Below are 52,822 nucleotides of genomic sequence, written 5' to 3' on the forward strand. Positions count from 1 at the left end.
CCTTTACCCAACCATTTTTAACGGGAGGAATAGCATGCAGTTTAATTTCATTCGAGCCAGATGATTCAATGAATTGCGCACGGGTGTCTAGTGCTATGGCAATCCCCCTATGGCTATCAGCATAATGTTCCCAATGGAAAGACGAATCTACAACTTTCGTTGTCGACAGAATAAATAAGTTCTTCAACCCCTCATAGAGCTGCTCCTCAGCCCATGCATAGTCCAGAATCGGATGCGCCATTTGTTGAGAGCGTAGAATCTTATCTCGGGCGATTCTCAGCGCCCTCATACCAGGCTCAATTTCCTCCTGACTATTCAAAGAAATAGCCGAAGACACAAAAAGTCGTTGGGATTTGATAATCCCCTCAAAGCCAGACTCAGATGTAAAGTGCCACAGTTTTCTTGGAATGTCCGAGTTCACTCTGCTATCCGTTCTAACTCCATCACACAACCTAACCAAAACGAGTCCTTAGTCCCACTTGCAATTCTACTGCTCGCGAGCTTAACAACTAATTTCTCACTCGACACGGGGCGGTGGACAAATTTAGTGTTACGTCGATTTTTGAAAATATGGGTCTAACTTTGGGTTCTTTCGATTTCCTGTCCTACCAATAGACCGGTTGGCTTCCGACGCTAATATTTCGACTTCCTACAAGCCTGCTCAGCCTTGCGGTAAGCCAGGCAACCACTGAACTCAGAGTCTCCAAGCGAAGGCACGAGTAGCAAGCGAGTTGTGGAGTCATAAAGGAGATCTCGCTTCTCCTACACCCTCCTTGTTTGACAGGATAGGGACTCTAACTGCAATTCAAAAAGCTGGTTCTTCGCAGGATCACACTGTGGCACTTTAAGACTGCGCGCCTGGTTAATCGTCATCGTGTTAAGTCCAGACTTAGTTTTTACAACACACAGTAACTGAGACCGAACAAAGGTGGACTCCAACAAAGCGCTTAGTACGATTGAGGAAGTATCTGCTGGCCGAATTCGAAACAAGTGATTCTGGAAAACGAACTGACGCTCAAATGTTTCCGCAATTGCTGCCCGAACAACTTCTCGCAATCACGCGATGCGAAGTTGTTTATTACTCAGTTCTGTGCGCGTAAGTAATTACCCAACACGCGACTCCCGCGCCCCGCGCCAGGTAATAATTGCGCCAGCCGCCGCGATCAGCACGATACCCAGCGCCATGGACCAAGTCACTCGGTCACCGGAAAACGCCCAGCCCAGGATTGCACCGATGACCGGGTCCAGCGCGAAGAGCGTGCCGACGACCGCCGCTGAGACAATCCCCGCAGCGATGGTGTCCATCATGTAGGGAATAACAGCACCAATGAACCCAGAAACAACGATGGTGACCCACATCGAACCGTCGACAAGCGGTGCAGCGGAAACAGAAAATGGCGCGAGCACGATTGCTGCGACGACCACTGACAGCGCCAGATCCGGCATGCCGCCGCCCTCGGAACTGCCCATTCGGGCGGAGAAGAGCGTGTAAGCGCCGAAGAAGATCGCGCCGATTGCGGCGTAACCAATGCCGATAGGGTCCAGGTCATTGGAGGGCTGGGCAATCAGTGCAACGCCGATGAAAGCGACGATGGCCCACAGGCGGGAACGCCACATTTTCAGTCCCAGGAAAGACACGACGCAGGGGCCGAGGAAGTCGATGGTGACGGCGACACCCTGTGGGAGGCGGGCGATGGCGGCGTATATCATCATGCTCATCATGCCCATGGCGATGCCGTAGACCACGATGTTGATGGCGCGAACGCGGGTCATTCCGGACAGTTTTGGTCGGAACAGAACCACCATAATGATGGCGGCGGCGGTCATGCGCAGGCCTGATATGCCCGGCGCACCGACCGTGGAAAGCATGCCAGTGACCAGCACGGCTGCAGCCTGGGTACCAAGAGAACCGATAAGAACCAGAATGACAGGCGCCACCGGCAGGGTGAGAAACTTGTTCACACGCTGCAGCAATAACCCCTGGTGGGGAACTTCGGTTTGGCTTTTCTCACGCGACACTCGCGCAATACTAGCGCGGGAGCCGCAAGCGGCAAATTAGTGCCCGCGCTCCTGCTCGATTGCTTCGCCGTCGTTGAAGAACGGCGCAATCTTGTTGTCGAACATCGACAGTGCGGAGCCGATGGCCATGTGCATGTCCAGGTACTGGTAGGTGCCCAGACGACCACCGAAGAGAACCTTGTTCTCCTGCGCTTCTGCGGCGGCGAGCTTGCGGTATGCCTCCAGCATCTCGCGGTCTTCCGGGGTGTTGATCGGGTAGTAGACCTCGTCGCCATCGTCGGCGAAGCGGGAGTATTCCTTAACAATTACCGTCTTGTCCTTGACGTAATCGCGCTCCGGGTGGAAGTGGCGGAACTCGTGGATACGGGTGTACGGCACATCCGCGTCGTTGTAGTTCATCACTGGAGTGCCCTGGAAGTCGCCGGTGTTGACAACCTCCATCTCGAAGTCCAGCGTGCGCCAACCCAGCTTGCCCTCGGCGTAGTCGAAGTAGCGGTCCAGCGGGCCGGTGTAGACGACCGGGGCGTCCGGGGATACAGCGCGCAGTTCGTCGCGCACCTCGAACCAGTCGGCATCGACAACGACGTCAATCTTGTCGGAGGTCACCATGTTTTCCAGCCAGGCGGTGTAGCCGTCGACAGGCAGACCTTCGTAGGTGTCGTTGAAGTAGCGGTTATTAAAGGTGTAGCGAACTGGCAGGCGGGTGATGTTGCCAGCCGGCAGGTTCTTCGGGTCGGTCTGCCACTGCTTGGCGGTGTAGTGCTTGACAAATGCCTCGTACAGCGGGCGACCAATCAGGGAGATTGCCTTTTCCTCAAGGTTCTTCGCGTCACGCGGATCCAGACCATCGGTCTGGTCCTTAATCAGCTGGCGCGCCTCGTCCGGGCTGTAGTACTTGCCGAAGAACTGGTTGATCAGCCCCAGCCCCATCGGGAATTGGTATGCGGTGCCCTTGTACATAGCGAACACGCGGTGCTGGTAGTCGGTGAAGTCCGTGAACTGGTTGACGTAGTCCCACACCCTCTTATTAGAGGTATGGAACAGGTGCGCACCGTACTTGTGCACCTCGATGCCAGTCTCCGGCTCTGCCTCCGAGTAGGCGTTGCCGCCGATGTGGTTGCGGCGTTCGACAACGAGCACGCGCTTACCCAGCTCAGTGGCGGTCCGCTCAGCAACGGTCAAACCGAAGAAACCCGAACCGACCACGATGAGGTCGTAGGTGTTGTCCTTGATGTCCTGTAGGGACTTCGGAGCAAATTCATTGGCAGTGGTGTTCTTTTCGCTACTCACGCCTTAAAACCTATTGCATTTCCATCCGGTTTGCGGGTGTACACGCGGGCTTTACGACGTCCACGTGAGCCCAGCCCAACGTTCGTTTGGTCACATTATTTGATAATTTTCCCAAAATTAACGAAGAAACACAGATGTCTCACTAGATTTTTTTAGTCACACTGGTAACATCCTCCTCAGAATTTTCTGTTGCTTTGCAACTTTCCTTCCTTTCGACCCCGGGTAGACCTCGGGTCGATAACCCTGTACCCCATTTTTTTGGAGCTTTTACCGTGCCAACTCGCCGTCGCATCAATGCCCCGTCGATGGGCCGTCGCACCTTCCTCTATGGACTGGCAGCTACTACTGCCGCAGCTCCGCTAGCAACATGGGGTATTCGCCAGGCCCCTACTCTGGTTGAAAGCCCAGGCGTAGGCCCCATCGCGGCCAAGATCTCAACATCGCCGCTGGTTGACGCTGTCACGATGATGATTGACGACGCAGCCGTCGGCACCCATGCCATTACCGATGCCCTGCACCCGCTTCGCGGATTCGTAAAGGACATCACCCGCGACGAACCGTTCTCCCAGTTCGCACTCACCTGGCCGGGCGATGACAATCTGCAGCTCTACGTTCGCGCCGAGCGCGAAGACGGCAGCTTTGGCCCGTGGTTCCACGCTGATTCACACGGTCCGATGAATAACTCCGGGCAGTCCGGCACCGAGCTGCTGTTCGTTGAGCCCACCCGTCGCGTGCAGGTGTCGACTGTCGGCCTGAACCTCCTCGAAGGCCTGGATCCCCGCAACATCATTGGTATCGACAACCTTGACCCCGCCACTATCGGCGGTTCCCTGCAGGACCTCGTCAGCGCTACGGCCGCATTGTCCCTCAACGCTGTCCAGGCAGTTTTCATCGACGGCGTAGAGCAGGTCGGCGAGGTTATTCAGCCAGTTGCGTACGAGTCGTCGATTGCCGGCGCGCCAAATGTAATCAGCCGTGCAGCGTGGGGCGCAGATGAGTCCATCCGCAGCGGTTCGAGCTCCTACAGCACTTTCAAGGGCGCGTGCATCCACCACACCGCGGGTTCCAATAACTACTCAGAGTCCCAGGGACCAGCCATTGTCCGTGGCATTTATGCCTACCACGCAAATACGCTGGGCTGGGGCGATATTGGCTACAACGCGCTGGTCGATAAGTACGGCAACATCTACGAGGGCCGCTACGGTGGCCTGGACAAGAACATCGAGGGCGCACACGCAGGTGGCTTCAACAACGGCACCTTCGGTATCTCGGTGATGGGCAATCACGACCAGCTGGAGATTCCGGATGCGGCCGTCACCGCACTCGGCGAGATGGTCGGCTGGCGCATGAAGGTCGGTGGCGTCGATCCGATGTCCACCGCCGCGCTGACCAGCGCCGGCTACTCGAAGGCACGCTACAGCTCCGGCCAGACCGTGAATCTCCCGGCCATCTTCGGTCACCGCGACACCGGCTACACCTCCTGCCCGGGCACCTTCGGCTACCAGCAGATGGATGCCATCCGCGCTGCAGCCAAAGCCAAGTTTGATGGTGCCGGTGGAGCGGATATCGCCGGCCGCTCGACGGATCCGAACAACCAGGACGGAGAGGCCGCCAGCATTCCGCCGATTCCGGGCACCGGCGAGTCGGGCGACAACGGCGGTTCCCTCGGAAACGTGGAAACGCCCACGCCAGGCGAGGTTGTTGGTGAGTTTCTAACTGAATCCCTGCCAACCAACCCTGCCGAAGCTACGCAGGCCTGGTTCGCACCTCAGAACTAAGCCCCCGCTTATCTAATCCAGGCATAACCACATCACATTTGTGGTGTAACACCAGATTTTCGTAATCACCCAGGAGTTATTACCGTGTTTAGTCGCCGCCGCATCAATCGCCGCGCAGGTGCCAAGCAATCCTTGGTACTCGCTGCCGTGGCGACCCTTGCCCTGACACCCGTTGCCGTTGTCGGCGCAGGTGCCGCTTATGACCTCATTGAGGAAAACGGCGCCGGCCCCATCGACCCCGTTGTCCAGAGCAAGTCGCTTGCAGACAGCGTCTCCGTTCTCGTCGAAGATGCAGCAATCGCAACGCAGTCGCTTGCCGACGAAGCTCATCCCAACCGCGGTGTCGTCAAGGAAATTACCTCCGATACTGAGTTTTCCCAGTTTGCGCTGACGTGGGCCGGTGACCCTGATATCGCCAGCTTCGTCCGCGCCGAGCGAGCAGACGGCTCCTGGTCCGACTGGTTCAGCGTTGACCCGGACTACCCCGCTGAAGGCAATGGCAACGGCCTGAACGGAACGGAGCTCATCTACATCGAGCCAACCAAGCGCGTTCAGGTTTCCACCCACGGACTCAACATCTTCGGCCCGGGTTCCGGCGTGGATCTGAAGGACATCAAGGGCGCTGAGAAGCTGGATTTGTCCAAGCTCAACCTCGACGAGATTAATGCCGAGGGCGCCAAGAAGGCCGTGGAGGATGCAAAGGATTCCGCTACGGATGCGGCCAAGGATGTCGCCGAGGCCGCTTCCGACTACCAGCAGACTCCGGATGCAGCTCCTGGGGACGCACTCGATGACCCGACTGCTCCGAACGCTAACGACGCTGCAAATCTGGACTCGCCGAATCTCCCGGTGAAGTGGACGGACATCGAACCGGTCGCCGATGAACTGCCGATCGACCAGGTCGACGCAGTGCTAATCGACGGCCAGGCTGCTGCATCCGGCATCGACCCAATTGTGGATGCCAAGAATGTCACGGGCATGCCGAAGGTCATTACCCGTGCCGGCTGGGGCGCCAACGAGAATAACCGCTGTAAGGGCGCGGACTACGACAGCAAGCTTGTCGGTGCCACCGTGCACCACACCGCTGGTTCAAACAACTACACCGAGAGCCAGTCCGCTGGTATCGTCCGCGGCATTTACCAGTACCACGCACAGACTCTGGGCTGGTGCGACATCGGATACAACGCCCTTGTCGACAAGTACGGCAACATCTACGAGGGCCGCTACGGTGGGCTGGATAAGAATGTCCAGGGCGCACACGCAGGTGGCTTCAACACCGGTACTTTCGGCATCTCCATGATGGGTAATTACTCTTCGGTTGCTCCCAGTGAGGCTGCACTGAACTCGGTGGGCAATATGATTGGTTGGCGCCTGAAGGTCGCCGGCATTAAGCCGACCGGCCAGATTCAGATGACTTCGGGTGGCACCAGCTACGCCAAGTATGGATACGGTCAGCAGGTCACTCTGCCGACAATCTTCGCGCACCGCGACGTTGGTAACACCACCTGCCCGGGTGATGCTGGCTACGCCCAGATGAGCAAGATCCGCTCGATTGCCGAGAAGAAGTACAACACACTCACCAGCGGAAAGATTGACAATGAGGGCCCTGACGGCTTGATTGACCTCCTCGTTCCGCAGGATGAAAAGGACGATAAGACCGCCGAGGACACAGACTCGCAGTCGAGCGAATCGACCGAGTCGAGCACGTCGACCTCTACTACCTCGACCACTTCGACCACCTCGGCATCGACGGGTACGTCCACGACCTCGTCCTCCGAGAAGTCCTCGAGCGCATCGAGCGCATCGAGCACCACTTCGTCGACAACGTCGAGCTCCGACTCGACCACCTCGGGCACTTCGGATACCTCGGAGCCAACCGACGCCACGAACACCAGTGACACTGCTACGGCTGACTCCTCCGCACCGTCGGCAAGCGAGCAGAGCAACTCCTCCTCGCCGAGCGCATCCGACGAGCAGCAGAAGGCACAAGCTCTGGAGACAGTCTCGGGCGCACGTTCGATGCTGGCCTCGGCGCTGGGCATGCTCGGCGCACCGGGGCTCGGACAGACCGCCGATGCGATTCTGGGTGCCGTTGGACGCTCCATCGAAAACGGCCCATCGATTGCTGACCTGCCGGTCCTGATTGACCAGATCATCACTATCAATGAGCAGAACGACCTGGCTGCCGAATGGCGCCAAGTCTCCGAGGAAATGGGCTCCGTTCTCGGTTACGCAATGTCCGGTATCCAGAGCGGTTCTACCGTGGCGAACAATGCTGGCCAGGCCGATGCCCTGCGCTACGTGAAGTTCTCCAACGGCGTAATCACCGACTCCGACACCACCGGCGCGCACGCTATCTGGGGCAAGATTGCTGATGAGTGGGCCCGCCAGGGCTTCGAGGTCGGCAAGCTGGGTGCCCCGACGAAGACCCAGGTGGTCGATGGAAACATCGAGCGCGCTGAGTTCCAGAACGGTTCAATCACCTTCGACCGCACCACCGGCGAAGTCAAGACCGAGCTGAAGTAAGCGCCCTCGAGCGCTGGAGGAGCTAGCTGGCGCGGGAAAACCTCGAGGCTAGCTAGAACCAGCGCTCCAGCACACGAGCAACACCGTCATCATCATTGGTGGCGGTGATTTCGTCTGCAATCTCCTTGACGTTGTCAGCCGCATTGCCCATGGCCACACCCGTGCCCGCCCACGACAGCATCTCGATATCGTTCGGCATGTCACCGAAGCAGACCACATCTTTCGCGGTCGCTCCGACCAGTTCAGACACGTATTCCAACCCGGCGCGCTTAGTCACGCCCGGCGCGGACACTTCCAACAGTCCGTCGGGCATGGAGTAGGTCACGTGCGCCAAGCTCGCGTCAATTGCGGGAGCGACCAGCTCATATAGCTGGGCACTGTTCACATCTGAGTTTCGCAGCAAGAGTTTCGTCGCAGGTTCCGACAACACAGCCTCTTCAGCAAGCTCACCGTGCTCATCCGATTCCCACGCATGGTCATAGGACGGCGCCACCACAAAAAGCTCATCGATGGCATCATTCGCCGACGTCCCAGCGCGCTCTGCCGCAATGCCGATTCCACCGATGGATCGCGCCGCTTCGCGCGCATGCTTGACGACGTATCGCAGCGTCTCCGGCTTCAGTGTGTTGGCGGCAACCACTTCATCACGGCCGGAGTCGTAAATCACGGCGCCATTGGCACACACGCACAACGGCTGAACCGGCAGCTGCTCGAGCACTGGTTGCAACCACCGAGCCGGCCTTCCCGTGGCCAACACCAACGGGGTTCCGCGGCGTAGCATTCGCGTGACGGCCTGTCGCAGGCGGGGAGTTACCCGCTCCCGCGAGTCGATGAACGTCCCGTCAATATCCGAAGCTACGAGTAGTGGATGTAGTCTCTCGGTCACTTCGAACTACTTGCCGTCCTCACTGTTGCCATCTTCACCGTCATCGCAGAACCGGTCGTGCAACAACTGCAGCGTTGCGGCTACTCCCCCATGCTCGACCGTGTCGATTACCCAATCCGCGTTCTTCAGCAGGGACCAGTCCGCATCGGCCGTAACTACCGGCATGCCGACACGCTGTGTGGCTTCCTCAAAGTTCGAGCGACCGGCAAAAAGAATCGCGGTTTCTTCCTTGCGAGCCTGCTTGCGCAGCGTGCTAACCACCGCATTTGTGACGTCCAGTTTGCTGGCGCCCTCCGGGAGTTCCACGACCTGCAGGTCAACCGACTCCAAAGCCGATAGATTCGGCTTATCTCCCGGTTCGTGCAGAACAACGATTGTGGCTCCGGCATCGCCGAGCTGCTGCAAGGCCTTCATGTTTTCTTCGCTGGTATTGCCCGCGTCGTCGGCAAGCGATGCGGGGTAATCGAAGATGAACGTCTCCGGCTGAGCGGTGATGAGCCTGTTCAAGCGCTGTGGAAGCTTGTCGCGGATCATCATCGACTGGCCGATAAGACGGTAAACGGTCTGCTGCGTCTGTTCGACACCGGAGGCGGAGGCCTTCTCTAGTTGCACGTACGCTTCGCGGAAGGTCACGCGCATCGAATCCGTGGCCGTACGCACGGACTCCTTGCTCTCCTTAGCACCGGCGACAACATCATCAGCCATCTGTTCCACAGACTGACGGAACTGCGCCAACAAGGCGGTCGTCTGTTCCCTTCGGCGAGCAGACTCCGCGCTCATCGTTTGCGAGGCATCGAGGAACTGCTGCCTGGTCTGATCGCCGAACTCACGCGCACTATCGCCGAATTCACGTGCCGACTCGGCTAGCTTTTCCTTGAATGCGGCCAGATCACCGCGCAAATGACGGATACGCTGACGCTCTTCTTCGACTTTCAGGTCCTCTGCCTGGGCCTCTTCGAAAGTCGGTGCGCCGCCGCCAAGGCGAGCCGGTACCCAGTAGGCGCCCTTCGGCAGGGGACCTTCTTCAACTGCATACTCGTCCCAGAGCTGACGGACACCCTGATCCATGATTTCGTGTAGCTTTTCGGTGGCTTCTGCCGGATCGCCCTCCGGGGTCCACGGCGGCAAAACCGTAATATGAATCGGAGTATTGCTGCGGCCGAGATGCTTGGGGTGCCCCTTCGTCCACACGCGCTGGGATCCCACAATCAGCACTGGGATGATGGGCTTACCGGTGCGCTGCGCCATACGCACCGCACCGGACTTCAGATTCTTGACTTCAAAGCTGCGAGAGATAGTCGACTCCGGGAAGATGCCTACCAACTCGTCGTTTTCCAGCTTCTTGCAGGCCTCTTCAAAAGACTTGGAGCCGTCGGTGCGATCGACCGGAATGTGTTTACAAGCACGCATGATTGGTCCTGCGATCGAATGGTCGAAGACTTCCTTCTTCGCCATAAAACGGACAAAACGGCGGTGCTTGCGGAATGGAAGACCGACATAGGTGAAGTCCATGTATCCGGTGTGGTTAGTAACGAGAACGGCGCCAGAGTCTTTCGGCACGTTTTCCCAGCCCTTAACGGTGAACTTCAAACCTTGGGCAAAGAAGACGGTGCGCGCCAATCCGATAATCGTTAAGTACACAGGATCCTTGAACATGGCCTTTACTCTACAATCTTTCGCACCCCTTAGCGGGGCGATATGTACTGGTATCTGAGACCCATGAATAAATGTCGTTACAGGCCCAGATCTATGTGTAAAAACCAGGTACATCCCCCTTGCGCGTACTGCGCACCTGTCATACAGTCCCGGTACACCCCATAATCGCTTTTACCACCCCCGTTATGGGGTGAGCTCCGCTGGTGGGCATTCATTCCAAAAGTAGTAAACCTCTATTAACATACCTATCTACCTGCGGAAAACCAGACAACATTTTGGGGCGGGTGTTCTTGGCTTTTTGACCCATTGTTTATATCTACGTAACCGTAAGTTACCGCTTACAAGTAAGCCGATTTTTGGTACCCTGAGCCGTGAGCCGAGAAATTCTCTTCGACGAAAAATCAACGCCCCCACCGGGAAGGATTGGAAAATGTCGTCCTCTTCATCTCTCGCCCCATCTGCAGTTCTAAATAAGGAACAGCATGAAAAGACCTGGGAGAAATTCGGTACCGAGCAATACGACGTCGTCATTATCGGCGGCGGTTCTGTAGGCGCTGGCGCTGCACTCGATGCCGCAACCCGTGGTTTGAAGACTGCGGTCATTGAAACTCGTGACTTCGCAGGCGGTACCTCCAGCCGCTCCTCCAAGATGTTCCACGGCGGTCTGCGCTACCTGCAGATGTTGGACTTCCGCCTGGTAGCTGAATCCCTGCGCGAGCGCGAACTGTCCATGTCGCACCTGGCACCGCACCTGGTTAAGCCACTGCGCTTCGTCTTCCCGCTGACCCACCGCGTGTGGGAGCGCCCGTTCATGGCATCGGGCTTCTTCCTTTACGACGTCATGGGTGGCGCCAAGCAGGTTCCAATGCAGAAGCACTACTCCCGCAAGGGAACCCTGAAGCAGGCTCCGGGCCTGAAGGAAGATGCCGTGGTCGGCGGCGTTCGCTACTACGACACTCTGGTTGACGATGCCCGTCACACCATGACTGTCCTGCGCACCGCTGCTCACTTCGGCGCTGATGTCCGCACCTCCACTCAGGTTGTCGACTTCGTGAAGGAAGGCGAGCGCATCGTCGGCGCGAAGCTCCTTGACACCGACACCGGCGCCACCACCACCATCCGCGGCAGCGTTTTCGTCAATGCCACCGGTATTTGGTCCGATGAGATTGAGAAGCTGGCTGGCGTCACGGGCAAGTTCCGCGTCCACACCTCCAAGGGTGTCCACATTGTTATTCCGAAGTCCGCTCTTGAGGGCTCGGTGGCAATGACCTTCGTGACCGAGAAGTCCGTCCTGTTCGTGATCCCGTGGGGTGAATACTGGATTATCGGTACCACCGACACCGATTGGACCATGAACCTGGCCAACCCGGCAGCTACCCGCGCTGACATCGACTACATCCTCGACCACGTCAACGCCAAGGTTCGCCGTCCAATTACTTACGACGACATCGTCGGCGTCTACTCGGGTCTGCGTCCACTGGTGGAAGGCGACTCCGACTCCACCACCAACCTCTCCCGCAACCACGCTGTTGCCCACGTTGCCCCGGGCATGGTTTCCGTCGCAGGCGGTAAGTACACCACCTACCGCGTCATCGGCGCTGACACCATCGACGCTGCAGTCCAGGACGTCCCCCGCAAGGTACCGGAGTCCGTCACTGCAGATGTCCCGCTGCTCGGCGCTGACGGCTACCACGCACTGAACAACCAGAAGCCAGCACTGGCCAAGCAGTTCGGTATCACCGAGAAGCAGGTCGAGCACCTGCTCAACCGTTACGGCTCCCTCATCTACGAGGTTCTAGCCCCGACGGCCGAGGACAAGTCCCTGCTCGAGCCACTGGAGGCTGCTGAGCAGTACATGCGCGCTGAGGTTCTCTACGCAGTGACTCACGAAGGCGCAATGCACCTCGACGACATCCTGGAGCGCCGCCTGCGTGTCTCCATGGAGTACGCACACCGCGGTGTCGACAGCGCCCGGGCCACCGCTGAACTGGTTGCCCCAGCTCTGGGTTGGGACAAGGACACGATGGAGAAGGAGATCAAGGTCTTCATCGAGCGTGTCGAAGCAACTCTGGCAGCTGAACGTGAGCTGACTGACAAGGCCGCTAACGAGATTGCTGCTCATGCAGTGGAGACTCGCGCGGACGTCGATGTCAGCCTCGACCGCTAGTTTGCCCCTCCCCTCCCCCGGTGGCCGTACTAGTTAGTTCTTAGATGGCCACCAACGCTGTAGCCACAACGAAATAGCTTTCCCTCTTGGGAAAACGGCTTTGCACTTCAAGGGGCTAATGGGCTCGAAATAAAAGTGCCGGCGAAAAGAATCAGTTCTCGCCGGCATTTCTTATACCTAAAAGTTTACGTTGCACGATTCCTCGTGGCCTTTCCCGGTCACGACGCACAGAGAGTTTCACATCTCATGGAGACAATCACAGGATCCCAGGCATTCCTCTGGGAGTTTTTCGGAACCGCCATTCTAATTCTGCTCGGTAACGGAGTCTGTGCCTCTATCAACCTCCGGACTACTCGCGCAGCAAACGCTGGCTGGATGGGCATCGCCTTCGGTTGGGGTATGGCAGTTTTCGCTGGCGCATCGATTGCCGACGTATCCGGTGGCCACTTGAACCCAGCGGTAACCGTTGCCCTAGCAATCAAGGGCAGCCTGGCCTGGAGCCTGGTCCCTTACTATGTCGCAGGTCAGCTGTTGGGCGCATTCGTAGGTGCAATCCTGGCATGGGCCGCTTTTAAGCAGCTGTTCGACGCCAATGGTGTCGACGAAAACGGCAACCCAACCAATGCGAATGCCGAAACTGGCGGCAACTTCTTCACCGCGCCGGTTCACCCAAATAACTTTTGGAATGCCGTCACCGAGTTCATCGCGACCTTCGTTCTGCTCGCATTCATCCTGTTCGGCCCAGCCGGCGGCGAACTTGGCCCGCTGACCTACTTCGGTGTCTCGTTCATCATTGTGTCGATTGGTCTTTCCCTTGGTTCCCCGACCGGATACGCCATCAACCCTGTTCGTGACCTCGGCCCGCGTTTGGCCTACGCTTTCGTGCTCCCGATTAAGGGCAAGGGCGATGCGAACTGGGCCTATGCATGGGTTCCGATTGTCGCACCGATGCTGGCAGCCGTGGCTGCAGGCGCTCTTGCCTTTGCCATCGGATAACGGGAATATGAGAGATATCGCACAATAAAATATCGCAAGCCTGAACACTCACATTTACACACAATTTCGCTAGGAGTATCCCCCATGACGCACAGCAAATACGTCCTCGCCATTGACCAGGGAACTACTTCCACCCGCTGCATCATCTTCAACCATGACGCAGAAATCGTCACTGTTGCACAGATGGAACACAAGCAGATTTTCCCGGAAGAGGGCTGGGTCGAGCACGACGCTCAGGAGATTTGGACCAACACTCGTCGAGTAGTCAGCGAAGCTCTCGCCGATGTCGACATTGCTTCCCAGGATATTGATGCCATCGGTATCACCAACCAGCGTGAAACCACTGTCGTCTGGGACAAGAACACTGGTGAACCGGTCTACAATGCCATCGTCTGGCAGGACACCCGCACGAATGAGATCTGCAAGGAACTCATGGGGGATGAAGGCGCTGACCGCTGGCGTGAGACCACGGGCCTACGTATCAACTCCTACCCAGCTGGCCCGAAGGTGCGCTGGATTCTCGACAACGTCGAGGGAGCTCGCGAAAAGGCTGAGGCTGGCGATCTACTCTTCGGCACCATCGATACTTGGCTGCTGTGGAATCTCACCGGTGGTGCAGAGGGCGACAACGGCGAAGACGCAGTTCACGCAACCGACGTCACCAACGCCTCCCGTACTCTCCTGATGGACCTCAAGACCCTCGAGTGGGATGAGGACATTTGCCGTGAAATTGGCATTCCGATGTCGATGCTGCCTGACATCCGACCGTCGGTAGGCGACTTCGGCCGTATCCGCGCCCGCGGTTCTCTTGCGGAGCGACCGATTACTGGCATCCTCGGCGACCAGCAGGCCGCCATGTTCGGCCAGGGCTGCTTCGGCGAGGGCGACACCAAGAACACCTACGGCACTGGGCTGTTCATGCTAATGAATACTGGTGAGAAGCCGAAGTGGTCTGACCACGGACTCATCTCCACCGTCTGCTACCAGGTCGAGGGAGAGAAGCCGGTCTACGCGCTCGAGGGCTCCGTCTCCATGGGCGGTGCACTTGTTCAGTGGTTGCGCGACGAGCTGCAGATGATTCCGAATGCGGCATCCATTGAGAACAAGGCAAAGAGCGTCAAGGATAACGGCGGCGTGTACATCGTGCCGGCCTTCTCCGGTCTTTTTGCTCCTCGTTGGCAGCCGGACGCTCGTGGCGTCATCGTCGGTCTGACCCGTTTCGTCAACCGAAACCACATTGCCCGTGCTGTGCTGGAGGCTGCTGCGTACCAGACCCGCGAGGTCCTCGACGCCATGGTCGCAGAATCCGACACGGACATCACAACGCTGAGCGTTGATGGTGGCATGACCATGAACGAGTTCCTCATGCAGTTCCAGTCCGACATCCTGAATGTCGCTGTCACACGCCCGAACAACATTGAAACCACGGCCCTTGGTGCGGCATACGCTGCGGGCCTTGGCATTGGCTTCTGGTCGAACCTGGATGAGGTCAAGGCTCACATCACGATTGACAAGAAGTGGCGTCCGAAGATGGAGGCCGAAGAGCGCGATCGCCTGTTCCACCAGTGGAACCGTGCCGTTGAACGCACCTACGGTTGGGTCGAGGATACGGATGCTGAGGAGGCACCGAAGCCTGAATAAGTCCTCGTAAGAGCCGAAAAATAGCCCGGAAAACCTATTCGGTTTTCCGGGCTATTTTTATTATAAATTCAGGGCTTGTTTGTTATAATAAAATTATTATAACTATCATCCACTCCTCGATTGAAAACAGAAACGAGCAATCATGCGTCGCGCATCAATTTTCACTGCGAGTGTGACCACCGCCCTGACTTTGGCCCTGGCCACCCCGGCAGCATCAGCAGCCCCAACGGACTTCATCAAGAACCCGCTGGAACCAACTCCCGACCCGCAGTCCACTGCAATGGTCGAGCTGCCCACCACCCCGGCACCAACCACTACGGTTGACGGACGCCACGTTACGGTCACCGACGGCTACATGACCTCACAGGATGGCAAGGGCACCCAGATCTACTGGAAGTCCAACACCATCCCGAATGCCAAAGCCACTGTCGTCGTAGTGCATGGCGCTGCAGAACACCTGGGTCGCTACGAGTGGGTAACCGGCAAGCTGCTGAACGCCGGCTACAACGTGTACCGCATTGACCACCGTGGGCACGGCCACTCGGGCCAGGTCGAAGGAACCCCAGTTGCCCGTGGCCATATTGATGATTTCCACTCGCTTGTCGATGACCTGCACATGCTCGTCGAAAAGGCCAAGGCGGAGAACCCGAGCACGAAGACCTTCCTGCTCGGCCACTCCATGGGCGGCCTTGCCGTGGACTTCCACGGCATCAAGTACCCGGGCAGTGTCGATGGCATTGTCGCCAACGGTGGTGGCGCTCTTTTCAACCCCTACGGTGGCACAGACGAGGGCGAGACCATCACCCCAGAGGCCATGACCGATGTCCAGCGCGAGGCGCAGCCGACGATTTACCAGCGCCTGCCATTCCAGGACATGACCACATTCAACACTCGCATGCTCAAGGAAGTGCCGAACCGCACCGAGATGCGCGTGCCATCACTACCCGGCAGCGACTTGATTCAGCTTGGCAACCCGCTGGGTTCGAAGACCTCTTCTTCGCAGGCAGTGCGTGATGAGTACGAAACTGATCCGTACAACAACTCCAAGCTCTCGCTCGGCATGGCTCAGCAGATGGCTTTTGCCGCCACCTACAACGGCACCAACTCCGTCGACTTTGTTGAGCCGACCCTGGTCATGATGGGTGGCCAGGATGAGATTGTGCCGCCGTTCTTCTCGCGCGACTGGTACAACGGCATCTCATCCACCGACAAGCAGCTGATCGAGTTCGAAGGCCAGTTCCACGAGACCTTCAACGAGCCGGCACAGCACGAGGCCATTGCGACGGCTATTGCCTGGCTTGATGCGCGTATCTAATTGAATGCTAAAAAAGAACCGAGCCACTCCCTAGCAGTTACGAGTTCTTCATAGAGCTAACCCGGTGGAATGAGGGGCGATTGTCTTCTGACAATTGCCCCTCATTTTCCTTGCCCTACCCTCTCCGCGCCGTATAAAGCATGCAGTACTTGGCAATACAAACTACTGTGCGTATAGTTGGTATTACAAGGTACTAGGTATGAAAAGTATTCTGCCTGGCAGATTCCTCCATGCCGCCGGAAAGAAAGCACCACGCAATGCCCAAACGTCCACAGACACAACTGAAGAAAGGGGTACTTGAGCTCGCCATTCTCAAGCTGATTTCTCGCGAAGAGCTCTATGGCGCGGCACTCGTCGCAAAGCTCAACGCCTACCCCCACCTCAGCGCGCCCGCGGGAACCGTCTACCCCCTACTCTCGCGTCTGACCACCAACGGCTTGATCAGCAATCGCTGGGAGGAATCCCCCAAGGGACCGCCTCGCAAGTACTACTCACTGACAGCCAAAGGAAAGCAAACACTCACGCAACTACACCAGGACTTCATCGATCTATCCGCCGACATGACCGCACTATTTTCCGAGGAGCCCCAATGAACACCTACCTCACTGCCATTGACCACAAACTGCGCGAAATCGGCATATCGCACGCACAACGCAAGGCGATCATCGCCGAGCAGGAGAGTCTTCTGCAAGAGCTTAACGACGTCCACGCGGACCTGGCCGAAGAGCTGGGCACGGCAACCGACTACGCAAATCGCGTAGGCGAACAAGTTGGTGAACCAAGCACCTTGCGCAGGTACCTCTCCAACCCGCTTCGAGTATTTACCAAAAGCGGTCGCGTTTCCCTGTGGAACATGGATGACCCGCGGATCCTCCAGCCTCACCTGTTGGGTTTTGGCTGGTCCATCAACTGGGCCGCAGTAGCGACCAAACTGGGGATTGTCCGACCGGACGATATTGACGGTGAGGTTATCTCTGAAATTCCAGCTCGCGCACTGCAGGCGACCGCTCTTCTCCCCGCGGCCGTGACGGTTGCGCACGGCGTCGCACTGGCTATGTCCTGGAAGCAGTTGCCTGCAGAAGTCCACACAAAATGGAAGCTAAACGGCAAGGCAGTTCAGAAAACAGCACCGAAGGAAACTTTGCTTCTTCCCTTCGTGGTTTCTACGGTCGGAGCTGGATTCTCAGCTGCTTCGCTGCTCAAGGCGGATGACCGCGAAGATACTCTGCGTGTTGCGTCCCTAGGCGCACTCGCAAGCACAATTGCACCATCTCAGCTGATCGGAGTCCTCTCGGAAGAAAACTCCAAGACCAATCCAGCATTTGTGCGAGCTGGCGTTGCCGTGGCATCGGTCGCGGCTTCGGCCGCATGCCTTGCCCTTCCTCTCTTCGCTGGGCTGAAGGCTACGTGGAAGAAAGCTGGGGTGGCTTAAATCACGGTGCAGGAGACATCAGCAGGTGAAAGACTCATCAGAAAGATTGTTGTAATCCGAATGTTGTAAACAACCTCTACCACCTCGAGTGAGGCTATCCCCCTGGTTCAGTTGTGTTTTCGGTTGTGTTTCTACTCTCAACCTTCCTGGTGTTTTTACCTTCTCAATCCCCCAATTAATTTTTTAGCGCAGCTAAACAAGTCACGCCTGAAAAAAGCCACTTCACGACACAGGCGTCACCTCATGCCAGCTGTGGAGGTGGCATGAGGTGACATAGGTGTCGTGAAGTCGCGGATGAACTGGGGCGGGGCCGCACCTGCTTAACCGGCTCGCTTAACCGGCTCGAGAACTTCCTTGCCCATCATGAACGGGCGCAGCGCCTCCGGAATCACCACGGAACCATCGGCCTGCTGGTGGTTCTCCAGAATGGCGACCAGCCAACGCGTCGTGGCCAGCGTACCATTTAGGGTGGCGCAGTACTGCGACTTGCCGTCGGCATCGCGGTAGCGGGTCTTCAAACGACGAGCCTGGAAAGTCGTGCAGTTCGAAGTCGAGGTCAGCTCGCGGTAAGTGTTCTGCGTCGGAACCCACGCCTCGGTATCGAACTTGCGGGAAGCGGATGCACCCAGGTCACCACCAGCAACATCGATGATGCGGTACGGAACATCGACCGCGGCCAGCATTTCGCGCTCCATGTTCAGCAGCTTCTGGTGCTCTGCCTCCGCCTGCTCCGGCGGACAGTAGGAGAACATCTCCAGCTTGTCGAACTGGTGCACGCGCAGGATTCCGCGGGTGTCCTTGCCGTAAGAGCCCGCTTCACGACGGAAACAAGAAGACCAACCAGCGTAGCGACGTGGCCCCTCCGACAGGTCAATAATCTCGTTGGAGTGGTAGCCGGCCAGCGCGACTTCCGAGGTACCGACCAGGTAGAGGTCATCTTCCTGCAGGTAGTAAATCTCATCGGAGTGCGCACCGAGGAAGCCGGTACCCGACATGGTCTCCGGACGAACCAGCACCGGCGGCACCATCAGCTGGAAACCGTTCTGAGTTGCCTTCTGAGCAGCCAGGTTCATCATGGCCAGCTGCAGCATGGCACCGTAGCCGGTCAGGAAGTAGAAGCGGGAACCGGAGACCTTGACGCCACGCTCCATATCAATAAGCCCCAGCGACTCACCGAGGTCCAGGTGGTCCTTGGGCTCAAAATCGAACTGTGGAATCTCGCCAATTTCCTCCAGCACGACAAAGTCATCTTCGCCACCGGCGGGCGCACCCGTAACGATGTTGCCAATCAGGTACTGCAGACGCTCGACCTCAGCCTCGGCTTCCTTCTGCTCCGCTTCGGCTGCCTTCACGGCGTCGGAAAGCTCCTTGGCCTTCTCCAGCATGGCCGGGCGCTCTTCCTTCGACGCCTGACCAATCTTCTTACCGAAGCCCTTCTGCTCTGAACGCAGCGCGTCGGTGGAGGCAATAACCTCACGGCGCTTAGCGTCAGCTTCCAGCAGCTGATCGACCAATGCCGGGTCCTCACCACGGGTGCGCTGGGACTCGCGGGCTACTTCAGGGTTTTCGCGGAGAAATTTGAGATCAATCACGTCACCTAGAGTACCTGGTTTACGTCGATAAGCAGGTACGCGCGGGTTAGAGTGCCGCTTCCGCTCCTGAGGCGACCAGCAGCGCGCCGAGGACGAGGAAGATCACGCCGGCGACAGTGTCAATCCACGGTCCTGCCAGCACCATTCGCTTGACGACGGCATCCGTCGACACCACGATCGCGATAAATAGGAAGAAAGTGATTTGGGAGGCGATTAGCACCAGCGTACAAAGCACGAGCGTCCCCACAGATGCGCCCGCGGGAATGAACTGTGAAAGCACTGCCGTGAGGAAGAGAACAATCTTCGGGTTCGACATGTTGGTGAAAAAGCCCTGGCGGAACGTCGCCTTCGGTGACCGGAGCGCCTCACTTCCCAAGGCTGGTGCGGCACCGGCGCGCAGTTCGCGGAGGGTATTGATGCCTGCCTTGGCCATACTGATACCCATGTAAATGAGATAACAGCCACCAACGAGCTGGATTACGCCCATCAGCAAAGGATTGGCGGTGATGACAGCTGCGAACCCAAACACTGTGAGGGTCATCCAGATCGTGGCACCAGTACTGATACCCGCAACCGCTGCGATGGCATGCTTTCGGGATTTGGTGGCAAGGCGCAGGATTAAGAAGACGTCAGGCCCTGGTGAGGCCATACCAATAATGTGGACGCCCAGCAGGCTGAGTAGTGCAGTCCAGGTCAAGACTCGGGTCCTCGGGTAGCGAACAAATACCGGACTATTGTAGTGCTTAAAGCTCTTGAGCAAATTTGGACCGCAAACTCGGGCAGAGCGTCGATGACTGAGCTCCCTGCCACGGCATCAACGCTCATGGCAGCGTTGTCGCTTTTAGCGTTACCTTGTCCACAGGCTCATTGGCGGTGCACAATGGGGTCACTATGGCTGATGACAATATGAACCAGGATCGCGCGCACGCTGCCGCCACAGACACTGACTCCGGTGCAGGTACTGGCGCAGATGCCAGCACTGGTGCATCCTCCGCAGCCGGCAACGATGCCAACGCTTCGAATAACTCCCGTGGAAGCTGGGGAATGCGCGCTTTGTCGACGGCAATGCTGGTTGGCGCCGCGGGAATGGCATTCGCGCTGCAAGCGGGAGTCATCGAGCCACCGAGTGGGCCACTTGGGGGCAAGGGTTCGTCGGCAAGCGCGTCATCGTCGACAACGACAACCATCGTCGACAAGGAGACGACGGCGTTCACCAGCGCAACCACGGGCAACTGCCTGGACTGGAACCTGGCAGAAGATCTGAATGTTTCTGACTTCCGCGTCGTGCCCTGTGAGCAGCCGCACGCTTATGAGGTCGCCAAGAAACTGAATCTCGCCGATTACGAGGAACATCCGGGGCAATACGCCAAAACTGCCAACTACCCGACAGCGGACAATTTGGTGGCTCTGCAAAATGGCGTGTGCCGCGAGACTGTGACTGAATACCTGGGCGGCAAGTACGATCCGGACGGTCGTTTTATCACGGCGCCGATCATTCCTTCACCTAGCCAGTGGGAAAAGGGTGACCGAACCTTCCTGTGCGGTATCCAGGTCGTCGATGAAGACGGCAACACGGCGCACATGTCCGGTCCTGCGGCCGGGCAGGACCAGTCCCGCGTGTTCGAGGGCGGCCGCTGCGTGACATTGGACGAAAACGGCGCCATCCGCCAGGTGCCGTGCGTGGAAGATCACCTGATGGAGTCGACGGGAGTTGTCAATCTCCGCGACCATTTCGGTGACAACGTCCCCACTGACCAGGAGCAAAATGATGTGCTCGCGGAACAGTGTGTGACTCTCGCGCAGAATTACCTCGGCGGTGACGACCCGCTGTATAACTCGACGCTACTGCCATTTTGGACGTCATTGTCGCAGGAGTCGCTCAATGCCGGCTCGCGCAGTGTGAACTGCTGGTTGATTAAGGACAATGGTCAGGGCGGGTTCTCCACTCTCAACGGCCACGCTAACGAGTCCTTCACTATCGACGGCCAGCCGCCCGTAGCTCCGCCACCGCGCAATCCGCTGCGGGAGGAGCAGGGTGACGCTGGCGCTGGCGCTAGCACAGGTGACGTCGGTGAGGTCGGTGCCGACGGTACTGGCGCAGGAGCAGGCGCTGCGGATAGCGCAGTCGCTCCCGCCGGACAGTAGAACAATCGGCCAGTAAAACAAGAGGACATTGCGAGGCAGCACCATAAATGGTTGACGTTAGCCCGGAGCGGTTCGATGCACTTGTCGATGAGGCCATCGACCGCATCCCCACGCAGTTTCTCGACCAGCTCGATCAGGTCATCATCCAGGTCCACCCGTATAACCTCGACGAACCCACACTGCTGGGCCTCTACGAGGGCATACCTCTGACCGAGCGTTCTAACAACCACTGGGGTCCGCCTGACCAAATCAGCCTGTATCGCGACATGCTCTGCCGCATCAGCCGCACCGAAGAGGAGCTGGTGGAGCAGATTCGGGTCACTCTCCTGCATGAGATCGGGCATTATTTCGGCCTCGAAGAGGAGGATTTGGACCGACTCGGCTACGGATAAGTTTGTCCCGCCGTGCACGGTCTCGTTCCTCTCGCGATACTGTCCCCTCCCCTCTTCTTCCCTGTAGCCTTAATAACCATGAGCGACAACTCGAGCGAGAAGCCAGAAATCAGGGTCGGCGACAGGGAGCGCAACGCTGCCATGGAGCGTCTCGGCAATCATTTCGCTGATGGCTACTTGGATGTCGATGAGTTCTCCAAACGCGCCGAAAGTGCTGCTTCCGCTAAAACTCGGGCAGAACTGCAAACTCTCTTCGCGGACCTGCCCGCTGAGGTCTCCCCCGAGAGTTCACAGGGCACCCCGGCTAATCCGCAACATCAAAGTGTCGATCAAGAGCTGCAAAACCTGATGAAAAAGGGCCGCCAGCTCAACATCGTTGATTCTGCTGCAGGCGTTATCGTATGTGTCACTATCGTTCTGATGTTTTTCACCAATATCGACAACGCGTGGTTCGGCTTCGTCGCCGCTGCGGCTGTTGCCCTCATCGGGCGCGCCGCACTGAACATCAATGATGACGAAGAAAAACTCCTCAACGAAATCAACGAAGAGGAATCCAAGCGTCGCACGGAACGCCTACGCCTGGCAGCTCAGAAGCGCCGCGAGATTCAGGAAGGCCAGCAATAACGGCCAGCGGTGACAGTCGCCGCCCAGCTGCCTGTCTAAGGCAACTCGCTGTCGCCCCAGCGGCGCACATCCCACGTGCCCGGTTCAATGCCGGCACGCTTGCCGACGGTCGCTGCGTTCGGAACCAGCTCGATTCGCTCAGTATTGGCAATGCGGTGCCGCAGTGCGTATTCCGGATTCACCCCGGTCAGATACTGCCCAATCAGACGAATAGCCGCGCCGTGGCTGACAATGACGACATCCTTGTTGCCGCCCTCCTTCGACTCCTTGGATTCACCACCTGTCGCTCCTGTCTGCTCCAGCAGCTGCTGTATCGTCGGCAGGTAGCGATTCAGCACGTCAGCACCGGATTCACCGCCGGGAAGGCGGTACTCCAGTTCCCCATTGAGCCACTGGTAGAAAGCGCGCATGTACTCCATGTGCGCATCGCGATCATTGCGCCCCTCCAGGTCACCGGCCTGAACCTCGTGGAGGCCACCCTCATGGCGGATGCGAACAGAAGTCTCTCCCAGGTGGTGCAGACTTGCGACCGCGCCTGCGCCAGTCTGGCGGGCACGCAGGGCATGGGATGTGACGATGTCACCGATTCTGTGCACGTCGGGAAGCAAAAGACGTCCCAGACTGCGCGCCTGCCTCACACCGAGGTCGGTGAGCGGTGCGCCCGGCAATGCGGTATCCAGACGGCGGTTGATGTTGCCGGTGGTCTGCCCGTGGCGGATGAAAATGATGCGCTGGGAATCAACCGGCATGACAGATTCAGGGCGGTCTGGGCGGTCATCGAGGAAAGGCAGCTGTCCAACTGGATTTTCGGGCGCGGCGGGTGTCATGTTTTACCTTCGTCCTTCCTTAAGCGCGTCGACCCACTCAATTGACTGGGAAATATCCGGTGGCGGGGTCATAATGCTGCGCCGACCGCCCTCAGCGACTGGCCAAGACCCCAGATAGCGCAAATCTTCGGCGTATTCGTGCAGTGCCGCGAGAGCCGCGGCAACCTGTGCATCATCAACGTGGCCGTTGCAGTCGATGTAGAAGCGGTAGAGGCCGAAAAGCTCGCGTGTCGGCCGTGACTCGATGCGGGTGAGGTTGACCTGTCGCACTGCGAACTCATTCATGGCACGCATTAGTGTGCCGGGCTGGTTCGGCAGCGTGAAGGAGACCGAGGTGCGGTCGGCGCCGGTGCGCGGCGTCGGCACGCCGGGGCGCCCCACCAGCAGGAAACGGGTGCGGGCACCGCGCACGTCGGCGACCTCAGTAGCCAGCGCCTCCAACCCGAGCAGTTCACCCGCGCGGGCCGGGGCAGCGCAAGCGTCGCGGGTGCCCTCGGCGACCTGGTGGGCCGCCGCCGCATTGGAGCTGGCCTGGTGAACTTCCACGCCCGGAAGGTTGGCGTCCACCCACTGTTTGACCTGCGGATACGCTACGGGATGTGTCGTAAAAGTACGCACCTGTTCCACCGTCGTACCGGGACGGACCAGGATAGAGAACACCACCCCGACCTCGGTTTCGCGGAAAACCTGCAGCTCTGGCCCAGCGGCGAGGGCATCAAAAGTTGGTGTAACGGGACCGTCCACGCTGCTCTCGATAGCCACGCAGGCAAAGTCCGCTTCCCCTCGGCGCACGGCTCCAAGCGCAGCCGCGGGGCTATCCACCGGCACCGCATTGACCGCGGATTCCCCTGCCGGATCAATCTCGCCAGCACGCGCCATGTCCCACAGCGCCTGCTCGGTGAATGTGCCCGCAGGACCCAAATAAGTAACCGTCGTCATAAGCTCAGAGTAGAGGGCTTCTACACTTATTGCATGACCTCTTCTTCCGAGATGCCCGCCCGCGCCCTCACTGAAGCCGTGCGCAGTGGCGCAATCTCGGTATCGGAAATCGTTTCGGAATTCGCCACGCTTGCCGACGACGCCGCGACCAATCCCGCCCGTTTCGGCATTGCCACGTCCTTGGCCGAGCACGCTGTCCACCGCGCGCGCAGCCTCACTGCCGGATCCGAACCCGCCCGGCGCGCTAGCCACGGTCTCCCGCGTGACCTCCTGGGTCTGCCAGTGGCGATTAAGGACCTATTCACCATCGCTGGGGTCGAATGCACGATGGGCTCGACCAACTTGGCTTTCACCGCCACCGAAACCTCTGAACCCGTGGCGAAACTGCTGGCTCGTGGCGCGGTCCTCACGGCGACGACGCACACCTCCGAGGTCGGGATGACGGCCTACACCGAGCCGATTGGCTACCCGGCCCCAGAAAACCCCTACTTCGCCACGCCCAATCAGCTGTCCAATCAGCCGGATACCACGCCACGCACTCCCGGCGGTTCCTCGGGCGGCAGCGCGGTGGCTGTCGCAACTGGTGTCGTTCCCGCAGCTCTGGGCTCTGACGGCGGCGGTTCCATCCGCGTGCCTGCCGCCTGCTGCGGCCTCGTGGGGTTGAAGCCAGCGCATGATATTGCGGGTGGAAATCTCTCCACGCCCGCCTTCCTCACTCGCACAGTCGATGACGCAGCACTGCTGGCCGGGGTGTCATTTTCCACAACCCCGCATGCTTTCCGACGGCCCCAGCGCCCCCTTCGCATCGGTGTCACTGTCAGCCCTTTTCATGCTGAGGTGGACGTCGATAAGCGCTGGGCAAACGGTGCGTGGGCGGCGGCTGACCGTCTTGCCGACGCCGGGTACGACGTGGTGGAAGTGCCCAGCCCCTACGATCCTGCGGGGCCGGACGTGTTCGAGATCTTTCGACGGACCATCACGCGAATGTCCACGAAATTACCGCGCGCGGACTACTCCGAGATCGTGCAGTGGATTCGAGCCTGTGGCCAGGAGATTTCCGCAGCGGAGGCGGCGGCGACACATCAGCAGCGGATGGCTCTGCCCGGCGCGATTCGGTCGCGTTGGGAAGTCGATGCGGTGATTACACCAACGCTGGCGTTTGATCCGCCGCGTATTGGGCATTTCTCTGCGTTGGCGCCGTCGGAGGACTTTGACGAGCAAACCCGGTGGACGCCGTGGCTGTCGCTGTGGAATCTGACTGGGTGGGCAAGCGTGTCCGTGCCAATTGCTGTGCCGGGAACTAGCGGCAGTACGCCCAATGCGAAGCTCCCCGTCACCAGCGTCAATATCGGTGCGGTGCGCTGCGGCGAGGCAGAGCTACTGGAGATGGCTAGCGTGCTGGAGGCTGCTAACGCCAACTAGCGCACGTACTTCGCCGCCATTGCCGCCGCCTGCCCGGCGTATCCGCCACCAAATAGCACCGCGTGCATAAGCACGGCGTAGAGCTGATGGAGTTCGCAGCTCTCGGCGAAATCCGGCAGGGGATGTACGGTTTCATAGCCACGCAAAATCTCGTTGAAGTGCGTTGCCCCGAATAGCGCCAGCAGTGCCAGGTCTTCCTCGCGGGCTCCGCCGTGCGCTGCGGGGTCAATCAAGATCGCGCCGTCTGCATCCCACATGAGGTTTCCCCACCACAGGTCACCGTGGACACGCGCAGCGTCTGGCTCGTTGTCGAAACCTCCAGCCAAGAGCCGGTCAATGAGCTGGTCAAAGATATCTAGCTGACGGTTATTGTAGGAGCTTTCCAACTTTCCCAGTGTGGGCAGCAGACGCCCTTTCGCCCAGTATTCACCGAAGCTCTCCCGTGGAGTCAGGTCCATCTGCAGGGGCTGATCCAGTGGACCGAAGTAGCCGTGCCCCTCCCACCCATCGGGGCCGGCACCCCAGCCAGCAGCGCCCAGATTGTGGGTAATGGCCAACGATTTTCCGAACTCGTACGCTGCCTGTGGATTCGGCGCCGTCGACTCAATTCGACGCAATTTCAGCGCATGCCCGCTCACGCCCAGCACATCCACTACGCGCGCACCGCCGTCAGGTTCGCCCTCGCGCAGCCAACCCAGCCCCGCCGCCTCACAGGCGAAGAAATCCCTAGGGACACCATGCCGGCTCTTGACGTAAACATCCGAGTCGTTGACTGCACGTTCGTTGTTCTGGTTCATTGCGGACATATTTCCAGCATATTCTTCTTCGTTCCCAACCCCTTTCAGCACGTCGCATGCAGGGTAACGCCAGCGCTACCAAGACTTGTATTGCTGTCTCGGTTCTCTTAGTCCACTGTCGTTGCCTATTCTTTATTGGTATGGAAGGCAACTTCGACGACTCGCGCATTGCCCGCGACCGATACGGTAGGCCGCTTAAAGATCGCTATGGCCGCCCCATCTACCGCCGTGTGGACGAGGCGTCGCCGAAGCATGCCGGCCCCCGTGAGGCCGATTCGCGTGGCGCTTCACGACGCCCCATCCCGCCCCGTTCCGACCGCCCATCTAGGGCAGGGGCAGCCCGCCCAGCGCCTATGCCTCCGCGCAGGTCTAGGCCGCAACCGGAACGTCGGCAGGCGCCACTGAACGAAACGCGCATTGAGTCCCGTCCACCGGTGAACCGAGCCGGTAGCGGACGCGCTGGCAGCGATCCGCGGTTTCCCCCGCCCGGATATAACCCGGATGCGGATTTCCAATCTTCCTCGCACGGCTCGTCACAGGACTACTACAGTGCCCCACAAGCAGCGAGTTCTGGCCGTGGTGGACGCCGTGGCAGTCGTGGCGGCGCCGGCGTCAGGTCTGGGTTCCGCATGCCACGCTTGCGACTGCCACGCTTGCGCTTTAAATCCATCATCCTGCTTCTCGTCATCTTCCTTGTCGTCACAATGGCACTTGTCGACATCCGCCTGACCAGGGTCGATGCGTTCTCCGGTCTGGCAGATCGCCCTGCCAATACGATGTCCTCCAACTGGTTGCTTGTCGGTTCGGACTCTCGTACGGGCCTGTCAGAGGAAGATGCCGCCAAGCTGTCGACGGGCAGTGGTGATTTCGGCCAGCGCACCGACACCATCATGATTGCCCACATTCCGGTGCTCGGTAAGCCGAAGTTGGTCAGTATCCCGCGTGACTCCTTCGTGGATATCCCGGGCAATGACAAGAACAAGATCAATGCGGCATTCGCATTTGGTGGCCCCCAGTTGCTCATCGATACCGTAGAGAAAAACACTGGAATCCACATCGACCACTACGCCGAAATTGGCTTTGGCGGTTTCGCCGGTGTCGTCGATGCTGTCGGTGGTATCGAGATGTGCCCTGAAGAAGCCATCGACGATCCGCTGGCGGGCCTGAATATCCAGGCCGGTTGCCAGAAATTCGACGGCGCGGGCGCCCTGGGTTACGTGCGCACGCGTGCTACCGCCCAGGGAGACTTGGACCGCGTAGAGCGGCAGCGTGAGTTCATGAGCGCGCTGATGGGACGCCTGAAATCACCTGCGGTATGGCTCAACCCCTACCGCTGGATTCGCCTGGCCAATGCTGGCACTAAGGCCGTGTTCGTCGGCGATGGTGACCATGTCTGGCATCTGACCTGGCTGATGTTGCGCATGCTCTTCGGTTCCGATTCCCTTACCGTGCCCACCTCAGGCGCCATGGATACCGGTTATGCGGGCAATGTGCTGCTCTGGGACGAAATCGAAGCGCCAGCACTTTTTGCGGAGCTGAGATAGTCAAGAAGGTAGCTAAAACAGCTTCAGATAGCTTTCGAGACAACTAACGCGTGTGACTTAGCTTTTTGCTGAGCCACACGCGTTAGTTTTTAAACCAGCTACGCCTAGTTCCGAATGGTCACCTGACGGGACACGATGGTCTCACGGGACTTACGCTCCTCGGCGGTCAGCGGCTCTTCGCTGGCCAGCGCCTCAGCGATACGCTTATCGGCCTCTTCCACAGCAGCAATCCAGTGGTCGTGCGGCTTGGTGTTATCCAGGTCCCAGACCGGCACCAGCAGGCCATCGGTGCGGAAGACACCAGCGAACTTAGTGCCCTCTCCCAGCGAAAGGTTGTCCGCAGCGTGCACGCGTGCCAAGGCATCCAGCAGTGGCTTCTCATCTTCACGGCGCACCCAGCGGATGTGAGCGCGCTCGCCCGGATCAATCCACCACACAGCGCCAGCGACCTTCGCATCCAGGCGGTACGACGGGAGAATCGCGTCGTTAGCCACGGCCAGGTTCTGCTCGATCATCGGGGTGCGTTCAATGCCCTTGGGAATCCACCACTCGAAGTCCTGGTGGACCTCCAGGTTGTCGAGATCCACGGCGGTCAGGACGTCGGTAAGCGGTGCGGCCTCGCCGTCAGTGGCGGAGGAGAGCTGCTGGCCCGGCTCTGCGTCACGGGCCCATGCCAGCGCACGGGAGAGATCCGCAGCGCCGTCATTGGTGCGCGCCTGCGTCTGCAGCGCGACGAAAGCCTCATTGCCCTGGTCAGCGGCACGCGTCAGGGCAGCAACGCCGCCTGGCAGCACGGTGCAGAGCTTGATGTCACGCTCGGCGTCAGCGACCGTGACCGGAATGACCACAGCCGGAGCGAACTCGCGGACAGCCACGATGTCAGCCTCTTCGTCGAAGTCCTTGAACGGACGCGGATTACCCAGCAGCGCTGCACGCTCAGCAGCGCGGGCTGCCAGCTTCGCCTGACGACGGCTCATGCCCTCCGGGGCCTGATTATTCTTCTTACGAGATTTCTTTCCCACAAGGCCACAGAATACCTATTCGCTCTCCGTAGTTCGCGACTGCCTGGGCTACTTATAAAAATCGTCGACGAATTCGCTCGCCGTTCCTTCGAAAAGCTGCTTGTCGACGGCCATTGCGCCCGTCTCCCCTTGTTCATCGGTAGCTTCGCTGGGGATGAAGCCCTTGGACCAGAAACCGGGCTGGGTGCGTTCGCGACCGGATCCAACGGGAATGTTGCGATGCACTTCCTCGGGAGCCAACACGTAGCCGAGTAGCCGCGCTGTGAGGGCAGTCGTCACACAAGCTAAAACGGTGATGATTCCGGCCTGGAAGTATGTCCGGGATACGTCGGCAGCGATAAACCACCCCACTGCAAGTGGCCACAAAACGCAGGCCAGGTACCAGATAAAGCGACCTGGCCCCATTACGGCAGTGACTCCTGTTTCAGCCAACGCGACCACGGGCCCCGTGATGTTGCGCACTGGCCACATGTGCATCGTGCGCACATCCGTTGCCGTGCGCGACAGCAGTGGGCGAGCATACGTTGCGCGGTCACGCAGCACCTGGAGGGTCTTGTAGACCGAAAAACCCAGCCCAATGAGGGAAACCATTCCACAGAGACCGAAAGCCCATGCTCCAAACTCACCGAGGAGGGAAACCACTAGGTCCTGACCGGGGCTCAGGATGCTCATCCAGACGAAAACGGTAAATGCGGCGAATACTCCGGCGCCGCTCATCGCCCATCGAAAGACGCTGTCCGCGCGCTTGCGAACAATCTCATCGGCCTTCCAGCGCGGCGTCGCACCCGTGATAGTCGAATCCGAGACAGTCGGCTGCCAGTTCTGCTGCGATGGCAGCACCACCTGAGGTGGGGACTGCTGCGGCTGCTGCTTTGGAGACTGCGGCGGCACAGCCCACCCCGCGTTTTCTGCCTGTTCATTAGACATTTTCCGCAGGGCTCCTCTCTTACGCGCGGCCGGCTTCTTCCGCAGTCTTTTCTCCCACGGCGTTTTTAAGTGCGCTTTCCTAACCTACCTAAACTAGCCCGGCCACTAACCCCGCCACTAGTCCGACCAGCTGCGAATCTTCCGCAGCATGATGCGGCTCTTACGCTGCGAACGGCCCATCTTCCGAGCCAGGTTGTTCAAAATCGCGATGGCCTCGGTGATGTGCGGCCCCTTGTTCAGCATCACGCACTCGGCACGCAGGGCGAAGGCCGCATCGGTAATCTCCGCGCGGGACGGCAGGCCGGCCTTGGCCATGTTCTCCAGCACCTGAGTACCCAGAATGGTCGGAACTCCGGCTGCCTGCGCCAGCGTCAGAATCTGGCCTGGGACCTCACCCATGCGGTCGAAGCCCAGTTCCACAGCCAGGTCACCACGAGCAATCATCAGACCGGACTTGGCGCGCTTCATGCTGGCGATGATGATTCCCGGCAGATTCTGGAATGCCGGAATAGTCTCAATCTTCAGCACAACACCTAGGTCCCGAGCCCGCGATGCCAGATCCTCGCGGCCTGCAGCCTCATGTTCTGCCGCAATCTCATCGAGCACCTTGTAGACGTACTCAGCATCCTCCTGCGTGCGAATAAAGCTCACCGCAGCAATATCCGCATGCTCCACTACAAAGCGCAGATGCTCAATGTCTTCGTCGGTAAGCGAATTGAGCGGCAGGTCGGTGTTCGGCAGGTTGATGCCCTTATGCGCCGCCAACGGCTGTCCGTTCGGCTTGGTGCGCTGGACACGCAAGCGGGCATCGACGTGGCTATCTTCGCTTGACGACGTCTCGGAGACCTCAACCACCTCAGCGCCGAGTGCACCGTCGTCGAAAAGCACCGGATCGCCCGGCTTCAGAGCCGCCACGGCAGACGGCAGCGAGCAGGAGACTCGTGGAATTTCATCCTCGGTGCGTGGAATGGTGGTGATTTCCTCGCGGCTGGTGAGAATGAACTCATCCCCAGTGTGGAAACGCAGCTTTTGCACGGTCGGTGGCACGCCGCCAGCACGTGTGACCTCGTAGTTGCTGCGCAGGTGTGTGCCCTCGGCGATCCAGGCGTTCTTCTCACCCTCGGCGAGCACGGCCTCGACCTCGCCCTCGACGTCGGTGTCGATGCGCACAACGGTGAAGTGACGCTTCGCCGAGCGGGAGTCATGCAGCGTAATGACATCGTCAAGCTGCAGCTGTTCCAACCATCCCTGATCTGCTTCCAGCGGCAGAGCAGGACGCCCCGGCAAATCGTTCGGAGCTGGCTTGGGGTGCCCATCCAGACGTGGAGTCAGCCAAATCTTGGACTTGGAGATGACCGTGCCGGCGTCGTCACGCACAACGCGGGCGCGACCCACGCGCGGTCCCGGTTCGATATCGCCTGTGCGCAGCTTCGGGCCAGCCAGATCCATGGACACGAAGATGCGGCGACCGGCCTTCTCAGCTGCAGCATTGACGTTGTCAATCATGCGGCTCCACTGCTCAGGACCGTCGTGGGCGCAGTTGATGCGAGCGAGATCCATACCGGCAGCAGCGAAGCTCTCCACCAACTCTGCATCATCGGCGGCCTCGGCGGGCAGGGTCACCATAATGTGCGAAGTGACATCCGCGCGCTCCTGACCAAACAGCTCGGTGGCGTTGTTATCCAGGGCAATATCCGCGCGCTCATCATCGGCAATAATGCGGGCGACATCGATATCTGAGGTGCGCCCCGCCAGCGCCAACAGCGCGTTGAGGGCAAGTTCAAGGCGCCCCCGGGTGAAAGTCTCCACCGTGGTCAGACTGGTCACGCCGAGGTCGTGCAAACTGTTTTGCAGCTCACGGATGTCAATTGTGCGCAGGTGCGCGTAGTGCAGTAGGTTTTCCGCGTGCCGACGGCGCTCTTCCGGCACCTCTGCGAGCAGTGCAGATGCCTCCACCGAGACGTCGTCCAACTCTGTAATCAGATCGGTGACCTTGCTGATGAGGTCATCCAGACGCGGTACGGCCGCGCCGCTTTCAGTGTTGTCAGTTGCTGTATCTTGAGGGCTCTGCGCTGCCATAGAGAAGGCACTCCTGTGTTGAAGACGAAGCGTTGGCCAGAGTCGGCCACGCGGGCCAATAGAAGGTGGGCATTCTCATTCTCAAATGAGACGGCCGAAAGCGCATGTCGAGAAGACATGCGCTTTCGCTACCAGCAGTTACTTCCAGAATGGATCCTGCACATCTCGGAGCGTCTGAACGGACTTGTCCAACTGCTTCTTTTCGTATTCGTCCAGCTCAAGCTCGATAACGCGGCGAATTCCTCGGCGGTTCACAATGGCTGGTGTTCCGATGAACACGTCCTCATGGCCATATTCACCTTGCAAGTATGCGGAGACCGGCAGAGCTACCTCTTGGTTTTGGAAAATGGCGCGCGTGATGCGGGCCAAACCCATACCGATTCCGTAGGAAGTGGAGCCCTTGGCATCGATAATCTCGTAGGCGGCATCACGGGTTCGGATGAAGATGTCCTCCAGCTCGTCGTGAAGCGCTGGGTCGGCGGCGAGGCGCTTGGACAGACTGACGCCTGCAACGTTGGCGCTGGACAACACCGGCAGCTCGGAGTCGCCATGTTCACCGATGATGTATGCGTGCACGCTCATCGGGGAAACATCGTAGTATTCACCCAGCATGTAGCGGAAACGTGCGGTGTCCAGGATGGTGCCGGAGCCGAAGACACGGTTGTGCGGCAGCCCGGAGTACTTCCACGCAGCGTATGTGAGTACGTCGACGGGGTTGGAAGCAATCAGTAGGAGCCCATCAAAACCGCTGTCCATAACGGAATCGACGATGGACTTCATGATTTTCATGTTCTTGTCCACCAGCTGCAGGCGAGTCTCGCCCGGCTTTTGTGCCGCACCTGCACAGATAACCACCAGCGCGGCATCGTCACAGTCGGCGTACGTGCCCTGGGTGACTTTGGTGCGCGACGACGCCCACACCACGCCATGGTTTAAGTCCATGACGTTGCCCATCGTCTTCTTCTCGTCGATGTCAATGATTGCCAAGTGGTCGACAGTGCCCTGGTTGACCAGCGAGTACGCGTATGCAACGCCGACGTCGCCAGCGCCGATCAGCACGACCTTATTTCCTGTGGATAGCTTCATAGCCCTCGGATCCTTCTCAACCGATTCGGAAAAAGTTGCGACACCCCACAGGCTACGCTTTGTGCGGAAAACTGGCGCGGGATGAATAACCCCCGTGGAAAAAATTTTGTCATGATGGGAGTCATGGGATTCCTGCGTCGCGCATTTACTTCGATTGCGCCCTCGATTGCGTCTACGGGCGACACACCTGTAGCTCAGCCAATCGAAACCGCCAGGACAGTGCGAGCTGCACGAGCAGCGCGGACGGGAATTACAGGAGTCGCTGGCACAGCTGGCATGGCCAAAGCGCTGGGCGCAGTCGGCACCGGCAGCCTGATGGCCGCGAAAGTCTTTCGCGAACGCCTCCTAGGTACCGGCCCCGGCACTATCCGCAGCGCACTGCGGGCCGGCATCCCCTCCAACCCCGGTCTAATTGGTGCAGAAATTGCGTCATGGGCTGCCTTTAGCCCCTCGCTGATGCCGCGCACTCGGACCGCCACCGTTACTGTGACCTTCCTGGCACAGCTGGCGGGCCATGTCACCGGGGTGGCCATCGGCTATGGCTACAACACGACGATGCGGCGTCTGGCCAGCACTTCACTCAGCCGCTTTGCGCTGGCACCTCGTCACGAACGCGCACTGGCCGTGACCTGGCACGTGGCCACCACGGCCACCACCGCGGCGCTGTGGCTGCGCTCCATTTCCCAGCAGCGCGAAATTGGTCGCCTGGTGGGCAAGGATGAGCAGGAATCCGCACGCAGCCAGTTCGCCTCCACAATGATTGCCAGTGGTCTCTACCTGACCACTCGGGGGCTCTCCGCGCTGGCCAACCGCGGCTATGACCTACTGCGGGACAACCTCCGCCCCTGGCTTCCTCGCGGTCTCGCCCCGGTTCTCAGTGGTGCCATCGTCGGTGGTGCCGTGGCCGCCAGCATTGACCGACTGCTTATCCGTCGGACTTTGGAGTCCATCGCCAAGAAGTCCCGCTACCTGAATACCCTGGTCGTTCCAGGTCGCATGCAGCCGTGGGAGCCGGAACGTTCCGGAAGCCCATGGTCTCTGGAGCCGTGGTACGCACTCGGTGCCGAGGGTCGCGTCTTCGTCGCCGAAGGCCCCCGTGCCCGAGATTTGGCAGTGGTTACTGGCAAGCCGCTCTCCGAACTGCAGGAACCCATCCGCATTTATGCGGGCAAGGTGCAAGGCCGTTCTCTGCGGGAACAGGCGGAGCTCATCATCCGCGAGATGCACCGCACCGGCGCGTTCCGGCGCGATCACCTGGTTGTCTTCACCACCACCGGCACAGGTTGGGTGCCACCGTGGTCGGCACAGGCTGCAGAGTTCTTGACCCTTGGCAACTGCGCCACTGTCGCTCTGCAGTACTCTGACCTGCCCTCCCCAGTGGCGTGGCTAACGGACCACGAAACCCCAATCGCAGCTGGCCACACTCTTATCCATCGGGTGTTGCAGGAAGTCGACAAAATGCCGGAAAACGACCGGCCAAAGGTCTACGTCGCCGGTGAATCCCTCGGCGGGTTTGGCGGTCTCGGCGCGTTCGAGAATTCCGCCGACATGCTCGCACGCGTCGACGGTGCTGTTTGGACTGGCACACCGCAGTTCTCCGCAATGTGGAAAGAGCTGAAGCACCGCCGGACAAAGGGGTCCCCAGAAATCGCTCCGGTCATCGACGAGGGTCGAAACATCCGCTTCGCTACGCGCCCCGACGAGCTGTACCACTCGTTCTATGGCACCAAGTTCGGGCCGTGGGAGTTCCCGCGCGTCGCATTCCTGCAGCATGCCTCTGACCCCATCGTCTGGTGGGATTACCCGCTGGCCTGGCGCCGCCCCGACTGGCTTGCAGAGCGCGTCGGCCGCGATGTCCTCCCCTCCATGCGCTGGCACCCGTTCGTCACCTTCTGGCAGGTGCTTATCGACGGCCTCGCCTCCGTCACCGTCCCCGGTGGTCACGGCCACCGGTACGAGGAAGAAATGCTGCCAACGTGGGCTTCCATCCTCGACATTCCGCTTGACGACGACCTGGGTGGCGCAGCCGGAATGCGCTTCAAGCGCGTGAGTAAATGGATTCGCCGCACTCAGCCGCCGCGTTCATAAACTTGTGACAGAATTCCCTGAACAGCATTTTTTATGAATTTCGCATTAATTGTATTGCTTAAATGGTTGCGCATCCACTCATCTTGAGTACCATCGACGGCACAACCTAAAAACGTGTTGAGGAGGAATTTTCCTAATGACTAAGTACGAACTTCCTGAGCTGGATTACGCTTACGACGCTCTGGAGCCGCACATCTCCGGCGAGATTATGGAGCTGCACCACAGCAAGCACCACGCTAATTACGTCAACGGCGCCAACGCTGCTCTGGAGAAGCTCGCTGCTGCTCGCGAGTCCGGCGACTTCGCAGCTGTTACCGGCCTGTCCAAGGACCTGGCCTTTAACCTGGGTGGCCACACCAACCACTCCCTGTTCTGGAAGCTGCTGTCCCCGAACGGTGGCGGCCAGCCGACCGGCGAGCTGGCTGAGGCTATCGAGCGCGACTTCGGTTCTTTCGAGAAGTTCCAGGCTCACTTCAACGCTGCTGCTCTGGGTCTGCAGGGCTCCGGCTGGGCTGTTCTGGGTTACGACACCATTGCAGAGCGCCTGGTTATTGAGCAGATGACTGATCAGCAGGGCAACCTGTCCATCAACCTGAAGCCGGTTCTGCTGCTGGATATGTGGGAGCACGCTTTCTACCTGCAGTACAAGAACGTCAAGGCTGACTACGTCAAGGCTGTCTGGAACGTCTTCAACTGGGATTACGCTGCAGAGTTGTTCGCAGCCGCCAAGTAATCTCGGCTAACAGCGCGCGACTTTTACGCGTCCCTGCCGCGCGCTAAAGATGGCTTACCGGCTCGCTGACGGGGCTTACCCTCAGCGGGTCGGTTTTTTATGTCTTGTTTGAGACCACTTTTGGTATTTCCCGGGCGGCACACGTAGCCGTCGTTTAGCGTTAGTGCCCATGAGCACCAGCAACAATGTCAACGTCACCTATGAACACCTCGCCGTAGCTGATTCAGAGGCGGCGAAAATCGCTGTCGTCAGTTTGAACCGCGGAGACAAACTCAACGGTCTAACACTTGAGATGCTGACCGAGCTGTCCGCCGTCGCCCGGAAACTGGCAACCGACCGTGATCTGCGCGGCGTGATTCTACGTGGCGAGGGCAAATCGTTTTGCGCTGGGCTCGATTTCGCGTCGGCATTTAAGAAGCCCTCGCGCATTCTGCGCTCATTCGTCCCCGATATCCACGGCACGAACCTGTTCCAGCGCGCCTGCTGGGACTGGCGACGCCTGCCGGTGCCGGTCATTGCGGCGGTGCATGGGCACTGTTACGGCGGTGGTCTACAGATTGCGCTAGGTGCTGATTTCCGCATTACGACGAGCGATGCCAAGTGGTCAATCCTCGAAGCGAAGTGGGGGCTGATTCCGGATATGTCCGGTATGCGAACCATTCTCGACGAGGTCAGCGCCGATACTGCACGTTGGCTGACTATGTCTGGCGAAGAACTCAACGGCAAGGAAGCAACTGAGATCGGTCTGGCGACGTGGGCCGTGGACACGGAGGACGCTGCGCTTGAGCTGGCCAAGGAGAAATTGGCACAGCTGGCGACGCGTTCGCCGGATCAGCTGGCGGCGACCAAGCGGCTTTTCCGCGATGTGCACCGATCGCCTCGCTCAACATTCCGTGCCGAGCGCACACAGCAGTTGCTGCTGTTAGCCCGCAAGAACACGGCCATCATTCGCAATGCTGCGATGAAGAAGGTCTCACCTAAGTTCGCCCGGCGCGGCACGTGGACGCGTGGTTAGCGCGCTAAGGAACCGGCAGGTCATCCCCATGCGGCAGGTCCGCGGCCGCGCGCTGTGAATCCAGCCAGTCGCGGACGTGGGCTACCGATCGGCAGTCATCGCCGTTGTAGCGCAGCAGCATAGCGCGCGCCTCGGCTTGCGTGAGCTTTTCAAAGGACTGTTCCGCGACAAAGTCGAGGTCAGTGGCCGTCGCAATGCGATACAGATCCAGCGATGCCTCGCCGTCAACATCGGCGTCGCGCCAGTGGAAGCCCGACCACGGGGCCACGACTTTCAGCCCCATGCCGACGGTGGAGAGGATCTGGCGACGGGCGACCTTCAGCATGTCCACCCAGTCCTCCGAGGCAATGAACTTGTCCACTTCTTCGCGGGTCGGCACCCGCACAATCTTTGTCGGGCCAGCTGCCTCGAAACCGGAACCAGCCACATCACCTGTGGCCAAATCCGCCGAATCTGCGGGCACCACATATTCCTGGCCGCCGAACCGGGTAGCGCTCTGACGTAGCCAATAGTTCTCGCCCTCTGCCGCCCAGCAATAGGCGCGGAAGGTCTTGCCTTGTTCATGCGCCGCATTTCGACGCCGCATCAGGTAATCCCAGAAAATCGCAAAATTCCTGGCCTCCGCCGTGCCGCCGAGCCCCTCTGGCCCCGGTGGCTCCCAGGTGATGAAGCCACGGTAGTCCTCCCCGGGCACCCAGGTTCCCCACAGGTAGGCGCCATCGTTGGGATACGCCTCCATATCGATGTCCATCTCGACATCGCCACGCGGGGCCGATGTCTTGGCGGCTACCCGGAGCGCGTCGACGTCGGCAAGCCGCGCCCTCGCCATCCACACCTGCTCCTTGCTGACGTGCGGAGTGTTGGTACTCGCCTGCGCCAATGCCGTGACCGTGTCGATGCCCACGCTGCGCAACCGCATGGACTTATCCCCAGGTAGAAGGAGGGAAATGTCGTCACTTGCGGTCAGCTCATCGAAGCAACGGTCGTGGTGATGGCAGGTTCGGCACTCCCGGATGCGCCGTGGCGCCAGCGGCCAGGTCCCTGGCGTAAACCGTGACGGTCGCCCCTGAGTGGCAGCGACGGCATCACGCGCGTCGCGCAACGCCATCCGGTACGAGGCCACGCGCGAACCCTCATCAGCAATGACGATATGCCGTGTATCCAGATTCATTCCGGTGGCACTAATCGCCCCCACCAGGCCACAGGACACGCCCAGCCGGTGCAGCATCGCCGCCGCCTGCCCCAGCTTCACAGCATCAGGTCCGTAATGCCGTAGCTTCCACTCATCCGTGACAACCATCGCCTGACGCAGGGTCCGCCCCATCACACCATCACGCCCGAGCCGGTCAACGCCCAGCAGTCGTACCTGCATCGCCGCCGCACGCGCCGCATTGCTTGACGACGGCTTACGCCGCCGGCCCTGTTTGCGCGCAGAGAGCAGATGCCGTGTGACAACCAGGACCGGCATGTACGTCGGTGAGGTCGTCTGCGGTGAATCATCGACCTTGACCAACAGATCAGGGTGGCAAATCTCGTCGATTCCCGAGTACACCCCGCCGGGAATCGGGCGCTCATGCATGAGCACGCCACCGGCGATGACGCTTTCTCCACGGGCGATGGCCTCAAGGGTATCCAGGTGAGCGTCCGGCCCCGAGGCCACTGTGTACAGGTCGGGGATGGACGCGATGGACGTCGGCAAGCGGTGCTCTTGGTGAGAAGCAGGTTCGGCTAGCCGCCCCTCGCGCAGGTCGAGGCTCAGCCGGTAGCGGCAGCCGATGAGGTCGCTCGCGTGGAGAAGCGGGCGCGAAACGGATGAATCAGTCACAATGAGAATTAGCGTATCGCCACTCGGTAGGAAGTTTCACGTTAAGCTTGGATAGCAAGAATCGTGATGCAGCCACTGCATCTGGCAAGCGCACTCCGGCGCGGTGGGGTTTAAGGGTTTTCCGCCCCGCTTTTCCGGAGGGACTATCTGCGAGCAACTAGGCGAAGGAAAAAATGAGCTTCTTGGGTGACATCCGTGAGCGTCGGCGCGAAACCGCCAAGCAGGTGAAGGCTGCCAAGGCGAAGGCTAAGGAAGAGGCTCGCCACGCAGCTCGACTTAATCGCAAGGCACACAAGGCTGAGGTCAAGGCCGCTAAGCGCGACCAGAAGCACCAGCACAAGCTGGAGCTGAAGGAGGCCGCTGGCCGCGTTCGTTCTGAGGAAAAGCTCGGTAAGAAGGAACTCAAGCTGGAAAACCGTGCTCTGAAGCGCGCGGAGAAGATCCGCAAGGCAAGTGCCAAGGACGAGAAGAAGGCGCTGGCTGCCAAGCAGCGTCACCAGACCAAGATGGCCGAGAAGATCCTGACACAGCAGCGCAGCCAGGGCTTCAACAAGGACAAGGCAAAGTCGTGGATCGGTGGCGCGCGCCTGCTGGTACCGGTGCTGGTTCCGCTGGCCTACCGCGCTATCACTGCCATTCAGCGCCGTGAACACTCGTCGGCCGCGCAGAAGTTCGGTGTTTCCGCTAATGATGCCGCTCGTTACCAGGGGCACGGTGCACCGCTGCTGGCCCGCATTGAGGCTACTCGCGGTTCGCTGACGGAGCTGCGTAAGTCGGGCGCCAAGGGCATCGATGGTTTTATCAAGGACGCCAACTCGCGTCTGGATGTCATGACTGATGCTATTAATACTGCCGAGAAGATGACCCCGGAGCAGCGTCGTCGCGCGCACCACTCCATTACCGCGGAGCTGGATTCGCTGGACCGCCAGATTATTTCGGAGCTGGGCGCGTAAACCCGGCCGCTTCAGGTTGAGGCCACTCGCCGAGATTCATCGAATTGAGCGCGACTGTTGTTGAACAGCAACAGTCGCGCTTTTGCTCTTATTACCCCCGTATCGGGCTATTTTTTCCCACCAATGGCGCTACGGACTGAGAACTACTGTAATGAGGGCTATGCCATCTTCAGATAAATCTCAGACTGCAGCCTCGAATCTGAACGGTGCGGTCTCGTACAGCGACGCAACAGCCCAAAAGCCATTCACCCCTTCTCGTCGTGCCGTACTGCGTGCCGGCGCTACCGGTGCTGCTGCCGGAGCCATCGGCCTGGCAACCGCTACCAGTGCGGGGGCCAATCCTGAGTCACAGTCCCCAGCTAATGCTGGCGGTTCCGGTGGTTTTCAGGTATTCCAACACGGCGTGGCCTCTGGCGACCCACTGCCGGACTCGGTTCTTATCTGGACTCGTGTGACCTCACACCCAGGCGATACCGCAGGTGCAAACCAGGGCCGTCCTGTTGCACTGAAGTGGGAAGTCGCTTCTGATGAGGGCTTCGGCAACATCGTTGCCTCTGGTGCCCTGAACACCGACCCGGATGCTGACAACACTGTCAAGATCGATGTCAAGGGTCTCTCCGCTGATTCCTACTACTTCTACCGCTTTACCGTCACCGCTGGTGATCACGCGGGCCAGGTTTCCCCGATTGGCCAGACTCGCACTGCGCCGCCGGTGAACTCCTCGCCAGATCACCTGGGCATCGCGCTGACTTCCTGCGCTAACTGGGAAAGTGGCTTCTTCTCCGCTTACCGCGACATGGCGGAAAATGACCGCATCGACATCATTATGTGTGTCGGTGACTACATCTACGAGTACGAGGCCGGTGGCTACTCCGGCAAGGGCCCGGTTCGTGACCACAAGCCGGCTCACGAGATCATTTCTCTCGCTGACTACCGCCTGCGCTACGCCACCTACCGTACCGATGCGGACCTGCAGGAAGCTCACCGCGCAAAGCCGTGGATTGTGACCTGGGACGACCACGAGGTCGCCAACGATGATTGGCACAGTGGCGCTGAGAATCACGACCCGGAGACCGAAGGCGACTACATTGCCCGCCGCGACGCCGCTATCCAGGCTTACCTGGAGTGGCTGCCGGTTCGCGCGGTCCCGTTCTCCCAGGGCGGAAAGCTCTACCGCAGCTTCCGTTTCGGCGATCTCGCCGACCTGACCATGCTGGACCTGCGCACCTACCGCGACCAGCAGCTGAAGTTCATCCGCGCTGGCGAGACCGATGATGAGAACCGCTCCATGCTCGGCTCTGAGCAGTTCAATTACCTGCTCGGCCAGTGGCGTTCCTCGAGCGCAAAGTGGCGTGTCGTGGGCAACTCCGTCATGTTCACTCCAGTGCTGGTTCCGCCGCTGGATCCGGAGGCCACTCGCGCTGTCACTGAGCTGCTGAGCTTGCCTCAGGACGGCCTGCCGTACAACTTGGATCAGTGGGATGGCTACGCTGCTGAGCGTCGTAAGCTGATTGACATCATGGGTAAGGAGGGCTACGACAACGTTGTCTTCCTCACCGGCGATATTCACTCCTCCTGGAACTGCAACGTACCGAAGGTCCCGGGCCAGTACCCGAGTGCCGGTATTGCCGCCATTGAGATTGTCTGTACTTCCGTCAGCGCCCCGAACATCGATGACATTGTGAAGCTGCCTCAGGACAACCCGATTTCCTTGGCTGCTACCGCTGGACTCAAGGCTGCGAACCCGTACGTCAACTACCTCGAGTTCGACCGCCACGGCTACACTGCCGTCTACTTCGGCCGCGAGGACGTTACCTCTGAGTACCGCCTTGTCGAGGTCAAGGAAGAACCGAACCAGCCGCTTTTCGTCGCCGCTACCTACCGCGGCAAGCCGGGTCAGGGCATGACCCAGGCTTAAGCGCCTTCTCGTCCTTTCGCTTTACGACGACTACCGAGAGCGCACCCCGCATTGCGCCCTCAGTGGCGTAGTTGCTGTTCACGACGGCCCTGCACAACATGCAGGGCCGTCTTTTTATTACCCCAAGTTCTTGTGCACAATTAATCGAATTATTAACAAACCATGTATTCAATATAAGTTGCACAATCAAGCTAAATTATCGTCAATAGACATTAAATTTCTTTGCACTTATACTGTGGGGGAAAGAAAATAGGGCTTGATATTAATTTGAAATTTCACCGTATTGAAGTTTCACCGTAAGCCTTCTTCATTATTACAAGTTCAGCACCAAGCTTAGGCAGGGATTCTATGGCACGCCGCGAACTAATTCAGTACATCGACGACCTCGATGGGACTCCACTTGATTCCGCAGACCACCAAGTCGTTCGTTTCTCTTTCCGCGGTAAGAACTACATTCTCGACCTCTCTCAGGAAAATGCAGAGAAGTTCGAGCAGGTATTAGAACCGTATATTGCGAAAGCTTCCATTGATCACAGCACGGTTGTAGCTCCGCGTAAGCGCTCTTCCGCTAATCCCAATGCCGCTGAGGCCCGTGATCGCAATCGCAAGATTCGCCAGTGGGCACGAGAGAATGGCATGGATGTTGCAGACCGTGGTGCGCTGCCAAAGCACATTATTGAAAAGTACGAGAGCGCTAACTAGTTCTCACCCAGGTCCATTTGCCTTCCACTGGGTTTCACCCAGGTTTACTATCTTTAAAACAGGGTCCCGCCACAGCGGGGCCCTGTTTTAAAGTTGGGGCAGGTAATTCGAGTCGCTAGGATAGCGGCTGGAATTGGCACACCGGCCTCATCCGGTTGTCTTACTTTTCTTATCCTTGACATGGAGGAGTCGGCCCGTGGTCATTTTGGAACCATTTGTTTGGCTGGTCTCGTTTGTCCTTAAGGCGTGGCACCTTTTACTGGCCTCAGTATTTCACCTGCCGTCTTCTCTGTCCTGGACGCTTTCTCTCTTCCTGCTGGTGTTTACGGTGCGTGGCGCTTTAGCGTTTCTCGCGTTCCAGCAATTTATCTCGGCGCGCAAGACAGCCAACCTACGGCCGCAGCTTTTTATGCTCAAGGAGCGCTACCGCAGGAGCATCGAGCCGAACTCGCCACAATACGTAAACTTTGCCAGCAAGGAAATGCGCAAAGCAGAGGGAATTAAGACCTCCGTAATGCTGGCGCCCCTCTTCGTCCAGATTCCCGTGATTATGGGCCTTGTTCGCATGCTGAGGCACATGCTGCGGGCGTCTGAGGGGCCTGGGCTGCCTGCGTCTCATAATGTCGGATTCATCTCTAAGGATGAGATCTCCGACTTTCTGAGCGCGACATTCTTGGGACAGCCTCTACCCGCATATCTGCGCATGGACCCGGCGCAACTGCAAATCCTCGGGGGCAATCATGATTCGCTGTTAACTTTCTGCATTATCGGCATCGTGGCAGCGGCCTTTTTCACCGGTTTTAACTTGGTCATTTCCTACCGCCGGTTGCAGCGCACTCTCGACTATTCCAATAGCGTCAGTGTATTCCTCAGCAAGTTCATGCGCGTAATGCTTATCTACGCACCGCTGATGATCCTCTTCGCGGGGTTCTTTGGCCCAACACCTGTGGCTCTAATTGTCTACTGGGTCACCAATAACTTCTGGACACTGACCCAAAATATCATTCTCACCCGCTATGTGGAAAAGACCTACCCGCTCACGGACGATTTCCGAACTCTTCAAAACCACCAAAAGGGTGAATACGAATCGGAGCGGGAGGAAAAGAAGAAGTTAAAGCAGGCCAAGCGTCACTTTTATATCAAATCCGCATTCGCTCCGTGGAAGATAAAGCAGTTTAAGAGCGAATATGCCGCTATTGAGAAGGAATCGCGGGACCGTCGTAAAGCAAAGCAGGAAGAAGAATATGCCCAGGCTTTGAAAATTGCGAAGGTTCGCTACATGGTGACCCAGATGCGGCCTGGTGCTCAGGACAATTTGCCGTCCCTGACGCAGGATATGAAGATTTCCTCGGGTATAGTTCCGCCGCTTCCCGGCCTGGCTAAAGTGCGGGACGACATGAAACGACAAGCCGAGAAAGCTCAAAAAGCACAGAAACGGCCGAAGCCAATTCTGATTGCAAAGAACCTGGGAATGCTACTCGGCCAGAATACGAAGAATATGATTAAGAAAGCCACCGGCTCAAAGGAGTCGGACTGGAAACGCTTCCGAGATTAGCCCGTGAGTAAAAAGGCGAGAACTACGACGCGTTAAAAAAGGGAATTAAGTATTTACGTGACCAGGTCACGGGCCAGGTCGCGCGCCATCTGCAGCGGGTTCAGGTCTTTGGACATCTTGGCACCCGCGAGGCCGCCGTCGAGGTAGAGCAACAGCATATTTGCGTGAGCGGACGGCATACTAGATTCATTTTCAGTCAGCAGCGTGTGTAGCTGTTGCCAAACCCAGGAACGGTGATCGGCTGCGGCCTGACGGATGTCCTGCTCCGACTCCGTTTCCGGCCGCGGATATTCACTAGCCGCATTCTGGAAGTGTGAACCACGGAAGTCGATTGCCGGCTGCTCCGCAATACACTGATCAAAGAAAGCGAGAATCTTCTCCGCCGGGGTATCCAAAGAGGCCACTCGCTGCTCCCAAGCCTCCCGCCATTTGGCGTCAAGGTCTTGCAGATATGCGATGACTAGCTTGTCCTTGGATCCAAACAACGAGTACAGGCTAGCTTTGGCCACATCAGCTTCCCGCAGGATGCGGTCAATGCCGACGACTCGGATGCCCTCCGTTGTAAACAGAGTTGTCGCTGATGCCAGGAGGCGCTCCCGCGGACTGGGGCGGTTACGACGGCGAGAGGAAGCGCGGCCGCCTTTTGCGCCCTTGCCCGTTGTCGCTTCTGCCACGGCAGTACCTCTCGTCCTTCCAAAGTCACACCTCGTTCTAACAGCTGCTTACTCGCAAATACCGGCGTTAGCGCCATTGCTTTCAGAGCACTGAACAGGGCGTTCATAGTCTGTGATATTCCATTGTAGGCGTATCTGCGACTGTGCTTTTGTAAAAGAACAAACTAGTCAGTCTTTCAGCCTCTAGTCCTACTTTAGCGTGCGATGATTGCCGCCCCCAACAGATGTCACGACAATCGCAGAACGCCAACGTCACGACAACCGCACAACAAAAAGGGCATCTCAATGTTGATGAGATGCCCCGCGCTCTAGCTCACTATCCAGTAGATAGCCGCGTTACGACGCTTCGTGCATAGTCGCGCTGTTTTGCTTGGCTTACTTGCGCTTCTGAATCATGCCGACAATCCACAGCAGGATCACAGCACCAATCAGACAGGTCAGGAAGCTGAAGAACATTCCACCGCTCGCGACATCAAAGCCGACCCGGGTGAGCAGCCAACCGCCCAAGAAACCACCGACGATACCAACGACGATATTCAGGACGATGCCCATCTGCTCATCAGTGTTCATGATTTTAGAGCCAATCCAGCCGGCAAGACCACCGATGATAATCCAACCAACGAAGCCCAGAGTAGGGCTAAAGGAGGCAGCAAGAAGAATCTCGTTCATGATAGATATTCCTTTCCCGAAATCGTTCTGACTCAACTATAAGTCTTTCCGAAAACTCTTGCATACACTGCAAGCACTATCAGGCCATTTCGGCCACTGAGAAACTAGCGAGATAACAGTCGGATAGCCACAGGAAAACTCTTATAAAATCTGCACTTTCTGCATGAAAACAGGGTTTATGCAGACGAGAGGCCTCATTTGGATAAACCGAAGCCGGCCCCGACACCTGTCGGAAACCGGCTAGGTTCTACTTATAAATATTCGGTAACGGTTTCTACTCTCGGCGCTAACCGCGCCTCGACGACCGCCGCCGGCGTCTTTTCTCAGCCCCCTCGAAGGGCGCTTTAGGCGTCAGTCTCCGGGCGGACGACCATCATCGGGCAAGCAGCCGCCTGCAGGAGTGCACGCGAAGTGGAGCCGAGCAGCATGCCCTTGAAACCTCCGCGGCCATGGCTGCCGACGACCAGCAGCTGCGAGCCTTCCGAGGCATCAGCCAGAGCACGAACCGGGCGGTCGCGGGTAACAACCTTCTTGATGGCCACTTCCGGGTACTTCTTAGCGTACTTCTCCAGACGGTGGCCGAGCAGAGCCTTCTGCTCCTCTTCCACAACCTGCCACTGGCTCTGAGCTGCAGAAAGGCCAGCCAAGGAAGCCTGTACCTGCATGTCCATCCAGGTGTGAACCGCAATCAGTTCGGCACCACGAGCATCGGCCTCACGGAATGCGTACTCGGTTGCCTTCTCGGAAATGTCGGAGCCATCGACGCCGACAACGACAGGGCCGTACTTGGTCTCATCGGTTACCAGGTTATCCTCGCGGACAACAACAACCGGGCACGATGCGTGGGAAACAACAGCGGCGGAAACCGAACCCATGACCATGCCAGAGAGCCCGCCCAGGCCGCGAGAGCCCATAACCACCATGGTTGCCTGCTCAGACAGGTCGAGCAGCATGTCAATCGGGCTGCCCTCTTCAATCTGGTGGCTGACATCTACCGACGGTGCGAAGTCGAGGGCAATCTTCTTGGCCTCGTTAATCTTCTCCAGGGTCTCGGCCTCAAGATCGTCGTAAAGCTCCTGCGGCGGAACCATGCCCTCTGCGTAGAGGAACTGCGGCATGGAGTAGCTGCTGACCAGACGGAGCGGCTCACCGCGCTTCACTGCGGTGTTAGCGGCCCACTTGACGGCGGTCTTGGATGCCTCCGAGCCATCGACCGCGCACACAATGATGTTCTGCCTTGGCATTGATTGCCTCCTTATTATGCGATCCATAAAAATTGGCTCTCCGCGGCCCGACCGCAACGCAGCTACACCTATCGCACCTGCTTGGACGCCATTTTAATGGACAAGCTTTGCTATTTAGTCAACTCTTCCGAGCCAACCCTTTTATTACTTTCACCTCCACCCTACCCCCATTATGTTGCGACCGACAGGGCAGAATGTTGTCCGCCTACGCCATTAGGGGCGATACCAACACAGCCCTGCGCCAGCAGCTCCGCTTGCCCGCCGGGTGAATCCGGGGCACCTGTTAAAGTCAGCCGTATGCGTCGCATGCCACTGCCCATTCGCGATGGGCTCAACCCCTCCCGCATCGCCGCTCCCGGGCGTCGTGGCGATGCCCCCACCCGTGCGTGGGATCTGCTCGCAGGCGCTATCGCAGGTCAAACCTACCGCCACCCAGACGATGATGAAGCGGCTGTGGCCAAGCGTTTTGCAGATGGGCTCGTCGTTCGCGCCAACTCAGTGCCCTACAGTCCAGATGACATGGTGAAGCCCGGCGCGGAAATGTGGTTTTACCGCACCCCGGCACCGGAGCGCACAATCGCGGGGCCGATGCCGATTGTCTTTCAAGATGACAACCTTGTGGTCGTCGACAAGCCGTCGTTTTTGGCAACGATGCCGCGCGGCCGACACATTACGGAAACTGCTGTGGTTCGCCTGCGGCGGGAGCTGGGTAATCCGGAGTTGGTTCCCGCGCATCGCCTCGACAGGCTGACGTCGGGGTTGCTCATCTTTACCGCCCGGCGCGAGGTTCGCGGCGCCTACCAGGGGCTTTTCGCATCGGGGGAAGTCACTAAGCGCTACCACGCACTGACGTCGCCTACACCCATCGCTGACGCGGCCAGCGAAGCCCTGCCCGAGACCCCACTGGAATTGCGCACACGACAGCACAAAATTGCTGGCCAGATGCAGGCTTATACTCTCGAGGGCGAGCCAAACGCCCACACCATCATCGAGCGCATTTCGCTTGTCGACGTGCCTTCGGACGCCGACGGCCTCGCTGCCGACAGTGGTCGCGTTGCGCTGTGGCAATTGAAGCCCATCACCGGACGCACTCATCAGCTGCGGCTGCACTTGAGTGAACTGGGCTTTCCCATCCTGGGTGACCAGTACTACCCGGAGATTCTGCCGCTGGAGGCCGAGAATACCTCGGAGCCCCTGCACCTGGTCTGTGTTGAAATGAGTTTCGCTGACCCCGTGACTGGGGAACAACGAACGTTCCATTCCCGTCGCAGCGTTTTCAATCCGCTTTCGCTGCCGGATATTAATTCGCCGTTGATCAAATCTAATTAGAAGAGAGCCCCTCCCCCATGTCTGCCAAGCATGCAAAACGCCCCACCAAATCATCCGCTGAGTCTTCTTTGAAGCATTCCGCCCCACCAGCGGCGGCCTACGCTAAGGGGCTAACCAAGAAGTACGGTATCGGCAATGCCGCGGTTACTGCACTGGACCATGTCGATATCTCTTTTGCCGCCGGTGAGTTCACCGCGATTATGGGCCCGTCCGGGTCGGGTAAGTCGACTCTGATGCACTGCATGGCCGGTTTGGACTCCGCGACGTCGGGAAGCGCGTACATCGGTACGACAGACCTGTCGAAGCTGTCAGACAAGGAGATCACGGCGCTGCGGCGTGACCGCCTGGGCTTTGTGTTCCAGTCCTTCAACTTGGTGCCGACGTTGACGGCTGCGGAGAATATCACCTTGCCTATCAATATCGCTGGCCGGAAGGTGGATAAGCAGTGGTTCAAGGAAATCACCACACGTCTCGGGCTTAAAGAACGGCTTACGCACCGCCCCTCGGAACTGTCCGGTGGCCAGCAGCAGCGTGTCGCCTGTGCACGCGCCATCGTCAGCCGGCCGGAGATCATCTTCGGCGATGAGCCAACGGGCAACTTGGACTCGAACTCGTCGCGTGAGGTGCTGACAATACTCCGCGATGCGGTTGATGACATCGGCCAGACCGTCGTCATTGTGACGCATGATGCCACTGCCGCATCCTACGCAGACCGCGTGGTATTTCTCGCTGACGGCCGTGTAGTTGGAGAGATTCGCAATCCCACGCCCGCCGATATTTTGGCGCGCATGGCCGATATTGAGAATCTTTAGGAAGGCAGGTCGTCTCTCCCCATGGCATCATCGTCTTCCACGCTCGGCCGCGTCGCCTGGCGTAATATCACCTCGCACAAGTTGCGCCTCGTGCTCACAATTATTTCGGTCGTGCTGGGCACAGCCTTCATCACCGGCGCATTTGTGTTCACATCATCGCTGGACAAGGCCTTTAAGGGCGCAATGAGTACCGCTTATGACGGTGTCGACGTGGTGGTGACGGCCCCAGCTGACAATCCCGGTGCTCTCACCGAAGAAACCGCGCAGGAAATCGAAAGCTTCCCCGGGGTCCGAGCCCTCAACATTGGCGATCCCAACAACAGCATTACGGCCACGGGAGCCGACGGCAAGCCGATTCAAACCAATGGTTCGCCATCGATGGGTCTTCCCTACTATCCAGCGGCCGAAGCGGTGGGCAACAAGGTCACGGTTACCGAGGGGCACGCGCCGGAAACACCAGGTGAGGTGGTCGTCAACTCCACCACCGCCGAACTCGGCAACCTCCACGTCGGCACTGAAATCAAAGTAGCCACCCGCCTCGATCGGGCGACGGTGAAGGTTGTCGGCATCGCTGATACCTCCATCGACGAAACCGGCTACCTCGCGGTCTTTTTCACCCAGAATCAGTGGCGCAAGCTCTACGGCGCGGACAGCCATATGGACATGTTCACCCTCGCCGCCGATTCCACCACTGACGCTGCCACGCTTACCCGTGATGTCGCAGAAGCATTCCCCGAGCTCAAGGTAGAGGCAGGCTCTAAGCTCGCCGAGGAGGCCTCCGAACGTGTCTCCTCTGCCTTAAGCTTTGTCAACTACTTCCTCATCGCTTTCGGGCTCATCGGGCTGCTTGTGGGCATCTTCATCATCTCCAATACTTTCACCATGCTGGTCACTCAGCGCATGAAGGAGTTCGCTCTCCTCCGCGCCCTCGGTGCTTCACGACGACAGCTCACTGCGTCCGTCCTCTTGGAGGCATTCATTGTTGGCCTCATCGGTTCCGCACTAGGTGTCATCACGGGATTTGGGCTGAGCCAGGGGCTATTCATGCTTCTCGATGCCATGAGTATCTCCATGCCCGGCGACGGCCTGACATTCGAACCGGTGGCAGTCATCGTTCCTCTCCTTGTCGGCGTGGTAATTACCATGATTGCTGCCTGGACGCCGGCCGCCCGCGCTGGCGCGGTTCCTCCTGTAGAAGCCATGCGCTCTGGGGATCAAACAACCAGCAATAGTCTCAGTGCTCGGACGTGGACCGGCGCTGTGCTGGCGTCCGCCGCGATCGCAATCATTGCCTGGGCATTGCAGTGGAACGACGCAGAAACCAAGATTCGTGCCATCTTCGTTGGTGTCGGTGCAGTGATGGCCGTAGCCTCCGTCTGGCTTGTCGGCCCCGCGCTGTCCATGCCTCTGATCGGAGGACTGGGGCGCGTCGTAGGTGCGCCTTTTGGAACCGTCGGCAAGCTTGCGGCGACGAACTCCCACCGCAATCCGCGCAGAACGGGAACCACATCGTTTGCACTGACGCTCGGGCTTGCGCTGGTGACTGTGATTGGCATGTTCGGCGTGTCCATGAAGGAGGCGGTCAATGAGTGGTCAGAGACCAATCTGACGGCTGACTTCGTGCTCTCGCCACCTCTGACCGCGCATTCGGCCCTGCCTCTTGGTGTCGAGGATGCGGTGAAGGATATCGATGGTGTCGACGACACCGCAACCTTGTCGATTGGCGCGCTGCTGGTGATCCCGCCTGAGGAAGCCGCCACGATGATAGCTTCCGACGGCGAACAAACTGAAGTCGGACCGGAATCTAGTAATGCGTCGGTTTTCAACTCCAACGTCGGCAAATGGTACGGCACTCGCGCCATCCAGGGCTCCCTGGATCTGGCCGAGCCGGATGCGGGAATTGTCATCAGCGAATCAACAGCGAAAAAGAATGGTTGGAACGTTGGCACTGAACTCGCAGTGGTTTCCAAAGGCGGCATAACACGGCTCCCCGTCACCGGCATTTTTGCTGACACGAATGATCCAGGCCAGTCGATTATGGTCTCCGACGAAGCCGCCCATAAATATGTCAAAAGCAGCCACCTGTTGCCTTTCCAGACCTACGTCGATATTTCTGATTCCATCGCGGCAGACAGCGGCTCCATGCATGAAATGAAGCAAAAGCTTAGCGACGCAGTTGAGGACTACCTCGTAGTACAGGTGATGACTGCTAAGGAGTTTGCGGGTCTGGCTAATGCCTCTATCGATGTCATGCTGGGAATCGTCTACGCGCTGCTGGCCCTGGCGGTCATCATTTCGATTCTGGGAATTATCAATACTGTCGCGCTCTCGGTTGTCGAGCGCCGCCAGGAGATTGGCATGCTTCGGGCCGTCGGCCTGCAACGCTCGGGGATTCGCCGGATGATTCGCCTGGAATCTGTGGAAATCTCCATTTTCGGCGCGGTTGTAGGTATTGTCCTCGGCTTGTTCCTCGGCTGGTCACTTCTAACCGTGCTGAAGGATGAGGGCCTGAATACTATCGCGGTACCGTGGCTGCAGATCGTTCTCATGCTGCTTGGGTCTGCGCTTGTGGGCATTATTGCTGCTCTCGGCCCTGGTCAGAAGGCCGCGAAGACACCGCCCCTGGCCGCTATCGCAAACGAATAGTCGCCGTTATATGAAACCGCCCCGTGCAGATATTGTTTCTGCACGGGGTTTCTATTTCGCCTTATCGCCTACGCTGAATCAGCTATCCGGCTCACGCATTTCCGCTGGCAATTTATACGGTCGCGTTGGCCTTGCGAACCTCGCGTTCTCGATTCTTCAGCGCCTTATTGAGAAGCATAAAGAACCACACAAAGCCGACCGTCAGGATAATGTGGCCGAGCCCTGCAATTCCCGAGTACATCGCACCCCAGGCCTCCGGGCCTGAAACAACGTGCACGATACCGTTAGCCACCATCATGCCAATCGTCCAAACAATGCCGACATTCTGAACGATGAACCAGCGATCAAAGCCCTTGACAGCTGAAATATTGAATTGCCCATCCAATGCCAGCGCAACCAAGAAGAAAATCATGCCAAGAACAAGGAAATGCGTGTGCAGCGTATTGAGCTGCGTTTTATCCCCAAAATCCATCGCACGGGTAAATTCACGATAGAAAACGCCAGAAAACAGACCAAGACCAAGATAGACCGAAGCAGCTGTGAATAACTTACGCATACTTCGTAGCCTACTCAGATAACGCTGGCTTCTAAACGGACCAAACCCAAGGGGTTAAACGAAAGTTTGATTCCGCGAATCTAGACGGCCTCAAACTAACCGCGCGAATCGAGCCAGCATGCGTGTCGGCACAGCCTTAAAAAGGATCATCACCAGGCCATATAGGCCGGGCGCTACCTCCGCCCGACCCCTTTCCGCTGCACGTAACGTGCGCACCACTAGATAATTGAGATTCTGCTCCGACATAAGACGCAACTTCAACGACTTCGCCTGCTTCACGACGTCCCGGAGAGCGGTGGTCTTAACCTTTCCCGGGTAGCAAATAGTGACAGTTACACCATTAGGTTTTAATTCCTCCCTAAGGCTAATCCCCCAATGCCGAATAAACGCTTTCGATGCTGTGTACACCGCTAGTCCTGGAGTTGGTGCTACAGCTGAGATCGATGAAACGAGAATGATGTGGCCGTTCTTTTCGAATAGATCGTTTAGCGAGTAAACCGCTGCGACCGTACCGCGAATATTCGTCTGTATCATTTGATCAGCCTGCGAAAAGTCCTGGGTTTTAACATCGCCATAATTCGCATACGCGGCATTGAGGATTAAGTAAACTATCGTCGCGTGATGGCGCTCGACATAATTCCGGATTTTATCGCCAAAATCATCATCGGACTGGTCTAGACGAAGATGGCGAAGACGAGGACCTTGGCTCCTAGAGCGCTCAGAGTCCTCGCTGGAAGAATCATCGTTGTAGCTACGAGAAACACACCAAATTTCATCTAGGTCCGGACGTAGCTGCCCGAGTTTATCGGCGAAGACGGCGCCTATGCCCCGAGATGCTCCAGTCACGATTCCCACTCGCATGAATTCCAAGATACAGCCGACTGAGTCGAGCAATTAAAACGGCGACGACGAAGCGTGCCACATAGGAATGAGCAAACGAACAAAAAATGCAGCATTAAAACGCTAGTTAATTCCGTTTACTCGTGGGTACAAAAGTGGGT

At 58.5% G+C, this 52,822-nt stretch carries 43 protein-coding genes; 23 read left to right on the forward strand and 20 right to left on the reverse strand.

Annotation, left to right across the window (positions count from 1 at the left end; genetic code table 11):
* From CRD20_RS04740 to glf, 3 genes are all read right to left on the reverse strand, one after another.
* The coding region (locus CRD20_RS04740; RefSeq protein WP_222866205.1) for a hypothetical protein at positions 1 to 421 on the reverse strand (421 nt) is incomplete at its 3' end.
* A 683-nt stretch (positions 422 to 1,104) separates the two neighbouring features.
* On the reverse strand, positions 1,105 to 2,019 hold the full coding sequence (locus CRD20_RS04745; RefSeq protein WP_370545921.1) for a DMT family transporter: 915 nt from the start codon (positions 2,017 to 2,019) through the stop codon (positions 1,105 to 1,107).
* Between the two features lie 36 nt (positions 2,020 to 2,055).
* Positions 2,056 to 3,252 carry a UDP-galactopyranose mutase gene (gene glf, locus CRD20_RS04750; RefSeq protein ID WP_042388989.1) on the reverse strand — a complete coding sequence of 399 codons (1,197 nt, stop codon included), beginning with the start codon at positions 3,250 to 3,252 and terminating at the stop codon, positions 2,056 to 2,058.
* A gap of 329 nt (positions 3,253 to 3,581) precedes the next feature.
* Here glf and CRD20_RS04755 point away from each other — a divergent pair, with 329 nt between their 5' ends.
* Both CRD20_RS04755 and CRD20_RS04760 read left to right on the forward strand, forming a co-directional pair.
* Positions 3,582 to 5,087 (forward strand): N-acetylmuramoyl-L-alanine amidase, encoded by a 1,506-nt coding sequence (locus CRD20_RS04755; protein ID WP_016421651.1) that lies wholly within the window; start codon positions 3,582 to 3,584, stop codon positions 5,085 to 5,087.
* An 84-nt stretch (positions 5,088 to 5,171) separates the two neighbouring features.
* Positions 5,172 to 7,613 carry an N-acetylmuramoyl-L-alanine amidase gene (locus CRD20_RS04760; protein ID WP_187404950.1) on the forward strand — a complete coding sequence of 814 codons (2,442 nt, stop codon included), beginning with the start codon at positions 5,172 to 5,174 and terminating at the stop codon, positions 7,611 to 7,613.
* 52 nt (positions 7,614 to 7,665) lie between these two features.
* Here the strand turns inward: CRD20_RS04760 and CRD20_RS04765 are convergent, their stop codons facing one another.
* Together CRD20_RS04765 and CRD20_RS04770 are read right to left on the reverse strand one after the other, a co-directional pair.
* Positions 7,666 to 8,499 (reverse strand): HAD family hydrolase, encoded by an 834-nt coding sequence (locus CRD20_RS04765; protein WP_049190951.1) that lies wholly within the window; start codon positions 8,497 to 8,499, stop codon positions 7,666 to 7,668.
* 6 nt (positions 8,500 to 8,505) lie between these two features.
* Positions 8,506 to 10,155: a 1-acyl-sn-glycerol-3-phosphate acyltransferase gene (locus tag CRD20_RS04770; RefSeq protein ID WP_187404951.1), complete on the reverse strand. Its 1,650-nt coding sequence runs from the start codon at positions 10,153 to 10,155 to the stop codon at positions 8,506 to 8,508.
* Between the two features lie 430 nt (positions 10,156 to 10,585).
* Between CRD20_RS04770 and CRD20_RS04775 the strand changes: the two genes are divergently transcribed.
* The 6 genes from CRD20_RS04775 to CRD20_RS04800 all read left to right on the forward strand — a co-directional run bounded on the left by CRD20_RS04775 (position 10,586) and on the right by CRD20_RS04800 (position 17,706).
* Positions 10,586 to 12,322 carry a glycerol-3-phosphate dehydrogenase/oxidase gene (locus CRD20_RS04775; RefSeq protein WP_016421655.1) on the forward strand — a complete coding sequence of 579 codons (1,737 nt, stop codon included), beginning with the start codon at positions 10,586 to 10,588 and terminating at the stop codon, positions 12,320 to 12,322.
* A gap of 246 nt (positions 12,323 to 12,568) precedes the next feature.
* Positions 12,569 to 13,318 (forward strand): MIP/aquaporin family protein, encoded by a 750-nt coding sequence (locus tag CRD20_RS04780; protein ID WP_172954626.1) that lies wholly within the window; start codon positions 12,569 to 12,571, stop codon positions 13,316 to 13,318.
* 84 nt (positions 13,319 to 13,402) lie between these two features.
* Positions 13,403 to 14,959, forward strand: coding sequence for a glycerol kinase GlpK (gene glpK, locus CRD20_RS04785; RefSeq protein WP_048732791.1), 1,557 nt, complete (start codon positions 13,403 to 13,405; stop codon positions 14,957 to 14,959).
* 142 nt (positions 14,960 to 15,101) lie between these two features.
* Positions 15,102 to 16,274 (forward strand): alpha/beta hydrolase, encoded by a 1,173-nt coding sequence (locus CRD20_RS04790; RefSeq protein ID WP_048732793.1) that lies wholly within the window; start codon positions 15,102 to 15,104, stop codon positions 16,272 to 16,274.
* A gap of 257 nt (positions 16,275 to 16,531) precedes the next feature.
* Entirely contained in the window at positions 16,532 to 16,867 is a 336-nt protein-coding gene (locus CRD20_RS04795) for a PadR family transcriptional regulator (RefSeq protein WP_049190945.1), read from the forward strand.
* Positions 16,864 to 17,706, forward strand: a complete 843-nt coding sequence (locus CRD20_RS04800) for a hypothetical protein (protein ID WP_187404952.1) — start codon at positions 16,864 to 16,866, stop codon at positions 17,704 to 17,706. Before CRD20_RS04795 ends, CRD20_RS04800 begins: the two co-directional genes overlap by 4 nt.
* 320 nt (positions 17,707 to 18,026) lie before the next feature.
* Here the strand turns inward: CRD20_RS04800 and serS are convergent, their stop codons facing one another.
* Together serS and CRD20_RS04810 are read right to left on the reverse strand one after the other, a co-directional pair.
* Positions 18,027 to 19,298 carry a serine--tRNA ligase gene (gene serS, locus CRD20_RS04805; RefSeq protein WP_070767085.1) on the reverse strand — a complete coding sequence of 424 codons (1,272 nt, stop codon included), beginning with the start codon at positions 19,296 to 19,298 and terminating at the stop codon, positions 18,027 to 18,029.
* Between the two features lie 46 nt (positions 19,299 to 19,344).
* Entirely contained in the window at positions 19,345 to 19,995 is a 651-nt protein-coding gene (locus CRD20_RS04810) for a LysE family translocator (RefSeq protein WP_187404953.1), read from the reverse strand.
* 194 nt (positions 19,996 to 20,189) lie between these two features.
* Here CRD20_RS04810 and CRD20_RS04815 point away from each other — a divergent pair, with 194 nt between their 5' ends.
* From CRD20_RS04815 to CRD20_RS04825, 3 genes are all read left to right on the forward strand, one after another.
* Positions 20,190 to 21,443 (forward strand): septum formation family protein, encoded by a 1,254-nt coding sequence (locus CRD20_RS04815; RefSeq protein WP_222866206.1) that lies wholly within the window; start codon positions 20,190 to 20,192, stop codon positions 21,441 to 21,443.
* Between the two features lie 47 nt (positions 21,444 to 21,490).
* Positions 21,491 to 21,835, forward strand: coding sequence for a metallopeptidase family protein (locus CRD20_RS04820; protein ID WP_038626990.1), 345 nt, complete (start codon positions 21,491 to 21,493; stop codon positions 21,833 to 21,835).
* A gap of 78 nt (positions 21,836 to 21,913) precedes the next feature.
* On the forward strand, positions 21,914 to 22,459 hold the full coding sequence (locus CRD20_RS04825) for a DUF1707 domain-containing protein (protein ID WP_187404954.1): 546 nt from the start codon (positions 21,914 to 21,916) through the stop codon (positions 22,457 to 22,459).
* Positions 22,460 to 22,494: 35 nt separating this feature from the next.
* Here CRD20_RS04825 and CRD20_RS04830 read toward each other — a convergent pair whose 3' ends face one another.
* Together CRD20_RS04830 and pheA are read right to left on the reverse strand one after the other, a co-directional pair.
* On the reverse strand, positions 22,495 to 23,286 hold the full coding sequence (locus CRD20_RS04830) for a histidine phosphatase family protein (RefSeq protein WP_187404955.1): 792 nt from the start codon (positions 23,284 to 23,286) through the stop codon (positions 22,495 to 22,497).
* A gap of 3 nt (positions 23,287 to 23,289) precedes the next feature.
* Complete coding sequence (gene pheA, locus CRD20_RS04835; protein WP_049190938.1) at positions 23,290 to 24,225, reverse strand: prephenate dehydratase; 936 nt, start codon at positions 24,223 to 24,225, stop codon at positions 23,290 to 23,292.
* A gap of 33 nt (positions 24,226 to 24,258) precedes the next feature.
* Between pheA and CRD20_RS04840 the strand changes: the two genes are divergently transcribed.
* Positions 24,259 to 25,647, forward strand: a complete 1,389-nt coding sequence (locus CRD20_RS04840) for an amidase (protein WP_187404956.1) — start codon at positions 24,259 to 24,261, stop codon at positions 25,645 to 25,647.
* On the opposite strand, the gene CRD20_RS04845 is transcribed toward CRD20_RS04840, so the two are convergent.
* Complete coding sequence (locus CRD20_RS04845) at positions 25,644 to 26,453, reverse strand: fructosamine kinase family protein (RefSeq protein WP_049193137.1); 810 nt, start codon at positions 26,451 to 26,453, stop codon at positions 25,644 to 25,646. The genes CRD20_RS04840 and CRD20_RS04845 overlap by 4 nt on opposite strands.
* 131 nt (positions 26,454 to 26,584) lie before the next feature.
* On the opposite strand from CRD20_RS04845, the gene CRD20_RS04850 reads away from it, so the two are divergent.
* Positions 26,585 to 27,988, forward strand: coding sequence for an LCP family protein (locus CRD20_RS04850; RefSeq protein ID WP_306295414.1), 1,404 nt, complete (start codon positions 26,585 to 26,587; stop codon positions 27,986 to 27,988).
* A 104-nt stretch (positions 27,989 to 28,092) separates the two neighbouring features.
* On the opposite strand, the gene CRD20_RS04855 is transcribed toward CRD20_RS04850, so the two are convergent.
* The 4 genes from CRD20_RS04855 to CRD20_RS04870 all read right to left on the reverse strand — a co-directional run bounded on the left by CRD20_RS04855 (position 28,093) and on the right by CRD20_RS04870 (position 33,102).
* Complete coding sequence (locus CRD20_RS04855) at positions 28,093 to 29,010, reverse strand: DUF5926 family protein (RefSeq protein WP_048731261.1); 918 nt, start codon at positions 29,008 to 29,010, stop codon at positions 28,093 to 28,095.
* Between the two features lie 48 nt (positions 29,011 to 29,058).
* A complete protein-coding gene (locus CRD20_RS04860; protein WP_049193133.1) occupies positions 29,059 to 29,937 on the reverse strand; it encodes a hypothetical protein in 879 nt (292 codons plus the stop codon).
* 117 nt (positions 29,938 to 30,054) lie between these two features.
* Positions 30,055 to 32,016: a pyruvate kinase gene (locus CRD20_RS04865; protein WP_187404957.1), complete on the reverse strand. Its 1,962-nt coding sequence runs from the start codon at positions 32,014 to 32,016 to the stop codon at positions 30,055 to 30,057.
* Between the two features lie 138 nt (positions 32,017 to 32,154).
* On the reverse strand, positions 32,155 to 33,102 hold the full coding sequence (locus CRD20_RS04870; RefSeq protein WP_070858761.1) for an L-lactate dehydrogenase: 948 nt from the start codon (positions 33,100 to 33,102) through the stop codon (positions 32,155 to 32,157).
* A gap of 111 nt (positions 33,103 to 33,213) precedes the next feature.
* Between CRD20_RS04870 and CRD20_RS04875 the strand changes: the two genes are divergently transcribed.
* The 3 genes from CRD20_RS04875 to CRD20_RS04885 all read left to right on the forward strand — a co-directional run bounded on the left by CRD20_RS04875 (position 33,214) and on the right by CRD20_RS04885 (position 36,938).
* Complete coding sequence (locus CRD20_RS04875; RefSeq protein WP_187404958.1) at positions 33,214 to 35,190, forward strand: alpha/beta-hydrolase family protein; 1,977 nt, start codon at positions 33,214 to 33,216, stop codon at positions 35,188 to 35,190.
* Between the two features lie 136 nt (positions 35,191 to 35,326).
* Positions 35,327 to 35,923, forward strand: a complete 597-nt coding sequence (locus CRD20_RS04880; RefSeq protein ID WP_005510435.1) for a superoxide dismutase — start codon at positions 35,327 to 35,329, stop codon at positions 35,921 to 35,923.
* A gap of 169 nt (positions 35,924 to 36,092) precedes the next feature.
* A complete protein-coding gene (locus CRD20_RS04885) occupies positions 36,093 to 36,938 on the forward strand; it encodes a crotonase/enoyl-CoA hydratase family protein (RefSeq protein ID WP_070602298.1) in 846 nt (281 codons plus the stop codon).
* Between the two features lie 4 nt (positions 36,939 to 36,942).
* Here the strand turns inward: CRD20_RS04885 and CRD20_RS11300 are convergent, their stop codons facing one another.
* Positions 36,943 to 38,763: a ribonuclease H-like domain-containing protein gene (locus tag CRD20_RS11300; RefSeq protein ID WP_187404959.1), complete on the reverse strand. Its 1,821-nt coding sequence runs from the start codon at positions 38,761 to 38,763 to the stop codon at positions 36,943 to 36,945.
* 173 nt (positions 38,764 to 38,936) lie between these two features.
* Here CRD20_RS11300 and CRD20_RS04895 point away from each other — a divergent pair, with 173 nt between their 5' ends.
* The 4 genes from CRD20_RS04895 (at position 38,937) to yidC (ending at position 43,891) form a co-directional block, all read left to right on the forward strand.
* Positions 38,937 to 39,716 (forward strand): DUF6474 family protein, encoded by a 780-nt coding sequence (locus tag CRD20_RS04895; RefSeq protein WP_187404960.1) that lies wholly within the window; start codon positions 38,937 to 38,939, stop codon positions 39,714 to 39,716.
* Positions 39,717 to 39,876: 160 nt separating this feature from the next.
* Positions 39,877 to 41,634 carry an alkaline phosphatase gene (locus tag CRD20_RS04900; RefSeq protein ID WP_255468722.1) on the forward strand — a complete coding sequence of 586 codons (1,758 nt, stop codon included), beginning with the start codon at positions 39,877 to 39,879 and terminating at the stop codon, positions 41,632 to 41,634.
* Between the two features lie 348 nt (positions 41,635 to 41,982).
* A complete protein-coding gene (locus CRD20_RS04905) occupies positions 41,983 to 42,336 on the forward strand; it encodes an Lsr2 family protein (protein ID WP_069359719.1) in 354 nt (117 codons plus the stop codon).
* A gap of 196 nt (positions 42,337 to 42,532) precedes the next feature.
* Complete coding sequence (gene yidC / locus CRD20_RS04910; RefSeq protein WP_187404442.1) at positions 42,533 to 43,891, forward strand: membrane protein insertase YidC; 1,359 nt, start codon at positions 42,533 to 42,535, stop codon at positions 43,889 to 43,891.
* 53 nt (positions 43,892 to 43,944) lie between these two features.
* Here yidC and CRD20_RS04915 read toward each other — a convergent pair whose 3' ends face one another.
* The 3 genes from CRD20_RS04915 to CRD20_RS04925 all read right to left on the reverse strand — a co-directional run bounded on the left by CRD20_RS04915 (position 43,945) and on the right by CRD20_RS04925 (position 46,478).
* Positions 43,945 to 44,565: a TetR/AcrR family transcriptional regulator gene (locus CRD20_RS04915; RefSeq protein ID WP_048731284.1), complete on the reverse strand. Its 621-nt coding sequence runs from the start codon at positions 44,563 to 44,565 to the stop codon at positions 43,945 to 43,947.
* A 375-nt stretch (positions 44,566 to 44,940) separates the two neighbouring features.
* Entirely contained in the window at positions 44,941 to 45,234 is a 294-nt protein-coding gene (locus CRD20_RS04920; RefSeq protein WP_187404962.1) for a GlsB/YeaQ/YmgE family stress response membrane protein, read from the reverse strand.
* Positions 45,235 to 45,578: 344 nt separating this feature from the next.
* Entirely contained in the window at positions 45,579 to 46,478 is a 900-nt protein-coding gene (locus CRD20_RS04925; protein ID WP_005510554.1) for a universal stress protein, read from the reverse strand.
* 297 nt (positions 46,479 to 46,775) lie between these two features.
* On the opposite strand from CRD20_RS04925, the gene CRD20_RS04930 reads away from it, so the two are divergent.
* From CRD20_RS04930 to CRD20_RS04940, 3 genes are read left to right on the forward strand one after another with little or no spacing between them, the layout of a single operon-like run.
* Positions 46,776 to 47,807, forward strand: a complete 1,032-nt coding sequence (locus CRD20_RS04930; protein ID WP_187404963.1) for a pseudouridine synthase — start codon at positions 46,776 to 46,778, stop codon at positions 47,805 to 47,807.
* Between the two features lie 17 nt (positions 47,808 to 47,824).
* Positions 47,825 to 48,619 (forward strand): ABC transporter ATP-binding protein, encoded by a 795-nt coding sequence (locus tag CRD20_RS04935; protein ID WP_187404964.1) that lies wholly within the window; start codon positions 47,825 to 47,827, stop codon positions 48,617 to 48,619.
* Between the two features lie 21 nt (positions 48,620 to 48,640).
* Complete coding sequence (locus tag CRD20_RS04940) at positions 48,641 to 51,265, forward strand: ABC transporter permease (RefSeq protein ID WP_187404965.1); 2,625 nt, start codon at positions 48,641 to 48,643, stop codon at positions 51,263 to 51,265.
* 112 nt (positions 51,266 to 51,377) lie between these two features.
* Here the strand turns inward: CRD20_RS04940 and CRD20_RS04945 are convergent, their stop codons facing one another.
* A complete protein-coding gene (locus tag CRD20_RS04945; RefSeq protein ID WP_070642574.1) occupies positions 51,378 to 51,821 on the reverse strand; it encodes a DUF2871 domain-containing protein in 444 nt (147 codons plus the stop codon).
* A 90-nt stretch (positions 51,822 to 51,911) separates the two neighbouring features.
* Complete coding sequence (locus tag CRD20_RS04950) at positions 51,912 to 52,667, reverse strand: SDR family NAD(P)-dependent oxidoreductase (RefSeq protein ID WP_187404966.1); 756 nt, start codon at positions 52,665 to 52,667, stop codon at positions 51,912 to 51,914.
* Positions 52,668 to 52,822 lie beyond the last annotated feature (155 nt).

It is taken from the genome of Corynebacterium sp. LK33, assembly GCF_014334955.1.
GTDB lineage: Bacteria > Actinomycetota > Actinomycetes > Mycobacteriales > Mycobacteriaceae > Corynebacterium > Corynebacterium jeikeium_D.

Bases quoted from the DNA above. Each gene is read 5' to 3' on its own strand.
- CRD20_RS04825 (WP_187404954.1), top strand. From the start codon at position 21,914: ATGAGCGACAACTCGAGCGAGAAGCCAGAAATCAGGGTCGGCGACAGG.
- CRD20_RS04860 (WP_049193133.1), bottom strand. From the start codon at position 29,937: ATGTCTAATGAACAGGCAGAAAACGCGGGGTGGGCTGTGCCGCCGCAG.
- CRD20_RS04945 (WP_070642574.1), bottom strand. From the start codon at position 51,821: ATGCGTAAGTTATTCACAGCTGCTTCGGTCTATCTTGGTCTTGGTCTG.
- CRD20_RS04865 (WP_187404957.1), bottom strand. From the start codon at position 32,016: ATGGCAGCGCAGAGCCCTCAAGATACAGCAACTGACAACACTGAAAGC.
- pheA (WP_049190938.1), bottom strand. From the start codon at position 24,225: ATGACGACGGTTACTTATTTGGGTCCTGCGGGCACATTCACCGAGCAG.
- CRD20_RS04885 (WP_070602298.1), top strand. From the start codon at position 36,093: ATGAGCACCAGCAACAATGTCAACGTCACCTATGAACACCTCGCCGTA.
- CRD20_RS04775 (WP_016421655.1), top strand. From the start codon at position 10,586: ATGTCGTCCTCTTCATCTCTCGCCCCATCTGCAGTTCTAAATAAGGAA.
- CRD20_RS04880 (WP_005510435.1), top strand. From the start codon at position 35,327: ATGACTAAGTACGAACTTCCTGAGCTGGATTACGCTTACGACGCTCTG.
- glpK (WP_048732791.1), top strand. From the start codon at position 13,403: ATGACGCACAGCAAATACGTCCTCGCCATTGACCAGGGAACTACTTCC.
- CRD20_RS04800 (WP_187404952.1), top strand. From the start codon at position 16,864: ATGAACACCTACCTCACTGCCATTGACCACAAACTGCGCGAAATCGGC.
- CRD20_RS04770 (WP_187404951.1), bottom strand. From the start codon at position 10,155: ATGTTCAAGGATCCTGTGTACTTAACGATTATCGGATTGGCGCGCACC.
- CRD20_RS04935 (WP_187404964.1), top strand. From the start codon at position 47,825: ATGTCTGCCAAGCATGCAAAACGCCCCACCAAATCATCCGCTGAGTCT.
- CRD20_RS04900 (WP_255468722.1), top strand. From the start codon at position 39,877: ATGCCATCTTCAGATAAATCTCAGACTGCAGCCTCGAATCTGAACGGT.
- CRD20_RS04830 (WP_187404955.1), bottom strand. From the start codon at position 23,286: ATGACACCCGCCGCGCCCGAAAATCCAGTTGGACAGCTGCCTTTCCTC.
- CRD20_RS04795 (WP_049190945.1), top strand. From the start codon at position 16,532: ATGCCCAAACGTCCACAGACACAACTGAAGAAAGGGGTACTTGAGCTC.
- CRD20_RS04840 (WP_187404956.1), top strand. From the start codon at position 24,259: ATGACCTCTTCTTCCGAGATGCCCGCCCGCGCCCTCACTGAAGCCGTG.
- CRD20_RS04930 (WP_187404963.1), top strand. From the start codon at position 46,776: ATGCGTCGCATGCCACTGCCCATTCGCGATGGGCTCAACCCCTCCCGC.
- CRD20_RS04925 (WP_005510554.1), bottom strand. From the start codon at position 46,478: ATGCCAAGGCAGAACATCATTGTGTGCGCGGTCGATGGCTCGGAGGCA.
- CRD20_RS04780 (WP_172954626.1), top strand. From the start codon at position 12,569: ATGGAGACAATCACAGGATCCCAGGCATTCCTCTGGGAGTTTTTCGGA.
- CRD20_RS04920 (WP_187404962.1), bottom strand. From the start codon at position 45,234: ATGAACGAGATTCTTCTTGCTGCCTCCTTTAGCCCTACTCTGGGCTTC.
- CRD20_RS04875 (WP_187404958.1), top strand. From the start codon at position 33,214: ATGATGGGAGTCATGGGATTCCTGCGTCGCGCATTTACTTCGATTGCG.
- CRD20_RS04850 (WP_306295414.1), top strand. From the start codon at position 26,585: ATGGAAGGCAACTTCGACGACTCGCGCATTGCCCGCGACCGATACGGT.
- CRD20_RS04870 (WP_070858761.1), bottom strand. From the start codon at position 33,102: ATGAAGCTATCCACAGGAAATAAGGTCGTGCTGATCGGCGCTGGCGAC.
- CRD20_RS04940 (WP_187404965.1), top strand. From the start codon at position 48,641: ATGGCATCATCGTCTTCCACGCTCGGCCGCGTCGCCTGGCGTAATATC.
- CRD20_RS04820 (WP_038626990.1), top strand. From the start codon at position 21,491: ATGGTTGACGTTAGCCCGGAGCGGTTCGATGCACTTGTCGATGAGGCC.
- CRD20_RS04905 (WP_069359719.1), top strand. From the start codon at position 41,983: ATGGCACGCCGCGAACTAATTCAGTACATCGACGACCTCGATGGGACT.
- CRD20_RS04815 (WP_222866206.1), top strand. From the start codon at position 20,190: ATGGCTGATGACAATATGAACCAGGATCGCGCGCACGCTGCCGCCACA.
- CRD20_RS04845 (WP_049193137.1), bottom strand. From the start codon at position 26,453: ATGTCCGCAATGAACCAGAACAACGAACGTGCAGTCAACGACTCGGAT.
- CRD20_RS04790 (WP_048732793.1), top strand. From the start codon at position 15,102: ATGCGTCGCGCATCAATTTTCACTGCGAGTGTGACCACCGCCCTGACT.
- CRD20_RS04895 (WP_187404960.1), top strand. From the start codon at position 38,937: ATGAGCTTCTTGGGTGACATCCGTGAGCGTCGGCGCGAAACCGCCAAG.